The sequence below is a fragment of the Collinsella aerofaciens ATCC 25986 genome, assembly GCF_964259375.1.
Taxonomy (GTDB): domain Bacteria; phylum Actinomycetota; class Coriobacteriia; order Coriobacteriales; family Coriobacteriaceae; genus Collinsella; species Collinsella aerofaciens_BO.
The window spans coordinates 100,166-142,548 of sequence record NZ_CAXVJM010000004.1 but is presented as its reverse complement, the minus strand read 5'-3'; the positions used below and the strand labels follow the sequence as shown (position 1 = coordinate 142,548).

Sequence of the window (42,383 nt, the reverse complement as noted above, 5' to 3'; positions counted from 1 at the left end):
GTCCACCGCCGTCAACGCGTTCCTCAGGGCGCTCGTCCGGGAGGGCGGGATGCCGTTCGAGATGAGGGTCAAGACGCCGGCGCCCGACGGGGAGACGGCGAGTTAGCCGGCAGGTCGGCATGTCAATCCTGGTCTAACAGAGCCTTATTTAATCCCCGTCCCAGAAAAATCACCGGTGGTTGACCGGAGCGCCGCAGTTTTGGCAGAAGGATGCGTTTGCTTCCAACATTGAGCCACACTGTGCGCAAAAATGAGCGGGCTCAACTGGCTGAGCATCATCGACCATGGTTGACACCTGCTGCGCCGGCGGGACCTGCTGCGCCGGAGGCATTTGCTGGTATGGATTGGACTGCGGAGGCTGAGGTTTATTCGACGATTCCTTGTTCAAGATAACAGCAAAGGCGACAGCCGCGACACCACCGAATACAACGAGCAAAACGAGAAGATCGGATACCCTAAGGCCTATCATCGCAAATCAGCTCCCCATGTTGCGAAAGATGACGGATGCCGAAATTTTATCGCCGCGCCGCAAGCCCCTCCTAGTGCGCAACACCCATCCACCCTGCATGATTTTCTGGGGCGGGGATCAAAATCATTGGGGAATGGTCTGTGGCAAGCGGGGGTCTTCGGGGTATAAGACGGCTAATTGTATGCCGCCCTATGAAAGGAACCCTTATGCCCAGCGTTGCCGTTCTTGCCGCCGATGGCTTTGAAACGATTGAATGCCTGACCATGGTCGATGTCATGCGTCGCGGCGGCGTGCGCGCCACGCTCGTCTCGATTATGCCTACGCGTGAGGTCGTGAGCTCGCTGCAGATTCCCGTGACCTGCGATGCGCTCTTTGACGAAATTAACTTTGACGAGTATGACTGCGTCGTGCTGCCCGGCGGTCTGCCCGGTGCCACCAACCTGCGTGCCGACCAGCGCGTCTGCGACGTAGTCTGCGAGTTCGCCGCGACCAAGCATGTTGCCGCCATCTGTGCCGCCCCATTTATCCTGGGCGAGCTTGATCTGCTCGAGGGACGCCACGCCACGTGCTTCCCCGGCTTTGAGAAGAGCTTCCCCGAGGGCGCCTATACCGGCGACAAGGTCACGCACGACGGCAACATCATCACCGCCAGCGGCATGGCCCAGTCGCTCCCCTTTGCCCTCGAGCTGCTGCGTACGCTCGCCGGCGACAAGGCTGTCGAGAAGGTTGCCGAGGGCATTCAGCTATGATTTTGGCTTCGCAATCACCGCGCCGCATCGAGTTAATGCGCGAAGCGGGCTACGACATCCGCGTCATTCCTGCCGACATCGACGAGACTCCTTTTGATGACGAGGCACCGCTTACGCTTGTCGAGCGCTTAGCTCGCGCGAAGGCTGCCGCCGTTGCCACCGAGCACGCCGAACCCAGTGAGCTGACCATCGCGGCCGACACCATCGTCACCTTCGATGGCAAGATTTTGGGTAAGCCAGCAAACGAGGACGAAGCCCGCACCATGCTCCACGAGCTCTCGGGGCGCACGCACCAGGTCGCAACCGGCGTCTGCATCGTTAGAGCCGGGGACGCCACAGCCCCGCACGCCGCCGAGAGCCTGTCGTTTGTCGATGTGACCGATGTGACGTTCTATGAGCTCACCGACGAGCAGATTGAGCGCTACGTCGCCTCGGGCGAGCCCATGGACAAAGCCGGCGCCTACGGCATCCAGGGCGTTGGCGGGCGCATGCTCGTGCATGATATTTCGGGCGACTTCTACAACGTGGTGGGCCTGCCCATCGCTCGCGTCGCGCGCGCGATTCAAAAAGTATCGTAATTGCATCTGGCGCTGGGTATCCCCCAGCGCCTACAATTTTGGCGTACCGTACGGATCCCGACCGGGCATAAGGCCCGGCGGAAAACCGATAGGAGTAAAACATGGATACACTGCTTGAGGCCATTGACGTTTGCGATGTCGATGGCTTTTGCTTTGGCAACTATACGGACGAGGAGGCCGGCACCGGTTGCACCGTAATCGTGGCACCCGAGGGCGCCACCGGCGGTGTTGACGTTCGCGGCGGTGCCCCGGCATCGCGCGAGACCGACCTGCTGCGTCCCGAGAACACCGTGGACAAGGTCCACGCCGTCTGCCTTTCGGGTGGATCGGCCTTTGGTCTGGAGGCCGCAAGCGGCGTCGCCCGCGAGCTCGAGAGCCGCGGCATCGGCCTTCCCGTCGGCCCCACGCAGGTGCCCATCGTGTGCTCCAGCTGCATCTTCGACCTCGCCTTTGGCGACCCCACCGTACACCCCGACATCGAGGCCGGCATCTCCGCCGTGCGCGAGGCGCTCGACAACACCCCCACCACGCTCGAGCAAGGCAATGTAGGTGCCGGCACCGGTGCCACCGTGGGCAAGCTCATGGGCCCCGCCACCTGCATGAAGGCCGGCCTAGGCGCTGCCGCCGTGGCACTCGGCCCTGTTAAGGTGGGTGCCGTGGTCTCGGTCAACGCCTGCGGCAATGTCGTCGACCCCTTCACCGGTGAATGGGTCGCTGGTATGCGTGCTGCAGCAGATAGCGACCAGATCGTCGACATGGAGCTCGCAGCCTTTGCCGCCGCCGGCTCTATGCAGATGCCGCTCGACCGCACCAACACCACCATCAGCTGCATCGTCACCAACGTTGAGCTCACCAAGGCGCAGGCCACCAAGGTCTCCCAGATGGCAGCAGATGCCTACGCGCACGCCATTCGCCCCACACACACCACCAACGACGGCGACACCATCTACACCCTCGCCAGCGGCAAACTGGGTGCCCAGGCAAGCGCCGCCGTTCCCTTGGACCTGTTGGGCATGCTCGCCGTAAGGGCTTTGCAAACCGCCATCGTAAACGGAGCCAAAACCGCCAAAACCTCCCACGGCATCCCCGGCGCCGCAAAGTAGTCCACTCGACCGTCGGTCGGAGGCGGGCGGGCGTTACGTTTGCTGCTCTACAGTCCTGGCTCGCACGAAGAGCACATTAAGTGCTCTTCGGCTCGTGCGGAACTCGCGACAAACATAACCAAGCCCCACCGGGCAACCTGCCAACCAAGTCTTTTCAGCCCAGGCCCCTGTGTACCGCGCGTCTAAGATCTTCAAATTCGACTATCTGACATAAAGCGAGACATAGCAGAGGACCCCTGGCCCTTAACTTGATACGAGTTCCGCACGCAAAGGAGGCGCCAGTGGCGCCTCCGTCTTGCGCAGGACTGTTCGAAGTAGCAAGTTAAGGGCCAGGGGTCCCCGTTACCCGAGCGTTTCTGCACTAGTTGAATTTGAAGATCTTTGAGGCAAGATGGTATAGGCCGAGTGTGGTTTTGTCTCCGGCCCGTCCACGCAGGTTGGTAAAGAATCCGACCACGCCGTAGCGAGCGCGACGATACATGCGCTCGTCGTACTCTTTCAGGTCCTTCCACAGCGTCTTCAGGCGCTCATCGGCACAATCTTCCTCGGAAAGCTTGGTGAGCACCGAGCAAATCGCCATCATCATGGTGAAGTAGCCCATCATGTACGAACGCAGGCGCGAGGACTCAACGTCCTGGTACAGGTGGAACGATTCCATCATGATGCGCGTTACGCGGAACTGTTGACCCAGGCGCTTGACCATCGTGGCCTCATTGACGCTCTGGCCCTCGCGACCGATAAAGTAGCGATAGAGGTCGATGTCGGCGTAGTACATGGTCTTGCAGCGCGGCAGCGGTACGTATGCGTAGATATTATCCACGTAGAACGTGTGTGCCGGCATAGGCAGATTGGACTCGCGCAGCACATCGGTGCGATAGCACAGGCTGTGCATGAGCAGGTTCTGATCGGGACGGAAGTGTCCGATCTGGTCCCAAGAGAAAATCTTTTTGCGCGGCAGGGCAAACTTGTAGCCAATAGCGGTATGCGTGCCCTCGTAAACCTTCTCGTACACGTAGTTCGAGATAAACAGGTCGACGCGCTGGTCGCGCTCCTCAAAGCCACGCAGAATCGACAGCATGGTCGAGAGCGCCGCACCGTCGAGCCAGTCGTCCGAGTCAACGACCTTGTAGTACGTACCATGTGCCTCGCGCAGGCCCGAGAGGACGGCGATACCGTGGCCGCCATTCTCCTGGTGCACCGCGCGGATGATTCCGGGATAACGGGCCTCCCACTCGTCGGCCTTGGCGGCTGTCTCGTCCTTAGAGCCGTCGTCCACCACGATAATCTCAATATCGGTGGCGTAATTGCTCCCCTCCAAGATGGAGGTGATGCAATGGTCCATATCCTTGGCGGCGTTATATGAGGGAATACCGAATGTTATGACTTTATGCATGGCAGGCGATAATCTCATCCGAAAGATCGAGGGCAGAATTGGTCACGGCGTCCATATCGTAGTAACGATACTCGGCCAGACGACCAACCGGGTGGAAGTTCGTCAGGTTCTGGACGCGCTCAAGGTAGCGCTCGTAGAGCTCACGGTTCTCGGGCTCCAGGATAGCGTAGTACGGCGTCTCGCCCGAGTCGGGCGTATAGGCCTTGGAGTACTCCTTCATGATGGTGGTCTTGCCGGGCAAAACCTGACCGGTCATGTTCTTGAACTCGGTGATGCGCGTATAGTCCTCGCTCGTGGTGTAGTTGACGGTGCCCACAGGCTGGAACTGGTCCATATCGAGCGTCTCGAACTTCATATCGAGCGTGCGGTACGGCAGCGCGCCCAGGTCGAGGTTGAACAGCTCGTCGAGTGGACCCGTGTAGACGATCTCGCCACCATAGACCTTGCCGTCGATCTTGACGGTGGTCTCGTCGATTTCAAAGAGGTCACGGGCGTCTACGTCACAGAATACGTCGATCAAATCGTGATCGAGCATATGCTCGAACAGCGCGGTATAGCCGTCCTGCGGCATACCCTGGAAAGGAGCCTGCGGGAAGTAGCGATCGTCATCGCCCACAAAGACGGGAACGCGGCCGGTGATCGAGGGGTCGATCTGGTCGGGCGTCTGGCCCCACTGCTTCATGGTGTAATGCAAAAAGACGTTCTCATAGACATAATCGGCGACCTCGGCAAGATTCGGGTCATTCTTCTTGCGCAGCTCCATAATGGGCACCTTGACGTCCTTGCCAAAGGTCTCCACGAGCTTCTGATACAGCTCCTCGCCGCGCTCATCGCCAAAGGCGAGCTTGAGGCTCGCATGGTTAAAGGGCACGGGCATAAGGGTGCCGTTGATGTTGGCGAGCACCTTGTGCTGGTAGTCCGTCCACTTGGTAAAGCGCGACAGGAAGTTATGGACGCGCTCGTTAAAAGTGTGATAGATGTGCGGACCGTACTCGTGGACCAGGATTCCGGCCTCGTCAGTGCAGTCATAGGCATTACCCGCGATGTGACCGCGACGCTCCAAAACGGCAACACGATAGCCGATGGTTTCGGCAAGACGGCGGGCGCAAACGGCACCGGCATAACCGGCGCCGACGACGATCATGTCATACGCACCGGCATTAAAGCCTTCAGGCAGGCCTGAGGTAATCTGCATCGATACTCCTTGTCAAAAGCCACACGCTTTTTAACTGGGCTTTTTCTCGAACATACGTCGAGACATATTTATCAGAGCGATTATAGCGCTAATGCGTCCTATAATGAGCTTGCCACACAAGGAAAGCTCAAGCACCGCGGCGAACATAATTGAAAGGTAAACCCGCTAGCAGCGGGTTTATTCGTGTACAGCCGAGGGCCTGGAGCTTAGCAAAACGCTTGTAAGGAGTAACATGAGCGATTTCCTAAACCGTATGAAGTCTGCCGCCAAGGCCGACCTTAAGACGATCGTCCTGCCCGAGGGCGAGGATCCGCGCACCATCGTCGCGGCAAACAAAATCATCGAGGAGGGCCTGGCAAAGCTCGTCATCCTGGGCAACCCCGACGAGATCGACGTTCCCGGCGCCACCATCATCGACCCGCGCAACGCCGAGAAGCACGAGGAGTACGCGCAGAAGTTTGCCGAGCTCCGCGCCAAGAAGGGCGTTACCATCGAGCAGGCTCGCGCCCAGGTGATGGACGCTACCTACTTTGGCACCATGATGGTCAAGATGGGCGACGCCGACGGCCTGGTCTCCGGTGCCTGCCACTCCACCGCCGACACCCTGCGCCCCGCGCTGCAGATCCTCAAGACCGCTCCGGGCACCAAGCTGGTTTCGGCTTTCTTCGTGATGTGCACCGACACCCCGCAGTTCGGTACCGACGGCACGCTGATCTTCGCCGACTGCGGCCTCAACATCAACCCGTCCTCTGACGAGCTCTCCGAGATCGCCATCGCCTCGGCCCACTCCTGGTCCACCTTCATGGGCAATGTTGAGCCGCATGTGGCCATGCTCTCCTACTCCACCATGGGCTCCGCCGGTGGCGAGGTCGCCAAGAAGGTCCAGGAGGCCGTGAAGTTCTGCAAGGAGAAGGCTCCCGAGCTCGCCATCGACGGCGACCTGCAGCTCGATGCCGCTATCGTCCCCACCGTCGCCCAGCTCAAGGCTCCCGGCTCCTCCGTCGCCGGTAAGGCCAACGTGCTCGTGTTCCCCGACCTCGAGGCCGGCAACATCGGCTACAAGCTGGTCCAGCGCTTCGCCGGCGCTGACGCCTATGGGCCCATCCTGCAGGGCATCGCTAAGCCGGTCAACGACCTGTCGCGCGGCTGCTCTGCCGACGACATCGTGGGTGTCGTGGCCATCACCGCCGTCCAGGCTCAGATGGCTGAGTAGCGGACGCACTCGCCCGAAGGCCGTACGGGCTAACCCCTGAAAACGTCCTCGACCAATGAAACGCCCCCGTTCTGCTCCTTCGGAGCTACGAACGGGGGCGTTTCTGGTCTGCGGAGTGTTTTCAGGGGTTAGCCCGTACGGCCTTCTACCTCTGCGTAGTAATCAGGGCATCTGGAGTGGACGGCGGCTTGGCAACGAGCTGGGGCTGAAAATCTGAATGGATGGGTGCCGTTGTTGGGAGTACAGGCGTTGCTGGCGGTGATCACTTTGGGACCGAAATGTTGGCTGCGGTTCGATGTCTGGCCATCGGAAAGCATGTCCCGGTTTGAAGGCGGATTGTGGGATGTAGCTTCCACTTGGGGGCTGTTTGGGAAACTGTGGGACGGAATTTTGCTTTATTGTGGGTCGCACTTTCCGCAACGTGCCTCAACCGGAAGGCGTGTCCCAGAATTTCAGTTTGAAATGGGATGGGGTTTCCGCTGTCCGTCTGCCAACAAAAAGGCCCCCGGAGCTGTTGCTCTGGAGGCCTTTCGTTTACATGCAAACGGGCACGCTAGTTGTTCTTGGTCAGACGCTCGACGTCGCGGGCGATCATGTATTCCTCGTCGGTGGGGATGACCATGACCGTGACGGAAGAGCCGGCGGCGCTGATGACCTGCGGGCCGTTGCCCACGGCCTCGCGGTTCTTGTTGTTGTCGATACGCACGCCCAGCCACTCAAAGCAGTCGCAGAAGGCCTTGCGGATCGACCAGTCGTTCTCGCCGATGCCGGCGGTAAAGGTGATGGTATCCACGCCCGCCATGGAGGCGATCATGGAACCGGCCTGCTGCATGGCCTTGTAGGCAAACATGTCGAAGGCGAGCAGGCAGCGCTCGTCTCCCTCGGAGGCGCGCGTACGGATGTCGCGGGCGTCGTTGGAGATACCCGAGATGGCAAGCAGACCAGACTGCTTGTTCATCATGTCATCGACTTCTTGATAGCTGTAGCCGCCCTCGCGCTGAAGGTAGCATACGGTGGCAGGGTCAATGGAACCACAACGGGTGCCCATCATCAGGCCGTCGAGCGGCGTGAGCCCCATCGTGGTGTCGCGGCAAACGCCGTCCTCAATGGCGGCGAGCGAAGCGCCGTTGCCCAGATGGCACGAAAGCAGACGGTGGCAGCACGAGCCCAGAATCTCCTTTGCCATCATCCACTCGTAGCGGTGGCTCGTACCGTGGGCGCCGTACTTGCGCACATGGTACTTGTCGCACACGTCCTTGGGCAGCGCGTAGGTGTAGGCAACCTCGGGCATGGTCATGTGGAACGAGGTGTCGAAGACGGCCACGTTGGGCAGCTCCGGATACTTCTCGCGGCAGTATTCGATTGCCGCGGCCTCGCCGTAATTGTGCAGCGGGGCGAGCGGGGCCACCTCAAGGATCTTAGCCATGACCTCGTCGTCAACGACTGCGGAATCATCGAAGTGCCAGCCGCCCTGAACGATACGGTGGCCGATGCCATCGATCGTAAAGTCGGTCTTCTCGAGCTCCTCGAGCACGCGAGCGATAGCAGAGCGATGATCGGGGAAGGGAACCTCCTCGGTCTGCTTGGCGCCACCGTTCTCGGAATGACCAAAGATACCCATGTCCGAGCCGATACGCTCGCAGTTGCCCTTGGCGAAAACCTCGCGGGTATCGGTATCCAGAAGCTGATATTTAAGGCTTGAGCTGCCGGCGTTGACAACAAGTACGTTCATGAGACTCCTTTGCAGTGCAATACGGTCGACGCAGACCTCTTAAGGCGACCGCATTTTAATAAGAAGTTATCACATCTTGATAAATAGCTATCAGGCATATCGCCCAACGAGCGCAAAAGAGGGGCTGAACGGCACTTGGTCGTCCAGCCCCTCCCCTCTTGCAATTACTTGCTGTTGACGATGCGCTCGACGTCGGAGGCGATCATGAACTCCTCATCCGTGGGGATGACGAAGATCTTGACCTTGGAATCCTTGGCGGACAGGCACCAAGCGCCGTCGCCACGCAGAGCGTTGCGGGCATGGTCCATCTTGACGCCCATAAAGGCCAGACGATCGGCCACGCCGGCGCGGACAGCCGGAGCGTGCTCGCCGATGCCGGCGGTAAAGACCAGGGTGTCCATGCCGCACATGGAAGTGGCCATCTCGGCAGCCTTGGCGGCAATCTTGTAAACGAACATATCGAAGGCGAGCTGGGCCTCGGGGTCACCGGCAGCGGCGAGCTCCTCGACGTTGCGGCAGTCGTTAGTCTTGCCACCGGTCACAGCCAAAAGGCCAGACTTCTTGTTCATCATCTCGTCGACCTCGTCGAAGGTGTAGCCACCCTCGCGCTGCAGGTAGCACACGGTAGCCGGGTCGATGGAGCCGCAGCGGGTGCCCATCATGACGCCGTCGAGCGGCGTCAAGCCCATGGTGGTGTCCATGCACTTGCCGTCCTCGATGGCGCACAGGGAAGCGCCGGAGCCGATATGGCACACGACGACCTTGCGGGCCTCGCCGTTGGTCATCTCGGCGACCTTCTTGGAGATGTAGCGATAGCTGGTGCCGTGGGCGCCGTACTTACGGATGTGCAGCTTGTCGCAAACATCCTTGGGAAGGGCGTAGGTCTTGGCGACCTCGGGCATGTTGAAGTGGAAAGCGGTGTCGTAGACCGTGACGTTGGGCAGATCGGGATACTGCTCCAGGCAGTACTCGATAACGTTGGCCTCGGGGTTGTTGTGCAGCGGCGCCAGCGGGGCGACCTCGCGAATCTTGGCAAGAACGTCCTCGTCGACGAGGGAGGAATCGCCAAAGTACCAACCGCCCTGAACGATACGGTGGCCGATGCCCTCGATCTTGACACCGTTAGCCTCGAGGTCCTTCAGGACGACCTCGATGGCGACCTTGTGGTCGGGGAACTCGATGTTCTCGGTCACCTTCTTGGAGCCATTGGCAGCATGGGTGAAGGTACCGCCGGTAAAGCAGACGCGCTCGCAGGAGCCCTTTGCGGACACCTTGTGGGACTTGGTATCGATGACCTGATACTTAAGGGTCGAAGATCCTGCGTTGACGACCAGAACGTTCATGTGTCTCCCTACTAACAGGCGGTGTGGCGCCGCCAGGTTACATACGCTTCAATAATAAACCCAAACGCCCTCGCGCTCGGGTTTATTGCGTTGATATATAAGTTATCGATGCATGCATGCTCATGGTCTTTGACTTGTAAGGCGAAATAGCGCGGGGACATACGCCAGAGAAGAAATCCCAAGCGCAACAAGCAGCACAACCCGAATACCCACAACGCTACTCAACACAGCATTGAGCAGATAGAAAAGAACGGCGCCCACCGCCACCATCTGGCTTTGAACCGAAATCAACGAACAGCGCATCGATGAATCGGCAGCATTTTGAAAAACTGAGTATTTGATTGGGGCAAACAACGTGTAAGCAACCGTCTGCAGCACATAAAACACAGGCAACAGGTCAACCGGAATAAAAGGGGTTAAAAACAAAGCAGCTAGAATGAGACGGATGATGCCGCAAATACGCGCAAAAAGCCTCTTGTCGACATGAGCAATTACGCTGGGCACGATAAACCCTATGGAGGCGGAGACAAGGAGCTGGACCGCAATGGTCATGCCCGAAGCGACGGCATGCATTCCACGGCCTGCAAGCAACAGTGAGAAGAAGTCTTCCAGAGCGACGAAGGCAAATGCCTGAGAACAGTCCATGATGAACGCTGACCGAAGAATGCCATTGCCCGCAATAGCAGCACCGATCATCTTCGGGCTAATTCCGTGCCCAGGTGTCAGCGCGGTGCCCTCTCTTCTCACCTCAGGAATACAGACAACGACAACCAATGTCAGCACCATTGCGATGATATCGACCGAAAGCCCAATGAGATACGCGCCAGCGGACGAAATGAAACCGCCCACACAAGCGGAGAGGGCATAAGACGCATAGAAGACAAATCGTTCAACGATATTAAGTCTCACGAGTTGGCCCTGAAAGACGCTATCAATGTAAATCGCTTCGATGGATCCGCTCACACATGCAACGGCAAAACCCTTGAGAGCGAACGCACCGATTAAAAGCAGAGGAGATCGGACGAGAAGCAGGGCGGCGTAGTACCCAAGCATTCCCACAATGCCAACGAGGCCGCTCGCCTTTCGTCCAAACCTATCAGCAATATAGCCAGTGGGAACTTCAAGGATGAACTTGCTCACTTGATATGCAATCATCATGCTAGAAATCGTCACCATCGAGAATCCGACGAATTCAAGGTAAACCGTCAGAAAATACATAATGGTGCTGAAGTTCGACAGAAAAACGAACGTCATATAAAGCAAAACCGTACGGTTTTTCATGCTCCGCCCTCCAAGAGTCAGCAATCTAAATCGGAATCTTGGAAAAGCATGAGGGCAAAGCTGTCAGCTATGTGTTGCAAGGCGTCAATAATCACTTGACGTCTCGAAGCCAATTAATCTCACGAAGCAAGATGACGCAATAGGTGCAGAAAAACCGTCTGGTGCCGATCGGTCCAGGAGTTTTGCCGATAGCAGAAGTAGATGGGCAAGGCTACGTCATGCGAGGCTTCAATGGAGCACTCGCTCACTTCCGATCCATCTGATGCGAGAGAGGAGCCAGAAAAACCCAATATCAATCCCCCGGCTTGAAGAAACTCAGCCTGCGCTCTGTTTCCGTATTCGACGTCGCGGAAGCGGAAATTAACCAGCTGAGCTTCGGGGCATTGATTGATTGCATTGAGACAGGGCGACAAATTAATGGGAACAGCTAACCTGCCGCCCAGTAACTCACGGACGGTCATAGCACCCACAGATTGATGACCCGCTGGGCACGAAAGAACCTTGAGCTCCTTTTCACCCAAGTATTTCGAAGAAAGGACACTGTCCCTTGGTTCCTCAAATGAGATGGCCGCATCCGAAATGCCAAGCACAAGTGATTCAAAGCATGTAGCCGTTGGCTGATGCCACACATCAAGGTGAATCTGAGGGTGCGAGCTTTCAAACGAGTCGTACCAGTTTTCGGAAAAAAGACGCCCCCGCCCGTGAAGACAGGGGACGTAAAGACGAAAGTGGCCGTCGGGCGAAACGCCACCGTTCCCCGATTGGGTGTACTTTTTGAGATCGTCGACTTGTGCCAGGATCACGCGTGCACGACGCGCAAATTCTCTGCCCGCCGGAGACAAAACAGCCTCCCCCGCCGATCGATTGAGCAAAACGATCTGATACTCAGACTCCAGTTTCTTAATTGCCGACGAGACAGCCTGTGGGCTCACGTGAACGGCGCGAGCCGCTTTGCGCACGCCGCCGTAGTTCGCTACCGCTTGAAGGTATTCGAGTTGAGAAAACTGCATAGGTTACTCCAAAGCCAGCCAAGGCGACGGGCCGTGCGTCCTCAGATGAGGTTCTCGCCCAGGTTCTTGCCGCCAAGGACGTGCATGTGGAAGTGCATGACGGTCTGGCCGGCGTTGACGCCCTTGTTGGAGATGACGCGGAAGCCGTCCTCCAGACCCTTGGCCTTGGCGACCTCCTGGATGGCGTGAGCCATGGCGCCCATGGTCTCGGCAGGTACGTTGTCGGCGATGTCGCTGTAGTGCTTCTTGGGGATCACGAGCGTGTGGACCGGCGCCTGGGGATTGAGGTCGTCGAAGGCGATGACTTGGTCGTCCTCATAGACAACAGTCGAGGGGATCTCGTGGTTGGCAATTTTGCAGAAGATGCAATCACACATGGTAGGTTCCTTTCTCACAGACCAAGGTAATTATATTTGGTCGGGATGGTTAGAACGAGAGGTTGTCGTCGGTGTTGGCGGCCTCGCCGTCGGCGAGCACGTCGTTGCCGTCGACGTCCTTCAGGAGCACCGAGACCTTCTGCTCGGCATCGGACAGGCGGGTGCGCAGGCTCTTGAGGAGCTCGACGCCGCGGGTGTAGCTCTCGAGCGACTCCTCGAGCTCCATATCGCCCGACTCCAAGCTGCGGATGATGAGCTCCAGCTCCTGCGAGGCCTGCTTGTACGTAAGCTGCTCGACCGGGGTCTTCTCTGCCATATCTGTTTCCTTTCCTAAAGGTTTATCACTATGAAATGCGGCTTACTCGACCGTATCGACCGTTGCCGCCACGTTGCCGTCTGCCATGCGCACACGAATGGCGTCGCCGGGCTTAAAGGTCTTGGCACTCGTGGCCACGCCATCATCGCTATACGCGATGGAATAGCCGCGGGCAAGCACCTTGAGCGGCGACAGGGCATCGAGCGAGGCTGCCGCACGGCCTAGGTCGGACGCGGGTTTGCCGAGCATCGTGCGCCCCTGATGCTCCAGACGGGAGCTTGCGAGCATGAGCGCATGGCGCTTGCCATCGAGCCCTGAGGTGCTTGCGATCAAGCGCTCGGGCAGACGCTCGAAGTTGGAGCGGAATGTCCCGACCGAGCGCGCTATGGCGCCGGACAGACGATCGGCCGTCAGGGCAAGCTCGGACTCGCGACGCTCGACCATAAACGTTGGATCGTTGAGGCACGGGCGGCACGCGGCCGCATCGAGCGCGTCAACCAGACGAGCCGTATAGGTGTCCCAGGCACGACGACCGCGCTGGTCGAGCATTTCCAGATCGACCTGATCCGACCCGATCATCGAAGCCATCGCGACGCCCAGACGCTGATGGCGCGTCTCGAGCACGTCGGCCAACTCCGTCATAGCCGGTGCCACCGATTCGGCCGCCGCCGTGGGCGTGGAGGCGCGACGGTCGCTCACCATGTCGCAGATCGAGGTATCGGGCTCATGGCCAATGCCGGTCACCACAGGCACGGGACAGGCTGCCACCGCACGGGCAAGCTCCTCGTCGTTAAAGGTCATGAGGTCCTCGAAGGAACCGCCGCCACGCACGAGCAAAATACAATCGGGCGCCGGCGTAATGGCAGCGGCGCGGCGCAAGCCTTCAATAAGCTCTGCCGGCGCACCCTCGCCCTGGACCTTTGCGCCCACGCAGACAAGCTCGACGAGCGGGTTGCGACGGCGCAAGGTGCGCTTGACGTCGTCGATTACGGCACCCGAAAGCGAGGTGACGACCGCCACGCGCGAGCAAAACACCGGGATGTGGCGCTTGCGCGCTTCGTCCATCAGGCCCTCGCGGCGTAGCTTTTCGGCCAACTGAGCCACCTGCTGACGCAGCAAGCCCTCCCCCGCCAGCGAGAACGAGCGGGCGACGAAGCTCATGCGACCCGTAGGCTTGTAGAGATTGAAGCTGCCTTTAAAGCTTACCTGCATGCCGTCGCGCAGATCGAAGGTGCGCTTAAGGTAGGCGCCCTTCCAGATGATGCAGTCGACGGCCGCCGAGTCGTCCTTGATTTGGAAGTAGCAGTGGCCGCTTCGGGCATTGGGACCACGAAAACCCGTGACCTCACCCAAAACGCTCAGCTGCGGAATGGCATCGAGCGCGCCGGCGGCGATCTCCACCGCTTGGCTCACGCTGAGCTCTTTGCGCTCCTGCTCGTCCGATCCGTCGAACTCGGCGGAAACGGTATTGCCGGTCAGATTCCAGCCTGCCACGCAGCCTCCTTTCGTTATCGCGCACAGAGGCTCCGGCCCCGTGCAAATTTAAGTCCAACACATAGTACAGCGCCGCGAGGACACGAATCCCCGCGGCGCCTGCCTGTCCTATTTGTTATCGGTTGGAGTTTCTGTTGTAGCGAGCCATAAGGTAGAGCAGTTGAATGATCGAAGTGAGCGCTGCGGCCACATAGGTAAGCGCAGCTGCCGTCAGCACCTTCTTGGCGCCGTTGACCTGCTTGGAACTCATGCCCGACTGCTCGATATACGCCACGGCGCGGCGACTGGCATCGATCTCGACCGGCAGCGTAACCAGCTGGAACAACACGCTAAACGAGAAGAAGACCAGCGCGAGGGTCGTGAGCCCCGCGATGTTCATGAACAGGCCCATGAGCAGCACGATCGTCCAGGTGTTCTGGGTAAAGTTGACGACGGGAACCAAAGCGGTGCGTACCTTCATCATGGCGTAGCCGCTTTGACGCTGGGCGGCATGGCCCGCCTCGTGGCAGGCGACGGCAACGCTTGCGACCGACCCGCCCGAACGGTTGACATCCGACAGATACAGGTTGTTGTCCTGCGGGTTGTAATGATCGGTGAGCTCGCCGGCGACGCCCTTGATGCCCACAGCGCTACAACCGTTGGCATCAAGCATGCGGCGAGCGACCGTGGCACCCGTATCGCCGTCCGAGCGCACCTTAGACCACGTCTTGTACGTGGAGTTGATATAGCTCTGCGCGGCAAGGCCAAGCACCGTGCAGACAAGAACAACCAGCAGGTACAGCGGGTCAATGCCAAAGCCGTATCCATAGTAATAAGGCATGCGAATTCCTCCGAATCGAGTTACACGTTGGAGGCATTCTACCCATTCGACTGACCAGCAAATCAACATCGATGTTTTGGCAATGTCAGCGAAAACGGCCGAGAGCGAGCAAGGTGACGTGAAAGAGAAGCGACGCGTACTTTGGTACGCGAGCGACGATTGAACGTCAGATTGCCGCTCTCGGCCGTTTGCAGCGTCGAGCTGTTACGCGGTTTGGTAAAACCACGTAACTATATACCTACAGCAATTCAATTTTGCCGTCCTTCACCGTCAACCCCATATTGCCCGAGAGCAAATCGTCCAAACGCGAACCCACGAGCTCAAAGCGCCAACCTTCGCGCAGGGGGCTTTGCTCGGGATGCTCGATGTAATCGGCCAGGTCATCGCGCGAGGCAATGACCGAGGTCGCCACGCCCGAGCGCTCGGCAACCAGGCGAATGAGCGCATACATCAGGTCCGTCACGCTCTCCAACTCCGGCGAAATCTGACGGTGCCCGCGCACCATGAGCGGCAGGCGATCGTGCGGGCAGCTCGCACCGCGCTTAATGGCCATGAGTGCGCCGTCCACGTCGCGCTCACCCAGCTGATCGGTGCCGCGGATGCTGCGGAACTCCTCAACGCGCACAGGATTGCGCTTGACGAGCGCCAGCAGCGTATCGTCGGACATGACCCACTTGCGCGGGATGTTGCGCCGCTCAGCGCGGTCCTCGCGCCAGGCGGCGAGCTCGCGCGCAATGCCCAGCTGATGGCGGCTGCACGAGTTGATGCGCTTGACCTTGCGGAATGCCTCATGGCGGTCGGCGCGGTAGTGCGACTCGTCGGCAAGCGGGCGCAGCTCATCGAGCACCCAATCCACACGACCCAGCTCGCGTAGGCGGCTCATCATCTCGGTATAGGCAACGATCAGATACTTGACGTCATCGATCGCGTACTCAATCTGCTTATCGGTCAGCGGGCGGCGCGACCAATCGGTCAGCGACTCGGTCTTGGGCAACGAGACGCCGCAAAACGTCTGCACGAGCGCGCCGTAGGAAATCTGCTGGCGCTCGCCCAAAAAGGCGGCGGCCACCTGCGTGTCAAAAATGGGACGCGGCAGCACGCCCACGGTATGGAGCATGACCTCCATATCCTGCGAGCAGGCGTGGAAGACCTTAGTCACGCTCTCGTCGGCCATAAGCTCGGCAAGCGGCGACAGGTCGTCGATCACCAAAGGATCGACCGCGACGCTCTCGGCAGGGGTGGCAATCTGAACCAAGCACAGGCGCGGGTGGAACGTGCGCTCGCGCAAAAACTCGGTATCGACGGCAATCGCGTCAAACTCACGGGCGCGCTGGCAAAAGTCGAGCAGAGCCTGATGTGTGGAAATGTACATATCAACCCATCGAATAAGGTTAGGCCCGAAAAACACGGGTAGGATATCGGCATTGCCCTACAACTATACTCGGTTAGTCACAGAACGGGAACGTAAGTATGCGCTGCCTTATCATCCACAACCCGGCATCGGGCCCCAGCTCAGATGAAATCTACGCGTTCACGCACGCCCTCGCGCAGGGCGGCGACGAGGTCGTGATGCGTTTTATCGGCGATGGCATGGAACCCGAGGACGCCGTGGCAGACGTGCGCGAGTTTGATCGCGTGGTCGTTTCGGGCGGCGACGGCACCGTCTCCAACGTGCTCGACCAAATGCGCGGATGCGGCGTCCCCACGCTCGTCTTCCCCTCCGGCACGGCCTGCCTGTTCTTCAACAACATTGGCAACGCCCCCGAGGCCGCGGCGCTCGCCAAGGCCTGCCGCGTCGGCCGTACCGTCAAGGCGGACATGGGCGAGCTCTTTTGGCTCGACGAGAACGGCAACGAGAAGCGCCACGGCTTTATCATCATCGCCGGCTCGGGCTTCGACGCCGAGATCATGATGAAGGCCGCCCCCACCAAAAACGACATCGGCGAAATCGCCTATTTCCTGTCGGCGCTCGCCACACCCAACCCCACGGTGGCGCACTTTACAATTGAGCATGACGGCATTGTCGAGGAACTCGATGGCATCTGCTGCATGGCCGGCAACACCTCGGTCATTCAAAACGACATCAACCTGTTCCCCGACTGCCGCATGAACGACGGCATGGTCGACATCGCGGTCATCGAGCCCGTAAAAACCGTCCAGCTCCTGCCCACTGTGATCACCGCCGCGCTCGACCCCGCCGGCAAGGTGCTCGGCCGTCCGCAGTTCAAGATCATCCAGACCAAGGAAGCCAAAATCACCTGCACGCCGTCACTGGGCATGCAGTTCGATGGCGAGATCATCTCCAGCAACTCGGGCGTCTTTGGAGCCCGCGCGCTTCCGCAATGCCTCGACCTCATCGTCGACGAATTCTCCCCGCTCGGAAAATAGGAGGACCCCATGAACGACAATCCCCTGCTCGGCTTTATCGTCATTGTTCTGGCCATGCTCGTCGGCTATGCGATTAACGTGATCCACCGCCGGAAGAAGTAATTCCACATTGGTATGATATTCATCCAATTATCGTCTCCCCTGTTGTTTATGCATTTGCACGACAGCGGGGGATTTTTCTTTGTGCCCCGTGCAAGGCGCTTTATTCAGGTACAGTAATTGCAGGGCGTCTTTATTTAAATAAAGCTAGATAATGAGTATTCTTGTCCGCTCATCGCATATTTTAGGACGCTCATCGAGTATTTCATCGAAATAGATGAATACTATTGAGACTTCCTATAGGCTAATAGATGTATTTATTAGCTGAAATCCTGCACGGTTCCGCGGGGTTTCAACGGTTGGGAGGGATTATGAGGTTTACTCATCCTGTCAACACGCTCAAAAAGCTCGGCTGCGGCCTTGCGTTTGGAGCAGCGGCCATCATGGCCATGCCGACTTCGGCGCTCGCCTGCACCCAGATCTACATGGGCAGCAAGCTCACGGCAGACGGCAACACGTACTACGGCCGTTCCGAGGACTTCGGTCCGCGCTATGTCAAGCACTTTGGCATTGAGCCCGCACACAAGGACGGCAACAAGTACACCTCGGTCGAGTCCGGTTTTGAGTACAAGTCCAAGGGCGCAACCTACCGCTACACCTTCGTTCGCGACAACCCCTCGCAGTGGGAAGATCGCTACGACGCATATTCCGAGGCTGGCATCAACGAGAAGGGCGTTTCCTGCTCTGCCACGTTGAGCACCTCCTATAACGAGAAGGCCGAAGAAGCCGACCCCATCACCGAGGAGACCGGCATTGGCGAGTACAGCTATGCCAGCGTCATCCTGGGCGAGAGCGCCACGGCCCGCGAGGGCGTCGAGCTCATCGGCAGCCTGATCGACGAGCAGGGCGTCTGCTCCAACGACCAGATCATCATCGCCGACAGCACCGAGACCTGGCTGTTCGCCGCGCTTTCCGGCCATCAGTGGATTGCTATGAAGCTCGCCGATGACATCGCCTCGCTCAACCCCAACATCGGCAACCTCACCTATAACGTCGACCTCGATGACACCGAGAACTGTCTCCATTCCGAGGGTGTCGAGTCCATGCCTAAGGAGAAGGGCTTTGCCGAGTACACCGACGGCAAGTTCGACGTCGCCAAGACCTACGGCGAGGAGATTGGCGAGGCCGGTATGCACCAGTGGTCGCGCTATATCCAGGGTCGCGATTACTTCATGGCCCCGCTGGCTGAAGGCACCGACTACGAGATCGTCAAGGACGAGCGAGAAGACGCTCGCGCCACGACCGGCGCTCTGGTCCACGAGATGCAGCCGCTGTTCTTCCAGCCCGGCAAGTCCGACTGGAACACCTTTGAGATGATCCGTTCCTTCGCCGCTCGCGGCGAAAATGTTGCCGGTCTCAACGCCAACACCGACGGCGCCTACGCCATCGGCTCCAACCGCAACACCGAGATTCACACCTTCCAGATCCGTCAGGGCATGGATCCCGAAATCGCGACCATCCAGTGGGAGATGCTCTCCAACGCCGAGTTCTCCGTCGCCATCCCCCTCTACTCTGCACTGCTCACCGAGGTCAGCCCCTACTTTAGCGATCAGGATGTCTCCTTCGATCACTGCGAAGAGGAAGACGTCGTGAACAACGAGGAGCCCAAGAACTCCATCAACTACGTCCTCATGGACATCAACACGCTCGCCTATGAGAACCGCGACCACTGCGCCACCGGCGTCCGCGCCTACCTCGATGCGCTGCAGAAGGAACTCATCGAGCAGAACCTGACCGTCGACGAGGCCATGCAGGCCGCCGAGGACACCGAGGCGCGCACCGCCCTGGCCAACAAGGCCGGCAAGGCTGCCACCAAGAACACCTACCTCAAGTGCAAGGCCATGCTCGAGGAGATGCGTGACTACCTTAAGGAGGGCGACTTCTCCGAGGAGTTCGTCCCGAGCGACTACGATGCCGACAACGACTGCCTGGTCGAGTCCATCACCTACGCCGACGAGGCCCTCTCCGATGAGGACGTTGCTGAGCCCGAGGTTGAGGAAGAGGCAACCGAGGAGAAGTCCGAGGGCAACAACATGGCCGCCATGGCCGTTGGCGCCGTCGTCATCATCGGTGTCTGCGGCTTCGTGCTCTATCGTCGCAAGAAGGCGTAAGAACCCCCACCTTAAGGCGCGGGTGGGATGGCCAAGGTCGCCCGCCCGCGCAGCCGCCCATTCGACCGGCGGGAAACGTCGCCGAAATCTTTTCAAAAAAGATTTCCCCGCACACACTTTGCTGTGCTATAGTGCAGCGCAACAGCAACTAGGTGCGACCGCGCCACGGCATCACGAAAGGAGTCACCAATATGAAGGACACGATGACGTCTCTCAACAACTGGTGGTGGCGTGATGCGAATACGATCGGTCGACAGTGAGTCTCTCATGCCTGTTTTTGCGCTCTAGGTGATTGGAAGGCCTCCGGTTTCGACCGGGGGCCTTTTTCTATCTCGAGCCCGATCGCATTCGCATCACGCGCCTCCGCTTTTCTCTTGTACTCCCCTTCCGAAAGGATTTTCACCATGTCTCAGAACACCACCGCCGCCCAGCCCCGCACCGTCCAGACCGCCGACCGCGGCAAACTCGATGTCCGCGCCCTCGTCCTGCTCGCCATCCTGCTCGCCGCCGGCTTCATCCTCAACTTCACCGTCGGCAAGGCCATCTCCGGCATCTCGGGCGGCATGATCAGCCCCGAGTTCATCATCTCGGCCTTCTGCCTCACCATCCTGGTCGTGCGCCCCAACATCGGTCAGGCGCTCATCATCGGCCTCATCTCGGCGGCTGTAATCCAAATCACCACCACCTCGCCGTTCGTCGATTTTGCCGCCGAGGGCATCGCCGCCATGCTCATGGCCGTCATTGTCAACGCTGCTGCCAAGGACGGCCAGGTTAAGCCTGCCGTCGCCATCATCGCAACGTTCGTGACCACCTTTGTCTCGGGCGTTATCTTCATGGTTATCAAGATGGCCATGCTCGGCGTGGTGGGCGAGCTCGCCGCAGCAATGCTGCCCGTCGTCGCCATGACCGCCGTGTTCAACGCCATCCTGGTCGGCGCCCTCTATGCACCCATCCAGAAGGCCCTTAAGGTCAACTAACCTGCTCGGCTTTACGAGCCACCCCATCTTGGCGTTCATTCGTCGCTCACGTACCCAAGTACGCTTCGCTCCTCTTTCACACCAACCTGGGGCGCCTCGTAAAGCCGTCTCCACGCTCCACCAGCAAAGACTGTCCCAAACAACTAGCTCTTGGGGACGTTCTTAAACGACTAGTCGTTAAAGAACGTCCCCGACGACTACCCAACGACTCTGAAAGGTATCCATGGAAACGATCATCAACGTCGACGACGTCTCGTTCTCCTATGGCGAGCAGACCTCACGCGCCCTGAGCCACATAGCGCTCGAAGTGCGCGAAGGAGACTTTATCGGCATCATCGGGCCCTCGGGCGCCGGCAAGTCCACGCTTGCGGCCTGCCTGTCAGGAGCCGTGCCGCACCACTACCGCGGTTCCTTCTTTGGCTCGATAACGGTAGCCGGCAAGGACACCTGCGAGGTGTCGCTCACCGATATCTCGCAGATCGTGGGCAGCGTACTACAGGATATCGATACGCAGATGGTCGCTTCGGTCGTCGAGGACGAAATGCTCTTTGGCCTCGAGAACTTTGGCGTGCCGCACGACCAGATCGAGCAGCGCGTGAGCGAGACGCTCGAAACGGTCGGTATCAGCGACCTGCGCGACCGCGAGATCGCCACCCTCTCGGGCGGACAGAAGCAAAAGGTTGCCATCGCCGCCATCCTCGCCATGTGCCCACGCGTGTTGGTGCTCGACGAGCCCACCGCAGCACTCGATCCCGCCAGCTCCACCCTGGTCTTCGAGACCCTGCGCGAGGCAAATCGCACGCTCGGTATCACCATCGTCGTCATTGAGCAAAAGGTGGCGCTGCTGTCTGAATACTGCAACCGTGTGTTGGTGCTCAACCATGGCGAAATCGCGCTGCAGGGCGAGCCGCACGAGGTTTTCGCACATACCGAGGAGCTTCGCGCTATCGGCGTCGACTGCCCGCGCGTCACGCGCATCTTCAACAGCCTTGAGGCCGATGGCCTGGCAAGCGGCACCCCCTGCCTGAATGTCGAAGAGGCCGAGCGATTGATCGCGGGAATCGCCGGCCCCGTCCGCGCACATAACGATGCCCAGGCACCCGCAGGTTCCCCGCATGCGCCGGCGCTGCGTCCGCACGCCAAGGATGCCGAGCCCGTGCTCACGTTTGATCATGTCGAGTTTTCCTATCCCCATGGTGGCGCCGCCGTCCACGACCTTAACCTGACGCTCTACCCCGGCGAGCTCGTTGGCATTGTCGGCCAAAACGGAGCCGGCAAGACCACGCTCACCAAGCTGCTCACGGGCCTGCTCAAGCCCGCATCGGGCAGCGTGCGCGTTACGGGCCTGGACACGGCCTCGGTTCCCACGAGCCGCATCGCGCGCGAGGTGGCAACGCTTTTCCAGAATCCCGACCGCCAAATCTGCAAGGATACCGTGCTTGACGAGGTCGCCTTTGGCTTGGAGCTTGCCGGCATCGACCGAGCCGAGGCCCTACGTCGCGCCCAGCTTGTCATCGATCGCTTTGGGCTGCCCGCCGACGAGGCGCCGTTCTCGCTTTCGCGCGGTCAACGCCAAATGGTGGCACTTGCCTCCGTCGTGGTGGTCGAGCCCAAGATCGTGGTGCTCGACGAGCCCACGAGCGGCCTGGACTACCGCGAGTGCATGACTGTGATGGAAACGGTGCGCACCATGGCCGAGCGCGGCTGTGCCGTCATCATGGTCTGCCACGACATGGAAGTCGTTTCCGACTTTGCAGAGCGCATCGTGGTGATGGCAAACGGCCGCATCCTCGACCGCGGCCGCACGCACGAGCTGTTCTCGAACATCGAGCTCATGCAGCGCGCCTACGTTGAGGCGCCCCAGGTCATTGAGCTCTCGCGCCGTCTGGAATCCACCGTCTCGCCCGCCTTTGCGCAGATGAGCGAGGTCACTGATATCGTTCGCATTACCGAGGAGATGGTCCGCCGTGGTTAACGTCATCGATTACATGCCGGGCGATACGCTGCTGCATCGCCTGAACCCCGTCATCAAACTGGGCCTCGCCGCCGCCATCATCATCGGCATCTTCTTGTCTGACACCTATGTGGCGCTGTTGGGATTTCTGGCACTCACACTCGCGCTGGGAGCCTACGCCGGCGTCGTCGACCGCCTGCTCTCGCTGCTTAAGCTGCTGATTCCGCTCGCGCTCATCATGCTGGTGCTGCAGCTGGCCTTTATGCGCGATGGCAACGTGGTGTGGGGCTTTGTCACCGACGGGGGCCTCATCACCGGAACAAAGGCATGCCTGCGCCTGCTGGGCGTAGCGCTGCCGCTCATCCTGATGCTCATGGTGACCAAGCTCAACGACCTTGCTAACGCCTGCGTCGAGGTGCTGCACGTGCCCTACCGTTACGCCTTCACCTTTACCACGGCGCTTCGTTTTGTGCCGGTGTTTGGCCAGGAGATGAACGCCATCATGGAGGCGCAGACCGCACGCGGCGTCGAGTACGACACCAAGAACCCCATCAAGAAACTCAAGCTCATGCTGCCGCTGTGCGCACCGCTCCTTATCTCGAGCGTGGGCAAGACCGATGCAACTGCCTTGGCAGCCGAACAGCGTGGCTTCTACCTGCGCACGCGCGCGAGCTCGTACAAGCGCTACCCCATCAAGGGCCTGGATGTTGCCGTACTTATTGTCAGCATCGCCCTCATCGTCCTCGGCTTCCTGTTCTAGGCCACGCCTGCGGCAACCGACAACGGCAACCGACAAACGCAAAAGGCCGCGGCACGCACCAAACGAGCCGTGGCCTTATTATTTCCCCAGATAAAACCTGCCAAAATAAACCTGTCCCTTTTTGACAGGTCGAGGGTTACAGGCGGTAGGGTGCACCGCTGCGGATGATGGATTCGCGCACTAGCACGTCCATGGCGTCGAGGGTAATCTCTGGCATCTCGCGATACTTTTGCAGCACCGAGAGCTCCGTGCAAGCCAGAATGACGCGGTCGCAGCCGCTGCGGGCGAACTCCCACATCACGCGGTCGAACTTATCCATATCGGGCTCGCGTCCCGCTTTCACGTCATCGTAAATAAGCGACATCACGTCTGCCTGGCGCTTCTCGCTGGGATAGACGACTTCGACACCCGCCGCCTCGCACTCGCGCCCGTAGACGCCGGCGCCCACGGTGCCGTCAGTACCCATGATGCCGATTTTGCGCACCGGCTCAGCCGGCATACTCAGGTTGGGATCGAACGCGCACTCCCCCATCACCGCGCCCGCCAGGGCATAACGCACCGACTCGCGCGGCATGTGAATAATCGGCACCGTGGTAAACGACTGAATCTGGTCGTAGAAGTAGTGCGATGTGTTGCAGGGAATCGCGATATGCGCACAGCCCAGCCCCTCGAGCGCCTGTGCACATTCCTTCATGGTCGCCAGCAACTCGGTATGATTGCCGGTCTTAATGGCCAGCGTGCGATCGGGCATGGTCGACTTAGAGAGCACCACCATGTCGATATGTTCCTGGTCGCAGGCGGCCGCCGTGTGGCGCACCACCTGGTCGTAGTAATACGACGTGGCCTCGGCGCCCATGCCGCCGATAACTCCCAGTTTTTCCATCGCCGCCTCCTTGGTGACGCTCGCTCCATTGCGCGTATCATACCCGCGCCCGCCCGATACAAACCGGGCGGGCGCGACGTTCAACCTACTTGTAATACGTCTTGAAGAGCTTAAAGTGACGCAGCTTGGTGTGCCACATGCGCAGCCAGCGGTTAAAGACAAAATCGCCCTTCATAAACGAAGGATCGGCGGCCTTGCCCTCCTTGACCAAGCGATGCGCCTTTGCGCGCAGCCCGGGATCCTTAACGTAGGTATCAACCACGCCCATGGGAACGACCATCCACAGTGCCTCGTCCTGCGCCGTCACAAACTCCGGCTCAAACGGGCGGTTGTACACGTACTCGTCCACCACGTACTTGGCAACGTTAAAGCCGCTGTTGGTGACGTAGTAGTTGCTGCGGCCCTGACGGGTGTTGAAGTCGAAGAACTTAAACGAACCGTCGCGCTCGTCGTACTTGACGTCAAAGTTGGAGAAGCCCGTGAACTTGAGGTCCTCGAGCAGCTTGCGCACGCCACCCATGAGCTCGTCATTGGGCTCGGTGATGATGCAGGCGTGGTTGCCAACGCCGTGAGGCTGGTGCTCCTCGAGCAGCACGTGGCCCAGGCACATCATGCGCACCTTGCCGTTGCGGTCGGAATAGCTGGTAAGCACGCGCATGTACTCATCATTGCCGGGCACGCGATCCTGCAGGATCAGGTCATCGGTGTAGCCGCTCGTATACACATCACGAATGACTTGCTCAAGCTCGGCGCGATCGGCAATCTCGTAGGCCTTCTTCTGGCCCTCAAACTCGTGCTCCCACCACATGATGCCGTCGGACGGCTTCAGAATCATCGGGAAGGGGAAGTCGATCTGGTCGAGTACCTCTGCCGGCGCCTCGCCCTGGGCGTTGAGCATTGCCATGGTAAAGGTAAACGTGTGCGGATAGGGCACGCCGTGCTTCTCGCACAGCTCGTAGAAGATCTCCTTCTTCTGGCACTGCTCGAGCATGCTGTAGGGCGCATAGGGCGCGATGATGTTCGAGGCCAACTTGCCGGCGTCCTGAGCCTGTGCGGCAAGCGCGACATAGTTGTCACCGCAGCCCATCAGAATGATCTTCTTATCGGGATTAGCCTGTGCAATGCCGTTGACGGTCTCGATCATGACCGGCATGGTGTCGATATTCACGTTGGGCGTGTAGTCGATAATCTGGCTACGATATGCAGGGCCGGTCTGGTACTTGCCAAAGACCAGGCTCTTGACCTGGTATTCCTCGTAAAAGGCGCGTGCCACCGAATAAGCGTTAATGTCGCCGCCGAGCAGCACGGGGATAAACTCACGCTCTGTAAACTGCAATGCCATGGAAACTTCCTATCATCAACTGCCCAAACGATGGGCGGTCTTTATGCAACTGGTCTATTTTAGCGTGCCAAACCGCCGGCGCTTAAAGCTCCACCGTATCTATGCCAAACGACGCAATAGACCCTGCACAAAGTCAGCGCGCACTGCTGTACGACAGCAGGCAAAGAACCTACCGTTGTTGTAGGATTCAACGTATTGTCACTCTCGACGAAAGGCGCACGCGTGCCCCAAGATCATTCAACCGACAACCCCATCCTCGATGCAGCAAAACGCGAGTTGGCAGAGCGCGCACAAGCGACCGCTCCCCTGCGCACCGCAAACGACGCCTATGACGGGCCCGCCCGCATCACCTCGATCAATACATCGGCGCATAAAGGCACGCGCAAAACGCCCGTCACCGGCGGACACGATAGCGTCATCGAACAGTTTGGCCTCGCCTCCGATGCCCATGCCGGGCATTGGCATCGCCAAGTCTCATTTCTTGCCGCGGAGTCCATCCGGACCGCCCAGAATCGCGGCCTCGACGTGCGCGAAGGTGATTTTGGGGAGAACTTCACCACCCAGGGCATCAACCTGCTCTCGTTCCCCCTGGGAACGCAGCTCAAGCTCGGCAGCGAGGTAATCGTCGAAATCAGCCAAATCGGCAAGGTTTGCCACACCCGCTGCGCCATCTACTATCTTGCCGGTGATTGCATCTTTCCCCACGAAGGCATCTTTGGCGTAGTCCTCCATGGCGGGGAGGTCCATACCGGTGACGACATTCAGGTAGTCAAACTCGGCGATGGCACCTGTTCCTTCACCCCTGTCGAAGCGCTTAAAGAGGTTGAGCGGGCTCGCCGCGAAGGGACTCTATAGTTGCAAAACCCCACGTGAAGCAACTTTTTTATGAGCAAAATCCCCTACGGACAGGTCCCCGTAACGTTAAAGTTGAACTCTATGGTTTCTCAACAATTCAATATAACTGCAGGTCAAAGCCAAAGCCTCAAGTTCAACTTGACCCTTTAGAACCTTTAAGGTTCAAGTTGAGGTCGAAAGCAGTAGTAGAATACCTTTCGAACCATAACCTACGATTGATTGCAGAGGGACTGGATGCAGCATTCGAACCATCGCACCGCAGCGCTCATCGCGTCGAAGCCGGCTCGTATCATCACGAGCGCCGCGCTCGCCGTTGCACTGACGGCCACGCCGATGCTCTCCCCCGTCGCGGCATATGCCGCCTCGCAGGCAACGCAGGATCAGCTTTCCGCCGCCCAGCAGAAGATCGAAGCCGCCACGGGCGCCTACAACGATGCCCGCACTAAGCTCGAGGATCTGCAGAAGCAAATCGACACCAACGAGGCAAGCATCGAACAGATCGAAGCCGAGCTTCCCGATCAGCAGGCCAAGGCAAGCGCCGCCATGCGCGATCTGTATAAGTACCAGAAGGGCACCAACCCCATCGTGAGCTTCTTGGTCAACGCGCAGAGTCTGGGCGAGTTCATCACCACCTGCAAGTACACCAACCAGATCACGACCTCGAGCGTCGATGAGATCGAAGAGCTCAACAAGATGCAGACCGAGCTCGAGCAGAACAAGGCCGAGCTTGAGCAGGCCAAGTCCCAGCTCGAGGCCGAGCAGAAAACCGCCGAGGACGCACTGGCACAGGCCCAGCAGCTTCGCAGCGAAGCTCAGGCAAAGGCCGAGCAGGAGAATGCCGCCGAGCTGGCCAAGCTCGAGGCCGACAAGGCCGCTGCCGCCGAGAAGCTCTCGGGCGAGGGCGTGAGCGGTAACAACTCCAACAGCCAGGCCAATAACGCCAACACCACCATCGATACCACGGTGAACAACGCCAATACCGGCAACTCCGATTACGACTCGTTTATCAACGAGTGGACAAGCCGCATCGACAACTACCTCGCCGGCTCCCCCATGGCAGGCCAGGGCTATAACTTTGCCGTGGCAGCCTGGAACACCGGCGTTGACCCTCGCTGGTCCCCCGCCATCGCTTGCATCGAGAGCAGCAAGGGCCTCTATTGCGCTAACTCCTACAACGCCTGGGGCTGGAGCGCCGTCGGCGGCGGTTGGCGCAGTTTTGGAAGCTGGAGCGAGGGCATTGCTGCCCATGTTTCCTATCTTGGCCGCACATACGGCTCCACGCTTACCCCGGCGGCCGCCAAAAAGTACTGCCCGCCTACGTGGCAGGACTGGTACAACAAGGTTGCAGCCCAGATGAACCGCATCTAAGGTCAACGCTAAAGGGCCCCCATCGGGACCCTTTTTCTTTAGCGCTACAGCACATTAGGCGACTATGCCGGTTGCATTGCCGATAGCAATGACCGCAATCATGATGGCGCACATAATCCCCAACGCTTTGAGCCACAACGTGACAAACTCACGGCCCCGATAGCGATCGAGCACGGGAAAGCGACGTCGAAGCCTGCGGCGGTCGACCATGCCAAACGCAATGAGCACCACCATGCCGTCGACCATAAGAAAATACTCAAGGGCCAAAAACCACGTTGGATAGCTACGGTTGGCTCCCGTGGGTTGGAATACGGCAAAATGGCTTCCGACCAGCAGCAACAAGGTTGCTGCGTAGACAAAGCCATTCCAGATGCGCCCGACGGGCTCCGGGATCCGCGAAAGCAGGCTCTTGCGGCAAGGAACCGCCGGCGAAGCATCTTGGAGCTGCCGCACGGAAGATGACGCCGTTTGCGGAGCAACCTGCGCCCTTGAAGGCTCCGTCGAACCAGTCGAGCCGGAGCCCGGTAGACACAGCTCGTATGCCGCGTGCGCAGCATGCCCGAGCGCCTTCGCGCTCGCAAAGCGCTTGGCCGGATCGAGCGCCATCGCCATGCAAATGACATCGGCCAATGGGTCGGGGACGCAGCATGCCTCGCATTGCTCGCGCACGCCCTGCCCCGGCCTGGGGTCCTTTCCTGTCAAACAGAAGAACAATAAGGCACCGAGCGCATAGACATCGCTGCGAACGCTCGTCTGTCCAAACCCGTATTGCTCGGGCGGCGCATAGGGTCGCGTTCCAAACTTAACTGTGTCGGCATCGGCGCCGTCACGCCAAACCCGCGCAATCCCCAAATCGATAATGACCAGCGATGAAAAGGTCATGCCGGCATCTGCCGAATATCTGACACCCGAAACGATGATGTTCGAGGGTTTCAGATCGCGATGGATCACCGGCATCGGAGCCTCCCCCGCCGCCGCAAAGCCGGCATGGAGCTCAGCGGCTGCATCGCACAGGGCACCAAACAGCTCGCAGGCATAATCGGGTGTCGCGCCCAAACGCCCCACCAGGGCCTCGAGCGTCTCGCCTTCGATATATTCCATCACCACGCAAAGCTCGTCGCCCACGCGGCGGCAATCGACAATCCGGGGCAAGTGCTCATAACGTCGCCCGGCGCGCTGAGCCGCAAACAGGCGCTCATACGCCCCGCCGATCTGGGCCGATGCGTCGATGCGCTTGCGAACAAAGGGGCCAAGAGACCCTCCGCCAGAGCCCTCAAAGTACACGAGCTCGGTCGTCTCGACATCCGAACGCTTGAGCACACGATCTACGCGGTAACTGTCATCGCGCTCGAGCGACGCCAGGTGTCCGGCGAGCACCGCGCTCAGCTCATCATCGGAATATGTTGGGCTCTGAGTATCCATAGCGTCCATAATAGCGCAGGGCACGGACGCCCCATGACGCCCATGCCCTGCACGTTCTAATTATTGCGAATGGCTCTTCCGCCGCCGACTTGCCGCTAGCTCACGGTCTCCTCGCCAAAGCGGTACAGCTCCTCGTTGACCTTTTGCAGGCTACAGCCGCGATCAACGCAAAAAATGATAATCGCATCGCGGCGGTCCTTGCAGTTGAGGACGCTGGCGCCCGCCGCCGTCAGAGCGCGGTTGGTCTCCTTGAGCGTCAACGCCATCGCAAAGGCAATCTGCAGCACCTTATTACGGCTTGGGTGGCGTGCACCGGTAAAAATCTGATAACCAAAGGTCTCATTGAGGTCGGCCATCCGCACCACGCGCGAGCGCTCTAAGCCCTTTTCCTGCAGCAGCTGCTTAAGGTAGTCCGAAAGCGACGGGGCGGCAAAGTCGTGTTCTTTGATATATCCATCGATGTTTGGCGCGTCGAGGAGCTCATTGAGCAACTCGTCCGTCAGCTTTTTATCGGGCATACGACCTCACCTCCCATACGGCGCAACGGTAGCGACATGTTAGGCCAGCACCCAGCTTGCAGCAGCAGACTTATCAAACACGTTGGCAAAATAGAGAGCCTTCTTGATGTCACCATCAAAGTAGATATTGCCCGCCACGGAGCCACCGGCGGCAAGGGTGCCAGACTGCAGCTCATCGGAGCCCTCGCTGTAATAACCCTGGTTCTGCTGAGCACCGTTGGCGTCCTCGCCCTTCCAGTCGTAGATATTGTAATCTGCACCCTCATCACCATTGTTGACGTACGTGACGTGAATGCCCGTCATGGTCGAACCGTCAAAATTTGTGAGACCGGGCTGGACGGAATCGACAACGACGGAAAGACCGGCAGCCGTGGTCACCGTCGTGCCAACAGCCAGGTCAGTCGTAGACTGCTCTTCCTTCTTCGCCTCTTCCTTCTTGTCGCCATCGCCGGCATCCTCGGTGACGGTCGCCTTATCGCTACCGCAACCGGCAAGAAGACTAACAGTCCCCAAGGCAACAGTGGCGAATGCGCCAAGTGCAGCGCGACGGCTCAGCAGCACTTCGTTTTCGAGCTTATTCATCATGCATCCTTCCTATGATCCGGCTACCGCGCCGGCACACAGCACATCGTAGGAGGCATCGAGCTCAAATTCATTAGCTGGGAGCTAATAGGGATTTGTTGGCTAGATTGGTACCGGATTGAGAAGATGCTTGTTCAGATGGAGCGACGATTGAGGCTGCAGCTCTGATGCCAAGGCGGCTAGCACGAATCTGGCACGAACCGTTCTCGAATTCGGCAAGCCAGTATAGAGAGCGACTTTTCGTCGGTGTCAGAGACATCAAAACCACCCCTAGTGGATGGTTTGCTCTTAGGGTATAACTCTTGGATTGCCGGCCGCGCCTAAAGACGCGGCCCCCACGTGCACACATGATTATCTAGATCCCCCGCACAGCGCATGTCTGTCTGCATGGCGCGGGGCAACTCGTATTCCCAGCGCCGCTATGCCAGCTCGCGTAGCCTCCCGAGCGCCAACCTGAACCAATCCAGGTCGTCCTCGTCGGGCGCGCCGCCGCACTTCCAGTGAGTGATGTAACGCCACCGAGAGAAGACGCCGCTGCCCAGAAGCCCCGCGTCGCTAATGGAGTCTATGTCCTCTCTCAGGCCTTCAGCCGTGCCGGAGCGCGGATACGCCTCAGCAAAGGCCTCGCCGCAGTCCATGTGCCAACCCAGGCCGAACATGTCATGGGCCAGTCCGTCGAAGTCACGGGTTGGGTTGTCCAGAGAGTCCTCGAAGCGCTTAACGAACCTGAGCAGGTCGCCCCCGTAAACCCCGCCGAACAAACAGGCCTCAATTACGTCCTTGCCGCGCAGGGCCCCTATCCACTCGGTCGGGATTCCCTCGTATCCGTACAGGATGCCAGCCAACCCGCCTGCCACGCAGGCCGTGGTGTCGGTATCGTCGCCCAGGTTCACGGCGGCTAGCACACAGTCGCGGTAGCTGTCGGTATGTTCCAGGCACCAGATGGCGGCGTTGTAGGTATCCCACACGTAACCACCACTGGCACCGGCTTCATCCTCGCTCACGCGGCCGGAGTGCCCACTGTAGAGTATCTCACGGGCATAGACGATCACGTCCACGCAGGCCTGACAGCAGTCGTCGGTGGCATGGGTGATCGCGCTGACCTCCCTTATGTCGTAGTCGGAGCACTCAGTGAACACCATGGGAAGGCAGCGCATGAGCGAGCCGTTGCCCTTGCTGTATTCGCTCGTGAGCCCGCGGCCCGTATCGAGCGCCCGCTTGGTGGCGTTGCCGTAGTCGAAGACGTTTCCGCCGGCGGTGTATGCGCCCTCGTTTATCCATTTGCGGAACTTGGCGAGGATGTCGTCGCAATTGATTTCGTCCAGCTCGCGGTAGCTATCGCAGAGCGCGAGCGCCATGGACGTGTCGTCGCTCCATGTGCCCGCGGGCTGGTTGTGCGTGCCGTTGCCCACCATATCGGTGCAGGTGAAGCTGCCGCGCGACCTGAACTCGTAAGGCACGCCGAGCGCATCGCCCACAGCCATGCCGTACACACAGTCTCTCACCGTCCGTAACAAGCCCATGGTGCGCACCTAGTTCTTGTTCATGCCAAACTTGCGCGAGCCCAGCACGTTCTTCCAGTGACTCTCGCGCTCGCACACCTCGGCGGTGGTCATTTTGGTGTCGCACACCTCAAGGATGGAGTAGGTGAAGTTCTCGATGATGTATCCAGCCCCGCGCTCGGCCACGATGGCTTTGAACTCCTTATTGCCGCCCGTCGGGTCCGCAGGGTTGGCATAGGCGCTCCAGCGCTGCCAGATGCCCAAGTCCGCACCCGCATCCTTCTTACTGTCGCCCGAGGCCGAGCCCACGTAGAGCCGCCCTGTCGCGGTGTCGGTGATGCAGTAGACGCCCTTCACGTTGTCCAGCGCCCAGTACCAGTCGGAGCCCACGCTGGCGATGACGGCCTGTAGGGTCTTGTGGTCGATACATACGTACTTGTAGCCGGGGAAGGGGGCCACGTTGCCCAGACTCATCGAGTACTCGTACACCACGGGCTCGAAGTCGTGCATAGTGTTCTCGTAGAACTTGTTGTAGATGTCGCGCCCGATAGGCTTCTTTAGCTTGATGATGAGGCGTTTGATGTAGGCCTCGTAGTCGGGAAGAAGCGTCAGCTTGTAGCCCACACCGCCCAGCACCTCGGGCACTGTCTTCTCCACTCTGTGCATACCGCCGAAGATGAAGTACTCGGGCCCATAGGTGTAGTACTGGGCGAACGAGAGCAGGTACTCCGCATGGTTGAGATTGTTGTTCGCCTGCCCTGTCGCGCTCCTCCATGCGTTCATCTCGTACCATCGCGAGCCGCTATCGGTCCTCTCAGGTGTTGAGGTGTCCATCAGCAGCAGATCGTACGCGCGCAGGTTCACGTCACCCGCGTTCATGTTGAACTTAACCTTGGTTTTCTCAGGGTGCGCCACCGGCATCAAGTCCCCGAGCGTAATCACAGCATTTCCCATGCTCATTTCGCCTTTTCGATTCGATAAACCTATAGGCCGAATCATATCACTCACTTTCCAGGCGATTATTAGCGCTTGGCTAACCACCTGTTGCTGCCGTTTCTTATGGCGAAGAAAAAGGATGCGAAGTCGATAAGCCCCGTGCCCGTGCAAACTCTTAGATGGCGTCTCCTGCGCTCATCACCTTGCAGAAGACAGTCTACCCTGCTTGCCGACGGGAATCGTGATCCTCTTGCCGCCCACGCATCACGCTCCGTCTTGAACAACAAGCCCTATCCGATCCCTTTTCGTTTCATCCTCAAGAGGTCAATCGAGGCCTATCCCACCGTAACGGGCTCTCCGGTAAAGGTGCTGATGAGCAGCAGGATAAAGAACACAAGGTAACTGATACTCAGCAGATAGGCGATAACCAAAAAGATGGTCCACCCCACATTGGTCTTGCCGTTGGCACGGCGCTGTTCGCGAGAACGGTATAGCCAGACCGTCACGCCAATATCAGCAATCAGCAGCACGAGCGCCGCCGCGGCCAACCCGGCAAGCACAAACATCACACCAATGCCCACGGCAATAACCGGAAGCAGCAACAAGCCGCACCCGCACCCACCAGGACTATACACGGCAGATTGTCGGCATCGTGCCATCGTCACTCCAACCTCAACATCTTTAAACGCTACAAAGCAATGACCTGCTGGACAGGAACGATCTTGTCGAGTTCTGTTCGTGTTTTCTAGTGTAGGCAGCCTTCGACAATTAGCCAAGCGAAAGCAATCGTTTGTAGACATCGAGGCCTTTGAGCAGGATTTCCTCGTCAAAGAGCATGGTATCGGTATGCAAAGCGCTTGTGGCATAGGCGGGACAGCCATCCGAATCGACCAGGTTGTCCAGGCCCTCCGGCATGCCCGTACCCAGCAGGAAGAACACGCCCGGCAGATGGCGCTGATAGAAGGCGAAGTCCTCGGCAATTAACAGCGGCTCTTCAACAACCTGCAACTCGGGCAAAGCCGGCGCGACACTGGCAAACAGCTCGGGGTCGTTATCGACCGGCGGATACCCCTCGGCAAAGTCGAGATCGTACGTGCAGCCCGTTGCAGCGCATGCCTCGTCGAGCACGCGACGCACGCCCTCTCGCGCACGGTCGAACATATCGTCCGTAAACACACGCAGGCTACCGGCCACATGGGCCTCCCCCGCCACGGCATTGCAGACGGTACCGGCCTGCAGCAAGCCGAACTTACCGATGCAGGGCTCCTCTGCCCCCAGCTCGTCCATAAGCTCACGCTCGGCAACCAGAAACTTCGCCGCCGCCAAGGCAGCATCGTGTGATTCCTCGACCGGCACGCCGTAGGTCTTGGCGATGTGGATGCTCTGACCGTGAATGTGAATGTGCGTCTCGCTCGAACGTGCCAGCAACGGACCGGCGCAGCTCGCCAGCGTCCCAGCGGGCAGGTCGGGCCAGACGTGAAAGCCGAAGATACGGTCGGCGCCGTAGCGTTCGAACACACCGCTCTCGCACACCGTCTTGGCGCCGCCGGTCGTCTCCTCGGCGGGCTGGAACACAAAGAGCACGTTGCGCTTAAGCTGCCCCGGGCGCTCGCGAAGCATGCGGTCGACATAGGTTGCCGCGGCAAGCGCCATGGCCATGTGTCCATCGTGTCCGCACGCATGCATCTTGCCAGGATGCGTCGACGCGAACCGCGCGCCCGTCACCTCCGTAATGGGCAGGGCATCCATGTCGGCGCGAATCGCCGTGGCATGCGCGGCACCAACACCAGCGTCAAAGAAGGCGCAGACGCAGCTGGGGCACGGATGAACTACCTCGCAGGCGAGCGGCGCCAACACACCCTCGATATAGGCAATAGTCTGCGGAAGGTCGAAGTCGAGCTCCGGGATCCTGTGCAAGTCGCGCCGATAGCGACGGAGTTCTTGGAGCTCGGTCATAAAGGTTCCTTTCATGGGTGCGCGTCGATTGCCATCTATTGTGCCGCAAGATTGCTACACCCTTATTTCCAGCATATCCCTGCATTTTTTAAACGTTATATACGAATACTCTTGTTTGGTAAAGTGCAACGTGATAGGGTCTTTACCACTTGATAGAGGCGCGGGCACGAAGAGCCGCGGGCGAGCCGGCAGGCTTTGACCCCGTGGGGAGGCGAAACCCGCCGAACTGGGCCTTTCGGGCGCGAACGACCTGGTGGGCCTGCGGGAAACACCCGCAGGACTGTCTGCAGCAATGCGGGAGCGCTATCCGGACATTGGGTCCACGCTATGCGGATTCGATGCGCAGATGGCGCCGTCTGGATAGCGAGGTTTATGGGACATGACACTGACTCCCAACGAGGCATATGCGGCTAAGCAGCCGTTTGTGGACAAGGAGACGCTCGAGCATATCGTCGAGCAGTTCCCCACACCGTTTCATCTCTACGACGAGGCGGGCATCCGCCGCAACATGCAAGAGGTGCGTGACGCCTTTGCATGGAACCCGGGCTTTAAGGAGTACTTTGCCGTCAAGGCCAACCCCAACCCGGCGCTCATCTCCATTCTCAACGAATACGGTTGCGGTTGCGATTGCTCGAGCTATACCGAGCTCATGATCGCCCGCTCGCTGGGCATCACGGGGCATGACATCATGTTCTCGTCCAACGACACGCCGGCGGCGGATTTTGAGCTCGCCAACAAGCTGGGCGCCATCGTCAACTTTGACGACATCAGCCACATCGAGTTCTTTGAGCGCGTTGCCGGCCCCATCCCCAAGACGGTCAGCTGTCGCTTTAATCCGGGCGGCCTGTTCCAGCTCTCCAACGGCATCATGGACAACCCGGGCGACTCCAAGTACGGCATGACCACCGAGCAGCTCTTCGAGGCTTTCCGCATGCTCAAGACCAAGGGCGCCGAGAACTTTGGCATCCATGCATTCCTCGCCAGTAACACCGTCACCAACGACTACTACCCCAAGCTCGCGCGCATCCTCTTTGAGCTTGCCGTGCGCCTGGAGCGCGAGACCGGCGCACACGTCGCCTTCATCAACCTGTCCGGCGGCGTCGGTATCCCCTACCTGCCCGAGCAGCAGGCCAACGATATCCACGCCATCGGCGAGGGAGTGCACGCGGCCTACGACGAGATCCTGGTTCCCGCTGGCATGGACGATGTGGCCATCTGCACCGAGATGGGCCGCTTTATGATGGGCCCCTACGGCTGCCTGGTCACCAAGGCCATCCACGAGAAGCAGATCTACAAGGACTATATCGGTGTCGACGCAAGCGCCGTCGACCTCATTCGCCCTGCCATGTATGGCGCCTACCACCACATTACGGTGATGGGCCAGCCGGGTGGCGCCGACAAGACCGCAGCGCCCGTCACGGACACCTACGACATCACGGGCAATTTGTGCGAGAACAACGACAAGTTCGCCATCGATCGCGAGCTGCCGCATATCGACATGGGCGACCTGCTCGTGATTCACGATACCGGCGCGCATGGCTACTCCATGGGCTACAACTACAACGGGCGTCTGCGCTCGGCCGAGGTTTTACTGCGCCCCGACGGCGCGGCTGACCTTATCCGCCGCGCTGAGCGCCCGGGCGATTACTTTGCCACGCTCGACGTGCTGCCGTGCGGCCGAGAGCTGCTGGCCAAGTCGCGTGCCGACTCCGCCCGCCGTCGCGCCCAGAACGAACACCTGGCAGTCGCCGCCCAATGGAACAAACGCATCCAGATCGCGGAAGCGAAGGAGAAGAACATGGACATCCGCAATCTCGAGGGCTCAATCGTCGCCCTCGTTACGCCGTTTAAGAAGGACGGCAGCGTCGACTTTGACGCGCTCGAGCGCCTTATCGACTTCCACCTGCAAAACGGCACCGACGCCATCCTCACCCTGGGCACCACCGGCGAGAGCGCCACGATGACCGACGACGAGGACAACTCCGTTGTCGCCGCCGTGGTCAAGCAGGTTGCAGGACGCGTGCCCGTCATTGCCGGCTCGGGCTCCAACTCGACGCAGACCATGCTCACCAAGTCGCTCACCTATCAGGGCCTGGGCGCCGACGGCCTGCTGCTCATTACCCCCTACTACAACAAGTCCAACGAAGAGGGCATCTACCAGCACTTTAAGACCGTCGCCGACGCCGTGGACATCCCCTGCATCCTGTACAACATCCCCGGCCGCTGCGGCTGCGGCATCAGCGAGCGAAACGTGGAGCGTCTGGCCGCGCACCCCAACATCATGGGTATTAAGGAAGCCTCGGGCAACGTCGCCTACGCGGCCAAGATCGCCCACCTGCTGTCCGATGACTTCCGCATGTACTCAGGCGAGGACGCGCTTACCGTGCCGCTCATGAGCCTGGGCGCCTCGGGCACCATCAGCGTGTGGGCCGATGTTCAGCCGCAGCTCGTGCATGACATGTGCCGCGCTTATCTGGACGGTGACGTGGCACGTGCCCGCGATATCCAGATTGCCGGCCAGCCGCTTATCAACGCCCTCTTTGGTGAGGTCAACCCCATCCCCGTTAAAGAAGCGCTCGCTCAGATGGGTATGATCGAGGCAAACTACCGCATGCCGCTATGCCCCATGGCCAACGACACGCGCGCCGCACTTACCGATGCCCTGAAGGGAGCTGGTCTGCTTGATTAAGACCGTCATTATGGGAACGGGCCGCATGGGCTCGCTCATCCGCACTACCGCCGAGGACGTTGTCGACGCCGCCGGTCAGCCCGTTTTTGATATTGTCGCGCAGATTGGCTTTGATCTGACCGAGCTCGAGAGCGCCCCGGCGGCCGACGTCATCATCGACTTCTCGAACGTCGTGACCTTTGACGCCGTTGTCGCCTATGTCGAGCGCACGGGCACCGCACTCGTTTCCGGCACCACGGGCTATACGCCCGAGCAGATGGACCGCCTGCGCGAGCTGGGTCAGAACGTCCGCGTCATGCACTCCGGCAATTACTCCATCGGCATCGCAGCCCTGCGCCATCTAGTGGCCCAGGCCACGCGTGAGCTGCCCGGCTTTGACTGTGAGATTGTCGAGACTCACCACAACCAAAAGGTCGACGCCCCCAGCGGCACCGCCAAGCTGCTGCTCGACGCCGTAGTCGAGGCCGAGCCCGAGGCAGGCTACCACCCCGTCTACGGACGCGAGGGCATGTGCGGCGTGCGCGACTCCAAGGAAATCGGCATGCACTCGCTGCGCGGCGGCACCGTCGCCGGCGTGCACGAGGTAAGCTTCTTTGGCCAGGACGAGGAGGTCACACTCACACACCGTGCCACGAGCCGTCAGATCTTTGTCAACGGCGCCTTGGCAGCCGCGCAGAAGCTCGTCACCCGCGAACCCGGCTTCTATACGTTCGACCAGGTCATGTTTGCCTAACCAGGTATCAACCGAATCCACCCAAAGGAGAGATAGCAAATGAGCAACGCAGCCGAGATGGATGCACAGGAGATTATCAACTACATCGCCACCGCGCCTAAAAAGACGCCCGTCAAGCTGCATGTGCGCGAGAAGCCCGGCATGAAGGTTGCCTGGGGCGACGCACATGTCTACGGCGGCCGTCGTGGCAAGACCGTCTTTGGCGACTGGGATGAGCTCAAGGCCATCCTCGATGCCAATGCCGACTCCATCGACTACTACGATGTGGAGAACGACTGTCGCAACTCCGCCGTCCCCATGCTCGACCTTAAGGGCATCAATGCCCGCATCGAGCCGGGCGCGATCATCCGCGACCGCGTCGAGATCGGCGACCGCGCCGTCATCATGATGGGCGCCATCATCAACATCGGCTCCATTATCGGCGAGGGCTCTATGATTGATATGGGCGCCGTCCTGGGCGGCCGCGCAACCGTGGGCAAGAACTGCCACATCGGCGCCGGCACCGTGCTGGCAGGCGTCGTTGAGCCCGCGAGCGCCACGCCCGTCATCATCGAGGACGATGTCATGATTGGCGCCAACGCCGTGGTCCTGGAGGGCGTGCGCGTGGGCAAGGGCGCCGTCGTGGCTGCCGGTGCCGTATGCGTCGAGGACGTCCCCGCCGGCGCCGTCGTGGCCGGTGTCCCCGCCCGCGTTATCAAGATGCGCGACGAGAAGACCGACAGCAAGACCGGCCTCGAGGAGGGCCTGCGCCAGCTTTAATAGTTACGGCGTTTTACCAAACGCCGTAACGACCCGACGCTGCAAACGCCCCTAGGCGGCAATCTGACGTTCAATCGTCGGGCATGACCAGAAGGTCATGCCCTCCTCTTTCGCGTCACCTTGCTCGCCTAGGGGCGTTTTCGCTGGCGTATGCTCAACCTACGGCGCAATGTCGGCAACCAAGCCGAAAACAAAAAAGGCCGAAGCACCATCGGAACTTCGGCCTTCATCATCTCAGGGTTCCGTCGTATTCAACCATGGCGGGTTGCTTTGACAGGCGCCCTACGGCCGTCTTATAGACCTCGGAACGATCGCGCCGCCCTATTGCCACAATCTCGGCAATCTCAACCATTCCGTCCTCTCGGATTCGAAAAACCATTCGGAGTCCTGCATTGCGCCATTTAATCTTTTTGCAGCCGGCGAGCTCGCCGTGAAGCGGCGTTCCGATTTCATCAGCGCGCGTCTTTAATTTTGCGACGGCAATACGGACGAGCCTGCGCTGGGATCCATCTAGTTTTTGATATTCCTTCTCGACGTCTCGATTCAAAAAGCCGACAATAAAATGCCCGCTCATTCGAAAAGATCCTCATCGGGAATCGCGTCCGAATCCATCGATTCAAACTCCGCGAGCTCATCGGCAGTTAAGGCGTCCTCAAACGGAACAAACTCATGCGGACCATGCTTGACTCGATCCGCAGCGATGCGATTTATCTCAAGTTCACGCAGATACTGCAGCGCGCCGTACATTTCCTCATAGGCAGCATAGTCGATAATCACGGTATCGATATCGTTATGATCGGCAATGAACTGTGGTGCGCGTTTTGCGCGTTTACGAATGGCAGATAAAGACTTGCTTGCTTCGGTAGCCGAAACAACCTGGTCTTTTGTAAACACCGGTTTTTCCAGAACAAGTGCGGACATTTTGACCTCCAAAAAATAATCTGGATTATATTTCAAAGTATACTTCAAAATATAATCCAGACTTTTATTCGAAAGAAAAAAGCCCTATCGATTCTCGATGCTGCCGATGTTTTTGAGCTCGATAGAGATGAGGCCGTTGGGCTCGTTGACAAACTCGATGTATTCGGAGTTCGAACCCATCTCGGCCGGGAAGCTGATTTCGATACCCGTGTCGGTTCGGATCTTATGATTGCGCACCGCCGCGCGTTCGACCTGCTTGCGCTCCACGGGCACACGCTCAGGCACCTTCTCCTCGGTCAGTGCCGCACGCACGCTCTCCTTGATAACCGGTTCGTCCTCAAAGACCTCATCGACGATATCCCAAGGCGGCAGCTCCTCGTCATCCTCAACCTTCTCGGCAACGGCAGCCTTAACCTTAGCGAGCGCTACAGCCGTGTTGGCACCGTGCTCCTCGGCGACTTCCTCGACCACACGCGTCACGGTGTCGATGACCTCCTTGCCCGATACGCCCGTGTCGCACTGCAGCAGGCCATCGGGGATAAGCATACGGTCCTCGCCGGCAATCTTGCGCTTCTTGTCCACATAGCCGATCTCCATGGTACTCGCGCGCACGATGGCATAGCTCGGCACCTTTTGCGAGGGGTTTGGCAGAATGGCGTAGTGGCGCGCGATGTCGTTGCGCACCTCCCCCTCCTCGCGGCCCACTTCGTGCATAAAAGCCTGCTTGGAGCCCAGCAGCATCACGGCAAACCAGCGGGCATCCTCATCGTCGTCAAAATCGGCCACGAGCACGTCGGTGGACTCGGCTTTCTCGGCTTTGGTGAGCTCGGAGGAAATAAACTCCGCAATCTGCTGCGACAGGTCCACGAACTCGCGCTCGCCAAAGAAATAGCCCTTGAGCTCGCCACCAAACGCAGAGCTCTCGGCAAACGTGGCGCGTTTATTGTCGGCCGAGGTGCGCGCGCGGCGCAGATGTGTGGTCACGAAGTTGCGCACGGTACGGCTTTCGATATCGAGCTCGCGCTGGCTCATAACGTTAACGGCAGAGTCAAAGTCCAGGATATGCAGAATCGCGTGATTGATTTTCATATACGGCATTCCGTTCTAGATCGATTTCGGCACGAACCAGTATAGCGGTCAAGCCCGCCCCAGGCGCATCGAAGATTGGCACATCGGGACAGGTTGCTTTGCACCAATGGCTAGCGCAGAAGCTCGGACTGCCACGCCTCGAGTTGTTCTGCCAGACTCTTACCGGCTGCGGGCATGTCGATCTGGGGTCGTTTGGGCAGCAGTGCGCATTTAAGGATTGCCGCGATGGTCTGCGAGACAAAGCGTCGCGTATCCTTGTCAAAGCCTTGCGCAGCCTGGAGCATCACGGGCAGGCTCTCGCGCAGATTCCCAGCGATATCCGCAAACCGCTCAGCACCCGTTGCCTCAAACACGGAGAACAACGCATCTACAAAACGCTCGCGCTCGCTAGGCGACACTGCAAGCAACATCTCGCGAATGGAGCCATCAACGTATCGAGCACCGGCGGACAGGCGCTCACAGTACACGAAGTCGCGACCATCAACCACCCAGCTAAAGGGATTGTGCTGCAGCAGGCTGAACTCGGTGCTCTCAACGATGGCATAGTCCTCTTGTGTCTCGAACATCATGCCAAAGATCGACGACCGAGGTAGCGTCTTGTCGATTCGACCGGAAAGATCGGCAAAGGCGTTGCCGTTCAGAAACTCCTCGACGAAGCCCGGACCATCATGGGAATACACCCGTTCGATTCGCTCACGGGCGACATCGGAGCACATCGCCGCACCGTACACCGCAAGGTTTCCACCCTTGGAATGACCTCCGCACAAAAGCGGCCCGTCGATCGCATCCGCCGCCTCGTCCACATAGCGCGCCGCGGATTCCTGGGCCGGCACGGGACACCGGAACGCCATATTGAAGTCCTCTTTCCAGCCCACAATCGTGCTGTCGGTCCCCCGGAAGGAAAGATAACTAAACCCCGCCGGAAACCGGAACGCCATGGCTGCAAACTGCTCTGTCGCCACCACATCGCTCACGGCACGATAGCCGCAAACGTGCACGCCACGGTAGCGAGGGCTTGCTGCCACGGCCTCCAACAAGGCCCTGCTCCCCTCCGGGTCCCACAAGTCGTCAATCATGTCCCGGTAGCACTCGGCACGCAGCAGCTCACGCACGTCTAGGCCCTGCCAGTTCGTCAGCTCCGCCATATCACCCGGCAAACGCAAATAGGACAACCACGCAAAGACCAGGCTATCCACCGCACAGAACGGCCGCTCCTCAAACGGATCAAACGCCGTCTGGGCATAGGTCAAAAAATTAGGCGAATCCGACATGGCTCTCCCATCAACTATGGTGCATTGGGATGGTGCAAAGCAACCTGACCCCCTCACACCAAAAAGGCGCCCGGACCGTGTGGCCCGGACGCCTTTCATTGTAGCCTGTTGCCCAAAAGATCTTGATTTAGCAGGAGAAGTCGACGCTGTCGATGATGTCCTTGAGGGCCTTGGCGGAGGCGGTGAGCTCATGCT

The 42,383-nt window shown here is 59.4% G+C and carries 40 protein-coding genes and 1 riboswitch (1 of these 41 cut by a window edge); of the genes, 14 read left to right on the top strand and 26 right to left on the bottom strand.

Going from position 1 to position 42,383, the window contains the following annotated elements; translation table 11 throughout:
- Positions 1-169: 169 nt before the first annotated feature.
- The gene (locus tag ACEXKH_RS03080; RefSeq protein ID WP_373573039.1) at positions 170-286 is read right to left on the bottom strand and encodes a zinc-ribbon domain-containing protein; all 117 of its coding nucleotides are present in this window, start codon (positions 284-286) and stop codon (positions 170-172) included.
- 389 nt (positions 287-675) lie between these two features.
- Between ACEXKH_RS03080 and ACEXKH_RS03075 the strand changes: the two genes are divergently transcribed.
- From ACEXKH_RS03075 to ACEXKH_RS03065, 3 genes are all read left to right on the top strand, one after another.
- The gene (locus ACEXKH_RS03075; RefSeq protein ID WP_118935286.1) at positions 676-1,218 is read left to right on the top strand and encodes a DJ-1 family glyoxalase III; all 543 of its coding nucleotides are present in this window, start codon (positions 676-678) and stop codon (positions 1,216-1,218) included.
- Positions 1,215-1,796, top strand: a complete 582-nt coding sequence (locus ACEXKH_RS03070; protein WP_373573038.1) for a Maf family protein — start codon at positions 1,215-1,217, stop codon at positions 1,794-1,796. Before ACEXKH_RS03075 ends, ACEXKH_RS03070 begins: the two co-directional genes overlap by 4 nt.
- Positions 1,797-1,897: 101 nt before the next feature.
- Positions 1,898-2,899 carry a P1 family peptidase gene (locus ACEXKH_RS03065; RefSeq protein ID WP_373573037.1) on the top strand — a complete coding sequence of 334 codons (1,002 nt, stop codon included), beginning with the start codon at positions 1,898-1,900 and terminating at the stop codon, positions 2,897-2,899.
- 361 nt (positions 2,900-3,260) lie between these two features.
- On the opposite strand, the gene ACEXKH_RS03060 is transcribed toward ACEXKH_RS03065, so the two are convergent.
- Entirely contained in the window at positions 3,261-4,292 is a 1,032-nt protein-coding gene (locus ACEXKH_RS03060) for a glycosyltransferase family 2 protein (protein WP_161161087.1), read from the bottom strand.
- Positions 4,285-5,487: a UDP-galactopyranose mutase gene (glf, locus tag ACEXKH_RS03055; RefSeq protein ID WP_373573036.1), complete on the bottom strand. Its 1,203-nt coding sequence runs from the start codon at positions 5,485-5,487 to the stop codon at positions 4,285-4,287. Before glf ends, ACEXKH_RS03060 begins: the two co-directional genes overlap by 8 nt.
- Positions 5,488-5,719: 232 nt before the next feature.
- Between glf and pta the strand changes: the two genes are divergently transcribed.
- Complete coding sequence (pta, locus tag ACEXKH_RS03050; RefSeq protein WP_373573035.1) at positions 5,720-6,700, top strand: phosphate acetyltransferase; 981 nt, start codon at positions 5,720-5,722, stop codon at positions 6,698-6,700.
- 553 nt (positions 6,701-7,253) lie between these two features.
- On the opposite strand, the gene ACEXKH_RS03045 is transcribed toward pta, so the two are convergent.
- The 9 genes from ACEXKH_RS03045 to rnd all read right to left on the bottom strand — a co-directional run bounded on the left by ACEXKH_RS03045 (position 7,254) and on the right by rnd (position 16,445).
- Positions 7,254-8,432: an acetate/propionate family kinase gene (locus ACEXKH_RS03045; RefSeq protein WP_373573034.1), complete on the bottom strand. Its 1,179-nt coding sequence runs from the start codon at positions 8,430-8,432 to the stop codon at positions 7,254-7,256.
- A gap of 164 nt (positions 8,433-8,596) precedes the next feature.
- On the bottom strand, positions 8,597-9,775 hold the full coding sequence (locus ACEXKH_RS03040; RefSeq protein WP_154517274.1) for an acetate/propionate family kinase: 1,179 nt from the start codon (positions 9,773-9,775) through the stop codon (positions 8,597-8,599).
- Between the two features lie 120 nt (positions 9,776-9,895).
- Positions 9,896-11,056: an MFS transporter gene (locus ACEXKH_RS03035; protein ID WP_373573033.1), complete on the bottom strand. Its 1,161-nt coding sequence runs from the start codon at positions 11,054-11,056 to the stop codon at positions 9,896-9,898.
- A gap of 119 nt (positions 11,057-11,175) precedes the next feature.
- The gene (locus tag ACEXKH_RS03030; RefSeq protein WP_373573032.1) at positions 11,176-12,066 is read right to left on the bottom strand and encodes a LysR family transcriptional regulator; all 891 of its coding nucleotides are present in this window, start codon (positions 12,064-12,066) and stop codon (positions 11,176-11,178) included.
- Positions 12,067-12,107: 41 nt separating this feature from the next.
- Positions 12,108-12,443: a histidine triad nucleotide-binding protein gene (locus ACEXKH_RS03025; protein ID WP_035137921.1), complete on the bottom strand. Its 336-nt coding sequence runs from the start codon at positions 12,441-12,443 to the stop codon at positions 12,108-12,110.
- 49 nt (positions 12,444-12,492) lie between these two features.
- The gene (xseB, locus tag ACEXKH_RS03020; protein WP_006234311.1) at positions 12,493-12,759 is read right to left on the bottom strand and encodes an exodeoxyribonuclease VII small subunit; all 267 of its coding nucleotides are present in this window, start codon (positions 12,757-12,759) and stop codon (positions 12,493-12,495) included.
- A 42-nt stretch (positions 12,760-12,801) separates the two neighbouring features.
- Positions 12,802-14,253 (bottom strand): exodeoxyribonuclease VII large subunit, encoded by a 1,452-nt coding sequence (xseA, locus tag ACEXKH_RS03015; protein WP_373573031.1) that lies wholly within the window; start codon positions 14,251-14,253, stop codon positions 12,802-12,804.
- 115 nt (positions 14,254-14,368) lie between these two features.
- On the bottom strand, positions 14,369-15,073 hold the full coding sequence (locus ACEXKH_RS03010; protein ID WP_368151990.1) for a zinc metallopeptidase: 705 nt from the start codon (positions 15,071-15,073) through the stop codon (positions 14,369-14,371).
- Positions 15,074-15,311: 238 nt separating this feature from the next.
- Complete coding sequence (gene rnd, locus ACEXKH_RS03005) at positions 15,312-16,445, bottom strand: ribonuclease D (protein ID WP_006234315.1); 1,134 nt, start codon at positions 16,443-16,445, stop codon at positions 15,312-15,314.
- A 98-nt stretch (positions 16,446-16,543) separates the two neighbouring features.
- Between rnd and ACEXKH_RS03000 the strand changes: the two genes are divergently transcribed.
- The 5 genes from ACEXKH_RS03000 (at position 16,544) to ACEXKH_RS02980 (ending at position 23,362) form a co-directional block, all read left to right on the top strand.
- A complete protein-coding gene (locus tag ACEXKH_RS03000; RefSeq protein WP_373573030.1) occupies positions 16,544-17,461 on the top strand; it encodes a diacylglycerol/lipid kinase family protein in 918 nt (305 codons plus the stop codon).
- A 410-nt stretch (positions 17,462-17,871) separates the two neighbouring features.
- Positions 17,872-19,671, top strand: coding sequence for a C69 family dipeptidase (locus tag ACEXKH_RS02995; protein WP_373573029.1), 1,800 nt, complete (start codon positions 17,872-17,874; stop codon positions 19,669-19,671).
- A gap of 404 nt (positions 19,672-20,075) precedes the next feature.
- Entirely contained in the window at positions 20,076-20,648 is a 573-nt protein-coding gene (locus ACEXKH_RS02990) for a hypothetical protein (RefSeq protein ID WP_373573028.1), read from the top strand.
- Between the two features lie 223 nt (positions 20,649-20,871).
- Positions 20,872-22,623 (top strand): ABC transporter ATP-binding protein, encoded by a 1,752-nt coding sequence (locus tag ACEXKH_RS02985; protein ID WP_373573027.1) that lies wholly within the window; start codon positions 20,872-20,874, stop codon positions 22,621-22,623.
- Entirely contained in the window at positions 22,616-23,362 is a 747-nt protein-coding gene (locus ACEXKH_RS02980) for an energy-coupling factor transporter transmembrane component T family protein (protein WP_373573026.1), read from the top strand. Before ACEXKH_RS02985 ends, ACEXKH_RS02980 begins: the two co-directional genes overlap by 8 nt.
- Positions 23,363-23,498: 136 nt before the next feature.
- Here the strand turns inward: ACEXKH_RS02980 and ACEXKH_RS02975 are convergent, their stop codons facing one another.
- Both ACEXKH_RS02975 and ACEXKH_RS02970 read right to left on the bottom strand, forming a co-directional pair.
- A complete protein-coding gene (locus ACEXKH_RS02975) occupies positions 23,499-24,245 on the bottom strand; it encodes an aspartate/glutamate racemase family protein (RefSeq protein ID WP_373573025.1) in 747 nt (248 codons plus the stop codon).
- 85 nt (positions 24,246-24,330) lie between these two features.
- Positions 24,331-25,587, bottom strand: coding sequence for a carboxylate--amine ligase (locus ACEXKH_RS02970; protein WP_373573024.1), 1,257 nt, complete (start codon positions 25,585-25,587; stop codon positions 24,331-24,333).
- Between the two features lie 222 nt (positions 25,588-25,809).
- On the opposite strand from ACEXKH_RS02970, the gene ACEXKH_RS02965 reads away from it, so the two are divergent.
- Together ACEXKH_RS02965 and ACEXKH_RS02960 are read left to right on the top strand one after the other, a co-directional pair.
- Positions 25,810-26,442 (top strand): MOSC domain-containing protein, encoded by a 633-nt coding sequence (locus ACEXKH_RS02965; protein ID WP_373573023.1) that lies wholly within the window; start codon positions 25,810-25,812, stop codon positions 26,440-26,442.
- 234 nt (positions 26,443-26,676) lie between these two features.
- Entirely contained in the window at positions 26,677-27,810 is a 1,134-nt protein-coding gene (locus ACEXKH_RS02960; protein WP_373573022.1) for a coiled-coil domain-containing protein, read from the top strand.
- Positions 27,811-27,864: 54 nt separating this feature from the next.
- Here ACEXKH_RS02960 and ACEXKH_RS02955 read toward each other — a convergent pair whose 3' ends face one another.
- From ACEXKH_RS02955 to ACEXKH_RS02925, 7 genes are all read right to left on the bottom strand, one after another.
- Entirely contained in the window at positions 27,865-29,232 is a 1,368-nt protein-coding gene (locus tag ACEXKH_RS02955; protein ID WP_373573021.1) for a serine/threonine protein kinase, read from the bottom strand.
- 95 nt (positions 29,233-29,327) lie between these two features.
- Positions 29,328-29,750 (bottom strand): XRE family transcriptional regulator, encoded by a 423-nt coding sequence (locus ACEXKH_RS02950; RefSeq protein WP_373573020.1) that lies wholly within the window; start codon positions 29,748-29,750, stop codon positions 29,328-29,330.
- 39 nt (positions 29,751-29,789) lie between these two features.
- Positions 29,790-30,332, bottom strand: a complete 543-nt coding sequence (locus ACEXKH_RS02945) for a DUF4352 domain-containing protein (protein WP_373573019.1) — start codon at positions 30,330-30,332, stop codon at positions 29,790-29,792.
- A gap of 419 nt (positions 30,333-30,751) precedes the next feature.
- Positions 30,752-31,855, bottom strand: a complete 1,104-nt coding sequence (locus ACEXKH_RS02940) for an ADP-ribosylglycohydrolase family protein (RefSeq protein ID WP_373573018.1) — start codon at positions 31,853-31,855, stop codon at positions 30,752-30,754.
- Between the two features lie 9 nt (positions 31,856-31,864).
- Positions 31,865-32,788, bottom strand: a complete 924-nt coding sequence (locus ACEXKH_RS02935; protein WP_373573017.1) for a GIY-YIG nuclease family protein — start codon at positions 32,786-32,788, stop codon at positions 31,865-31,867.
- A 317-nt stretch (positions 32,789-33,105) separates the two neighbouring features.
- Positions 33,106-33,372 carry a hypothetical protein gene (locus ACEXKH_RS02930; protein ID WP_373573016.1) on the bottom strand — a complete coding sequence of 89 codons (267 nt, stop codon included), beginning with the start codon at positions 33,370-33,372 and terminating at the stop codon, positions 33,106-33,108.
- A 166-nt stretch (positions 33,373-33,538) separates the two neighbouring features.
- Entirely contained in the window at positions 33,539-34,726 is a 1,188-nt protein-coding gene (locus ACEXKH_RS02925; protein WP_373573015.1) for an N-acetyldiaminopimelate deacetylase, read from the bottom strand.
- A gap of 145 nt (positions 34,727-34,871) precedes the next feature.
- Positions 34,872-35,040: riboswitch (Lysine riboswitch) on the top strand.
- A 65-nt stretch (positions 35,041-35,105) separates the two neighbouring features.
- Between ACEXKH_RS02925 and dapA the strand changes: the two genes are divergently transcribed.
- Genes dapA through dapD form a run of 3 tightly spaced genes read left to right on the top strand, consistent with a single transcriptional unit; the run spans position 35,106 to position 38,907 of the window.
- Positions 35,106-37,415, top strand: a complete 2,310-nt coding sequence (gene dapA / locus ACEXKH_RS02920; protein WP_373573014.1) for a 4-hydroxy-tetrahydrodipicolinate synthase — start codon at positions 35,106-35,108, stop codon at positions 37,413-37,415.
- Positions 37,408-38,148: a 4-hydroxy-tetrahydrodipicolinate reductase gene (gene dapB, locus ACEXKH_RS02915; RefSeq protein ID WP_373573013.1), complete on the top strand. Its 741-nt coding sequence runs from the start codon at positions 37,408-37,410 to the stop codon at positions 38,146-38,148. Before dapA ends, dapB begins: the two co-directional genes overlap by 8 nt.
- Before the next feature lie 39 nt (positions 38,149-38,187).
- Entirely contained in the window at positions 38,188-38,907 is a 720-nt protein-coding gene (gene dapD / locus ACEXKH_RS02910) for a 2,3,4,5-tetrahydropyridine-2,6-dicarboxylate N-acetyltransferase (RefSeq protein WP_373573012.1), read from the top strand.
- A 229-nt stretch (positions 38,908-39,136) separates the two neighbouring features.
- On the opposite strand, the gene ACEXKH_RS02905 is transcribed toward dapD, so the two are convergent.
- The 5 genes from ACEXKH_RS02905 to ACEXKH_RS02885 form a co-directional block, all read right to left on the bottom strand.
- The gene (locus tag ACEXKH_RS02905; protein WP_373573011.1) at positions 39,137-39,481 is read right to left on the bottom strand and encodes a type II toxin-antitoxin system RelE family toxin; all 345 of its coding nucleotides are present in this window, start codon (positions 39,479-39,481) and stop codon (positions 39,137-39,139) included.
- The gene (locus tag ACEXKH_RS02900) at positions 39,478-39,828 is read right to left on the bottom strand and encodes a hypothetical protein (RefSeq protein WP_373573010.1); all 351 of its coding nucleotides are present in this window, start codon (positions 39,826-39,828) and stop codon (positions 39,478-39,480) included. Before ACEXKH_RS02900 ends, ACEXKH_RS02905 begins: the two co-directional genes overlap by 4 nt.
- A gap of 84 nt (positions 39,829-39,912) precedes the next feature.
- Entirely contained in the window at positions 39,913-40,917 is a 1,005-nt protein-coding gene (locus ACEXKH_RS02895) for a nucleoid-associated protein (protein WP_373573009.1), read from the bottom strand.
- Between the two features lie 110 nt (positions 40,918-41,027).
- Complete coding sequence (locus tag ACEXKH_RS02890; RefSeq protein ID WP_373573008.1) at positions 41,028-42,188, bottom strand: DUF2974 domain-containing protein; 1,161 nt, start codon at positions 42,186-42,188, stop codon at positions 41,028-41,030.
- A gap of 127 nt (positions 42,189-42,315) precedes the next feature.
- Positions 42,316-42,383, bottom strand: partial view of an L-lactate dehydrogenase gene (locus ACEXKH_RS02885; protein WP_117564413.1) — the end only. It continues 883 nt past the right edge of the window; the window shows 68 of its 951 coding nt (coding positions 884-951); the start codon falls outside the window, past its right edge; it ends in the stop codon at positions 42,316-42,318.

Bases quoted from the DNA above. Each gene is read 5' to 3' on its own strand.
- ACEXKH_RS03080 (WP_373573039.1), bottom strand. From the start codon at position 286: ATGGTCGATGATGCTCAGCCAGTTGAGCCCGCTCATTTTTGCGCACAG.
- ACEXKH_RS03075 (WP_118935286.1), top strand. From the start codon at position 676: ATGCCCAGCGTTGCCGTTCTTGCCGCCGATGGCTTTGAAACGATTGAA.
- ACEXKH_RS03070 (WP_373573038.1), top strand. From the start codon at position 1,215: ATGATTTTGGCTTCGCAATCACCGCGCCGCATCGAGTTAATGCGCGAA.
- ACEXKH_RS03065 (WP_373573037.1), top strand. From the start codon at position 1,898: ATGGATACACTGCTTGAGGCCATTGACGTTTGCGATGTCGATGGCTTT.
- ACEXKH_RS03060 (WP_161161087.1), bottom strand. From the start codon at position 4,292: ATGCATAAAGTCATAACATTCGGTATTCCCTCATATAACGCCGCCAAG.
- glf (WP_373573036.1), bottom strand. From the start codon at position 5,487: ATGCAGATTACCTCAGGCCTGCCTGAAGGCTTTAATGCCGGTGCGTAT.
- pta (WP_373573035.1), top strand. From the start codon at position 5,720: ATGAGCGATTTCCTAAACCGTATGAAGTCTGCCGCCAAGGCCGACCTT.
- ACEXKH_RS03045 (WP_373573034.1), bottom strand. From the start codon at position 8,432: ATGAACGTACTTGTTGTCAACGCCGGCAGCTCAAGCCTTAAATATCAG.
- ACEXKH_RS03040 (WP_154517274.1), bottom strand. From the start codon at position 9,775: ATGAACGTTCTGGTCGTCAACGCAGGATCTTCGACCCTTAAGTATCAG.
- ACEXKH_RS03035 (WP_373573033.1), bottom strand. From the start codon at position 11,056: ATGAAAAACCGTACGGTTTTGCTTTATATGACGTTCGTTTTTCTGTCG.
- ACEXKH_RS03030 (WP_373573032.1), bottom strand. From the start codon at position 12,066: ATGCAGTTTTCTCAACTCGAATACCTTCAAGCGGTAGCGAACTACGGC.
- ACEXKH_RS03025 (WP_035137921.1), bottom strand. From the start codon at position 12,443: ATGTGTGATTGCATCTTCTGCAAAATTGCCAACCACGAGATCCCCTCG.
- xseB (WP_006234311.1), bottom strand. From the start codon at position 12,759: ATGGCAGAGAAGACCCCGGTCGAGCAGCTTACGTACAAGCAGGCCTCG.
- ACEXKH_RS03010 (WP_368151990.1), bottom strand. From the start codon at position 15,073: ATGCCTTATTACTATGGATACGGCTTTGGCATTGACCCGCTGTACCTG.
- rnd (WP_006234315.1), bottom strand. From the start codon at position 16,445: ATGTACATTTCCACACATCAGGCTCTGCTCGACTTTTGCCAGCGCGCC.
- ACEXKH_RS03000 (WP_373573030.1), top strand. From the start codon at position 16,544: ATGCGCTGCCTTATCATCCACAACCCGGCATCGGGCCCCAGCTCAGAT.
- ACEXKH_RS02995 (WP_373573029.1), top strand. From the start codon at position 17,872: ATGAGGTTTACTCATCCTGTCAACACGCTCAAAAAGCTCGGCTGCGGC.
- ACEXKH_RS02990 (WP_373573028.1), top strand. From the start codon at position 20,076: ATGTCTCAGAACACCACCGCCGCCCAGCCCCGCACCGTCCAGACCGCC.
- ACEXKH_RS02985 (WP_373573027.1), top strand. From the start codon at position 20,872: ATGGAAACGATCATCAACGTCGACGACGTCTCGTTCTCCTATGGCGAG.
- ACEXKH_RS02975 (WP_373573025.1), bottom strand. From the start codon at position 24,245: ATGGAAAAACTGGGAGTTATCGGCGGCATGGGCGCCGAGGCCACGTCG.
- ACEXKH_RS02970 (WP_373573024.1), bottom strand. From the start codon at position 25,587: ATGGCATTGCAGTTTACAGAGCGTGAGTTTATCCCCGTGCTGCTCGGC.
- ACEXKH_RS02960 (WP_373573022.1), top strand. From the start codon at position 26,677: ATGCAGCATTCGAACCATCGCACCGCAGCGCTCATCGCGTCGAAGCCG.
- ACEXKH_RS02955 (WP_373573021.1), bottom strand. From the start codon at position 29,232: ATGGATACTCAGAGCCCAACATATTCCGATGATGAGCTGAGCGCGGTG.
- ACEXKH_RS02950 (WP_373573020.1), bottom strand. From the start codon at position 29,750: ATGCCCGATAAAAAGCTGACGGACGAGTTGCTCAATGAGCTCCTCGAC.
- ACEXKH_RS02945 (WP_373573019.1), bottom strand. From the start codon at position 30,332: ATGAATAAGCTCGAAAACGAAGTGCTGCTGAGCCGTCGCGCTGCACTT.
- ACEXKH_RS02940 (WP_373573018.1), bottom strand. From the start codon at position 31,855: ATGGGCTTGTTACGGACGGTGAGAGACTGTGTGTACGGCATGGCTGTG.
- ACEXKH_RS02935 (WP_373573017.1), bottom strand. From the start codon at position 32,788: ATGGGAAATGCTGTGATTACGCTCGGGGACTTGATGCCGGTGGCGCAC.
- ACEXKH_RS02925 (WP_373573015.1), bottom strand. From the start codon at position 34,726: ATGACCGAGCTCCAAGAACTCCGTCGCTATCGGCGCGACTTGCACAGG.
- dapA (WP_373573014.1), top strand. From the start codon at position 35,106: ATGACACTGACTCCCAACGAGGCATATGCGGCTAAGCAGCCGTTTGTG.
- dapD (WP_373573012.1), top strand. From the start codon at position 38,188: ATGAGCAACGCAGCCGAGATGGATGCACAGGAGATTATCAACTACATC.
- ACEXKH_RS02905 (WP_373573011.1), bottom strand. From the start codon at position 39,481: ATGAGCGGGCATTTTATTGTCGGCTTTTTGAATCGAGACGTCGAGAAG.
- ACEXKH_RS02900 (WP_373573010.1), bottom strand. From the start codon at position 39,828: ATGTCCGCACTTGTTCTGGAAAAACCGGTGTTTACAAAAGACCAGGTT.
- ACEXKH_RS02895 (WP_373573009.1), bottom strand. From the start codon at position 40,917: ATGAAAATCAATCACGCGATTCTGCATATCCTGGACTTTGACTCTGCC.
- ACEXKH_RS02890 (WP_373573008.1), bottom strand. From the start codon at position 42,188: ATGTCGGATTCGCCTAATTTTTTGACCTATGCCCAGACGGCGTTTGAT.